A 55,930-nucleotide genomic window follows, 5' to 3' on the forward strand; every position below is an offset into this window, starting at 1 on the left:
GCACGGTTCCCGATCTATCCGAACCTTTGAACAAATCGCGAAGCAATAAAAAAAGGCGGCGCGATAAGCGCCGCCTTTTCCGCTTTTTTAGGGCTCTCTAAATCTCCGATTTCGGGTCGCTCAGCGCCTCTTCCAAAAGCTTTTCATTGCGCGCCTCTTCAATGCGACGCAGACGATCGTCCGAGGACTTGTTGTCAAAACGGTACTTCACCACATTGACCAGACTCAGTGTCAGAAGCAGCACCGCCATGCCCCAATAGCCCTTGGTGGCCAGCGGCACGTCAGTCGATAACCAGAGCGAAATGCCCAACATGACATAAGCCACCGCGATACCGGCCACATTCAACAAAAGGATCAGGCTATTATCGTTTTTATCAATATACATATTTCTGTCTCCACTTTTTGATGTTTTCTGGTTCAGGAATCTTGAGGTCAGATCTTGTTCTTAAGTCGGCTCAGCACATCCGCTGCTCTTACTCGACTGCTATCGCCGAATCCGGCATCAGCCATTCTTTCGGCCATATCAGTGTGATCCAATGATCGGTCGATCTCGCCCAGGATTTCTCCCTGCTCGAAGGGATCATCCCTGTTCATAACATCTCCGATAAGCGTCTCGGCTTCTTCGATAGGACTCTCTCCGCTCAGGTGCCGACCAAGTTTTTTCTGCAGGCTCTGTTCTCGTTTGACAGCACGAGCGGCAATGGCCCCTTGCTTTAGGTCGATGATGCGGCGGTTCGCGGTTTCCACCGATTGGCGCAGTTGCAGAATGCGGCGCTCCAGACTTGCGTTGGTCTGATCCCGAACCATGACTTCGTTTTCCATGTCTGCGATCGCCTGCGCCGCCCCTTCCGCCAGATCATCGCGCCCTGCTCCCAGCGCTTCCTGTGCCCGCACCATCAGGTCGTCGATACAAGCCCTTAGCGTGTTGACCTGTTGCTCTTCGCTTTTGCGCCGCTGGATAAGCCCTGCAAGCGACAATTTCGCTGCCTTCAGGTTCTTCCCTGCCTCCCGGATTTTTTGATCAATCAATTCAATTGAATATGCATCGCGCAACTGCTCTTCGGCCCGCGCATTTACACCGGTGATCAGGGTTCTCAACGTTCCAAACACTGGCCTTCTCCCTATGTGAACAATGTTCATATTCGGAACTAGGCACTCATGATCGATGTTCAAGAAATTTTTGAACACCGTTCAGAAAACTATTTGTTTCCAACTTTCAAAAGAACCAGAGCGATCATCCGTTCAATCTGATCTGCCGGAACACCGGAAATCCGGTTCTCCAATCCAAGTAACACAATCCCATGCACCGACGAAAACAGCGCCCTCGTCATCAGTTGCAAGTCGTCCTTCGAAAGCTCGGGAAAAATCTCGGAAAGCGGTTCGGTAATATGCGCAAATAGCCCGCGCAGCGCCTCAAGATACCATACGGGCACCGGCCCGTCCGCCGTCATCTCAAGGTCAAAGAGGGCGCGCCAAAGATTGGCATGCTCGGAAGCGAAATTAAGGTAAGCATGGCTCATCTTGATCAGCCGTTGCACCGGCTCTTCCGATCCATCAAACGAGTCTGCAACCGCTTGCCCAAGCTTACTGAAGGTCCGGCCATTCACTGCCATCACAATCGCATTGAGATCATCAAAAGCATTGTAGATCGCACCCAGAGCGCATCCCGCATCTTGAGCCAGATCGCGCGCGCGCAGCGAACTCGCTCCGTCTTTGGCAATGCGGCGCTCTGCGGCTGCAACCAGTTTGTCGCGAAGGGCCGCTTTGCGAGCTTCGGTTTTTGCGGACATTCTTACGGCCTCGCCTGATGAACCGCGTTCACGCTACAACGCGCAAACAGGCGCGGAAAGAGCTAAAGCAGCCCCTGCCACAAGAGAAACAACAATAGCAGAACAGCCAAAAGCAGCAGGTTGAAGACCAACCCGCCCAGCATGCCCAACAGCCAACCCTTGCGGCGCTCGGTCAGGCTGATCGCGTCGAGATGGGTTTGTACCTTTTCCGCCGCATCGGCCAGCTTGGGACTGTCCAGCGTCAAGCGCAGTTTCGGATGCGCGGCGCGGTCCTCGACTTGCGCCAGCAGGAGGGCCTGTTTGTAGATATGCTTGGGCAGCCGATGCCGCGCCCGGCGCAGCGCGGCGGCCAGCGTCTTGCCCCGCACACCCAGCTTGGCGCGCAACATCGCGATGGTCTGCGCAATCTGCTGTTCAACACTGATTTGTTCAGCCATCTCACCTTCACTCCGACGGGCAAACTACACCGGCGACCGGGCGGCGACAATGGGGGCTGGCGGCGGCGATCCGCCATGGCTATCAAAGAGCCATGTTGAACATGATCCTGCACGGCACGCCCACCGACCGCCCCCCCTTGCTGATTGCCCATGGCCTTTACGGCTCGGCCCGGAACTGGGGCGTGATCGCCAAACGGCTGTCCGATTCACGGCAGGTGATCGCCCTGGATATGCGCAATCACGGCGAGAGTCCCTGGGCCGACAGCCACAGCTACCCGGACCTTGCCGAGGATCTGGCTGACGTGATTAAACATTTCGGCGGGGTGTTCGACGTGCTGGGCCATTCCATGGGTGGCAAGGCGGCGATAATGTTGGCGCTGAGCCATCCCGATCTGATCCGGCGGCTGGTCATCGCCGATATCGCGCCGGTGCCCTATAGCCATTCGCAACTGCCCTTCATTGAGAAGATGCGCGCGGTTGATCTGGATGCCGTCACGCGCAAATCTGAAGCCTCCGCGCAACTGGGCGCATTGGGCGTGGAACCTGCTCTGCAGAGCTTCTTCACGCAGTCTCTCGATGTGGCGGACAAGCGCTGGCGCTACAATCTGGACGTGCTGGCATCCGAAATGCCCAAGATCATGAGCTTTCCCGACACCACCGCGCACTGGGACGGCCCGGCCTTGTTTCTGACCGGCGCGGAGTCGGATTATGTGCTGCCCGAGCATAGGGACAGGATCCGCGCCCTGTTTCCGAAGGCGCGGTTCGCAAAAATCCCCGGAGCGGGCCATTGGCTGCATGCCGACAAGCCGCGCGAATTCGAGGCCAACCTGCGCGCGTACCTGGACGCCTGATCAGCCGCGCGTGGCGGTATAGAGCCGCCTGGCGATCAGCCAGGTGGCCGGGATCGCCAGAATAAACCCCGACGCCGCCGCGCTGAGGATCGCCGGCACGGTGACATATCCCATGGACAGAACTGCAATCACTCCGGCACCTGCCAAAGCGGAGGCCACAAGGGTGAATAGGATCAAGGCTAAGCGCAGCATGGATTCGCTCTCCGGATTGTGGGTTTGGGCGGAATTTATCGTCTTGAATCCAGATCAGCTTTGATCCGGATCAGATCGTGGGTGGCTCTGGTGCAAAACGGGCGCATCCCGAAAGCCGGCTTGCGCCCGCCTCGGGGCTACCGCCTGCCCCGCTCGGACTTCTCTTTCATGACCCGCCGGACCATCTTGCCAAAGGCTTTGTCCTTGCTGCGGCGTTCCGCAAGACTGGCCGAATTGAACGCCTCCTCCGCCACCAGCTTGCGCCAGCGCTGCAGCCGGGTCTCGTCCAGCACGTCGGCCTCAATCGCCGCGAGGACCGCACATCCCGGCTCGCTCTGGTGCTGGCAATCTTTGAAGCGGCATTGCTGCGACAGCTCCTGGATGTCCGAAAATACATCGCCCAACCCCGAGGCCGCGCCAGTCAATTGCAGCTCTCGCATGCCCGGGGTGTCCAGCACCAGACAGCCCCCCGGCACCAGATGCAGTTGCCGCCGCGTTGTCGTGTGGCGCCCTTTGGCATCGTCCTCGCGAATGGCTTGTGTTGCCACCGACTGCGTCCCGGCAAGCGCGTTGGTCAAGGTCGACTTGCCCACGCCAGACGATCCCAGAAAGGCCACGGTCTGCCCGGGCTTGCACCAGCCCGAAAGCATCTTCCGGGGCGCATCACCCCGCGCGTCCAGCGCGACCACTGGCACCCGGTCGGAAATCGCGCTGGCCTGATCGATATAGCGCCGCGCATCCGCAACCTGATCGGCCTTGGTCAAGACGATCACCGGCGCGATCTGCGCCTCGAAGGCCAAGACGATATAGCGCTCCAACCGGGCAATGTTGAAGTCCTGATTGCAGGACGTCACGACAAAACAGGTCTCGATATTGGCTGCGATCAATTGTTCCTGCCGGTCGGTTCCCGGCGCGCGGCGCTTCATCACCGTCTTGCGCTCCAGAACCCGGCTCACCTGCGGCTGATCGCGCTCCAGCAGCAACCAGTCACCGACGGTCACATCCCGGATCGGCGGAACGGTCCGGGCAATGCCATCGCCCAGCACATGCAGCGCATTGCGATGCACCTCGACCACCCGCACAGGCGGTGTCCGGGTCAGCGCATCTATGCTGATCTGCTGGGCAAAAAACGCTTGCCAACCATAGGTTTCAAGGAAGGAGCGCCGCCGATCGCTTAGTCGGCTTTGCGCGGTTTGTGGAAGAAATTCGGAATAGTCCCGTGTCATTTGGGTCAACTTTCATGTCCGGATCCCGAGGCGGGCTCGGGCGTAGAGGCTCACAGATATCTGAGATCGCAAATCAACAGACCGGCCGAACCGCGTTCAGCAGGTGCTCGCATTGTTGATCTTGCAGCGGGAGGCATAGCGCCTCCCCTCTTCACCGGGACATAAAATCTCCATTCCAGACCTTCGAAATAGGCCACGTGGACCTATCTTGCAAGCCCGGCACGGCAGCCGCCTGAACAGACCTTTTATAAGTCAAAGCGTTGCTCCGATTTTCTGGTACCCGCGGCCGGACTCGAACCGGCACGGCATCGCTGCCTGGAGATTTTAAGTCTCCTGTGTCTACCATTCCACCACGCGGGCACATTGTGATGCTGTAAACTGGAACCGGGGCGATCTCAACGTGATAAAGTAGCTCTTTTCAGATGTCCTGCCCCTTGCGTTCCAACGGTCCTCCCGGCGCGGCCAGGTTGCGCTCTGGCAGCCATGGGTTGAGCGCGAGCGCTTCATCCAGAATCAGGCTGGCCTCATCGGTCCGGCCCAGCGCCATCAGCGACAGCGCCTTGCCGCTCATCGCGGCCACATGGCGGGGCGACAGGGTCAGCGCCCGGTCCAGATCAACCAGCGCCGCCGCAAAATCCTGACGCAGGAAGTTGACGAAAGCCCGCTGGTTGTAGCCTTCGGCATAGTCCGGACAATAGGCCACCAGTCGGTCGAAATCCTCCAGCGCGCCCAGCAGGTCCCAGGCCGCGCGTTTCGACATGCCGCGATCCAGAATGGCCTGCGATTGCTCATTGGGCGCGTCGGCCCAGAATTCCCACATCTGGTTGGAGATCTGCCGCGCCTGTGCCTCGCTGGGCGCGCGCTGAATCTCTACGATCAGCGCATCCAACCTGGCGGAATGGTCAGGCGCCATCGGACAGGTGTCGGCCACGGCGCCTGATGTCGCAGCGAGGCAGGACAGCATGAAAGCAGCAAGGTGTCGCATAATCCAAGCTTGGTGCAGATTGGCTTTGCGTCAAGCCCTGCGTCACAGAGGGCCCAGCACACCGGTTTCTTTCACCGCCTCCATCGCTACAAAGGTCGAGGTGCTCGCGACATGCGGCAGGGTCGAGATTTTCTCAGCCAGAACAGCGCGATACTGGCTCATGGATTGGGTTCTGATCTTGAGCAGATAGTCGAAATTCGACGCGATCATATGCGCCTGTTCGATCTCGCCAACCTTGCGCACAGCGGCGTTGAAATCGGCCAGCGCCTTTTCCCGCGTATCTTTCAGGCGCACTTCGACAAAGGCCACGTGATCCAGCCCCAGCCGGATCGGGTCGATCAGGGCGCGGTAGCCTGCGATCATCCCCTCCGCCTCAAGCCGTCGTAGCCGGGTCTGGGTCGGGGATTTCGACAACCCGATCCGCCGCGCCAGATCGGCGATGGAAATCCGCCCCTCGCTGGACACGATCTTCAGAATCGCCTGATCAAAGCGATCCATCCCGGGAAAGTCTATTTGCACGATTTTTGCCCCCAAATTCAGGTGATCTGCCTAGCGTTACCACGTTATCGGGCGATCCGCCTTTAGATTCGCGATTATATTACCCGTAACGACCGGAGGGATCATGTCACAGCACCTGCGCAACACCATCGACCAGCTCACCTATGCCAATCAGGCCGCGATATTGGCAGGTCTGACTGAAACGGCAGCGCTCAGCGCAGCGGACCGCAGCGCGATTTGCGCAGCGGCGGCCCAGCTGGTGCGCGACATCCGCTCTACCACCGCGCCCGGCATGATGGAGGTGTTTCTGGCCGAATACGGGCTCTCAACCGATGAGGGCGTGGCTCTGATGTGTCTGGCCGAAGCGCTGTTGCGGGTGCCCGATGCCGACACGATCGACGCGCTGATCGAGGATAAGATCGCGCCGTCGGACTGGGGCAAGCATCTGGGGCAGTCGTCTTCCTCGCTGGTCAACGCTTCGACCTGGGCGCTGATGCTGACCGGTAAGGTGCTGGATGAGGGCAAGTCACCGGTCGGCGCATTACGCAGCGTGATCAAACGCTTGGGCGAGCCGGTGATCCGCACCGCCGTTGGCCAGGCGATGAAAGAGATGGGACGCCAGTTTGTGCTGGGCGAAACCATCCGCTCTGCCATGGACCGCGCCCGCGGCATGGAGGAGAAGGGGTACACCTACTCTTATGACATGCTGGGCGAGGCTGCCCGCACAGAGGGTGATGCCGCGCGCTATCACCTGTCTTATTCTCGCGCGATCACTGCCATTGCCGAGGCCTGCACCCATGACGATATCCGCGCCAATCCCGGCATTTCGGTCAAGCTCTCGGCGCTGCACCCCCGCTATGAGGTCGCACAAGAGGCGCGCGTGATGGATGAGCTTGTGCCCCGCCTGCGCGCGCTAGCTTTGCTGGCCAAGGCGGCAGGGATGGGTCTCAACATCGATGCAGAAGAGGCCGACCGCCTGTCGCTGTCCCTGCAGGTCATCGATGAAGTGATGGGTGAACCGGCGCTTGCCGGGTGGGACGGTTTTGGCATCGTCGTGCAGGCCTATGGCCCCCGCGCCGGGCAGGTGCTCGACACGCTTTACGAGATGGCCGAACGCCATGACCGCAAGATCATGATCCGGCTGGTGAAAGGCGCCTATTGGGATACCGAGATCAAGCGCGCTCAGGTCGAGGGTGTCGATGGCTTCCCGGTCTTCACCAACAAGGCGGCCACCGACATTTCCTACATCGCCAATGCCCGCAAACTGCTGGGAATGACCGACCGCATCTATCCGCAATTCGCCACCCATAACGCCCATACGGTCAGCGCCATCCTGCATATGGCGCAAGACGGGCAGCCTTATGAATTCCAGCGCTTGCACGGCATGGGCGAGACCCTGCACGGGCTGGTGATGGCGCAGGCAAACACCCATTGCCGCATCTACGCCCCCGTCGGGGCACATCGCGATCTGCTGGCCTATCTGGTGCGGCGCCTGCTGGAGAATGGGGCCAACTCCTCCTTCGTGAACCAGATCGTGGATGAGGATGTGCCCCCCGAAGAGGTCGCCGCTGATCCGTTCGACCTGATCGCAGCGGAGGCACAGCCAATCCCCACCGGGCCGGAATTATTCGCCCCCGAACGCCCCAACTCCATGGGCTTTGATTTGACCCACGCGCCCACGCTTGCGACCATCGACTCCGCCCGCACCCCGTTCAAAACCCACAAATGGTCCGCCGCGCCTTTGTTGGCCGAAGCGGCGCAGCAGAAAGTAGCCGAGCCGGTGATCAACCCCGCCCTGCGCCAGGACGCCCCCGGAACGGTCGCGCCTGCGAGCTGCGAGGATGTCGATTTGGCGCTGACCTCGGCCAGGCCATGGGCTGTCGCGCCAGAAGAGCGCAAGATGATCCTGAACCGTGCAGCCGACCTCTATGAGGCCAATTACGGCGAGTTGTTCGCGCTGCTCGCTCGCGAGGCGGGCAAATCGCTGAAAGACGCGGTGGCCGAACTGCGCGAAGCGGTGGATTTCCTGCGCTATTACGCGGCCAATATCCCGGCAGGCGACCCGGCGGGCATTTTCACCTGCATTTCGCCCTGGAATTTCCCACTGGCCATTTTCACCGGCCAGATTTCAGCCGCACTGGCCACCGGTAATGCGGTACTGGCCAAACCTGCGGGCCAGACCCCGCTGATCGCCCATCGCGCCGTGCAGTTGCTGCATGAGGCTGGTGTGCCCCGCGAGGTGCTTCAACTGCTGCCCGGCGGGCCGGAGTTGGGGGCGGCGCTCACCTCGGACGCGCGGGTGAATGGCGTGGCCTTCACCGGCTCCACCGCCACAGCCTTGAAAATCCGCGCTGCCATGGCCGAGAACATGACCCCCGGCAGTCCGCTGATCGCGGAAACCGGCGGTCTGAACGCGATGATCGTCGATTCCACCGCCCTGCCCGAACAGGCCGTGCAATCGATCATCGAAAGCGCCTTCCAATCCGCGGGCCAACGCTGCTCGGCGCTGCGCTGCCTCTACCTGCAAGAGGATATCGCCGAGGACGTACTGACCATGCTGCAAGGCGCGATGGATGCGCTCTGTCTGGGTGATCCATGGTGGATCAAGACCGATTGCGGCCCGGTGATTGATGATCAGGCCCGTCAGGGCATCGCCGATCATATCGCAAAGGCGCGCGCCGAGGGGAGAGTGCTGAAAGAACTGCCCACCCCGCCCGAAGGCATCTTCATCGCGCCCACATTGATCGAAATCAGCGGTATCGGTGATCTGGAACGCGAAATCTTCGGCCCGGTCCTTCATGTGGCCCGCTTCAAAGCCGCCGAACTGGATCAGGTGATCGACGCGATCAACGCCACCGGCTACGGGCTGACTTTCGGGCTGCACACAAGGATCGACGACCGCGTGCAGCACATCACCGAGGCCGTGCATGCGGGCAATATCTATGTGAACCGCAACCAGATCGGAGCCATCGTTGGCTCGCAACCCTTTGGCGGTGAAGGGCTGTCCGGCACCGGCCCCAAAGCGGGCGGCCCGCATTACATGGCCCGTTTCCTTGCCCCCGATCGCAAAAGCACGACCGAGACATGGGACCAACCCATGCCCAAACTGCCCGCGCCCACCGGACCGCTGGCCGAGGTCACAACCCGCTCGCTGCCCGGCCCCACCGGCGAATCGAACCGACTTAGCGAGATCCCGCGCGCGCCCTTGCTCTGCCTTGGCCCCAGCACCTCTGCCGTCGAGGCACAGGCAAAGGCGGTGATGAATCTGGGCGGCATGGCTATCCGCTCTACCGGAGCGCTGCCCCCGGAACAGCTTGAAACGCTGGACGGCATCGCAGGCGTGCTCTGGTGGGGGGATGCGGAGACCGCGCGCGCCATCGAGCGGCATCTCTCCAGACGCGAGGGCCCGATCCTGCCGCTGATCCCCGGCCTGCCCGACCGCGCGCGAGTGCTGGGCGAGCGGCATGTCTGCGTCGACACCACGGCGGCAGGCGGGAACGCTGCGCTCTTGGGCGGGGCCGGATAACCTGCCTTGACGCTGGGCCGGTTTTTGCCCAGCGTCGCGCCATGTTACCCATTCGCGACCATAACCCCTCCGGGCGCACGCCTTACGTGGTCTATGCCCTGATGGCGGCCAATTTGCTGTTCTTCCTCAGCTATGTCGGCGTCATGGACGACCCGCGCCAGATCAACCGCATCTTCTTCGACTATGCGCTGATCCCCGCCCGCGCCTCGGATGGTGTCGCGCTTTACACTTATGTGACCTCGATGTTCATGCATGGCGGCTGGCTGCATCTGGCGGGCAATCTGCTGTTCCTGTGGATCTTCGGCGACAATATGGAAGACGAAATGGGGCATCTGGGCTTCCTGATCTTCTATCTGGCCAGCGGCATTGGCGCAGCGTTTCTGCATGTGCTGGGCGCGCCTGGTTCGATCGTTCCGATGGTGGGCGCATCCGGTGCCATTGCCGGCGTGATGGGCGGCTATCTGCTGCTGTTTCCCAAAGCTCGCGTTGATATCCTGCTGATCCTGATCATCTATTTCCGCGTCTTCGCCATTCCCGCCTATGTGATGCTTGGCGTCTGGCTGGGGATGCAGTTCATCGGCGGGCTCGGCGCAAATCCCGATGAGGGCGGCGTCGCCTATTGGGCCCATACCGGCGGGTTCTTTGTCGGGCTGGTGCTGAGCATCCCGCTCTGGCTGAAACTGGGCGGGCCTGCCTTCTGGCACAAGACGCACGGTCATCCACCACATCCCGAGCATGAATATTCGTTCAGCCCCAGCCGTATCCCGAAAGTACCCCGCAAATGACCGTACTGAAAGCAACCTGCCATTGCGGCGCTGTTGAGATCGAGGCCGAGTTCCCCGAGGGTCTCGCGTCGGCCACGCGCTGCGACTGCTCCTTCTGCCTGCGCCGGGGCGCGGCGGCAGTGACTGCTTTAGCCGCATCCCTCAAGGTTCTGAAAGGTGAGGATAATCTGACACTCTATTCCTGGGGCACACACACCGCCAAGCACTACTTCTGCAAGACCTGCGGCATCTACACCCATCACCGACGTCGGGCCGACCCGCGCGAATGCGGTGTCAATCTGGGCTGTATAGACGGCGGCAATCCCCGCACTCACGGGGACATCCCCTGGACGGATGGCGTGAACCATCCATCCGACCGCTAAGTGGTTCAGGTGTTGCGGATCACCTTGGCAAACTGGTTGAAGATCGGCTCATTGGCGCAAAGCACATCACCGCTTTCCAGCAGTTTCTGCTCGGGGTTCACCGCCTCGACCAGACCACCTGCCTCGCGCACCAGAAGGATACCAGCTGCGATATCCCATTGCTGCAGGCTCCGCTCCCAATAGCCCTCGTAACGGCCCGCCGCGACATAGGCCAGATCCAGTGAGGCAGAACCCCAGCGCCGTATCCCGGCCGTCACCGGCAGGATGCGCGCCAGATCCTGCAGCGTCTCGGGCAGATCAGCGGAGCGCGCGCCAAAGGGCAGACCGGTGGCAAAGACCGACTCGATCATACGGCTGCGCGAGGACACCCGGATGCGGCTTTCGTTCAGCCACGCGCCTGAACCCTTTTCGGCCACAAACATCTCGTCCTTGGCGGGGTCGAACACCACCGCAGATACGATCTGGCCCTTGTGTTCCAGCGCGATGGAAACGGCCCAATGCGGCATCCCGTGCAAGAAGTTGGTGGTGCCGTCCAGCGGGTCCACCAGCCAACGGCGCGTCGGGTCCTCGCCATCCTCGGCGCCGCCTTCTTCGGCGATCCAGCCATAGGTGGGACGCGCGCCGCGCAGCTCTTCCTTGATGATCGCCTCGGAGGACAGGTCGGCCTTGGACACGAAGTCGCCCGCCGCCTTGGACGAGACCTGCAGGTTCTCCACCTCACGGAAATCCTTAACGAGCGACCGGCCCGCCTTGCGGGCAGCCTTGATCATGATGTTGAGATTCGCGCTGCCATTCATTGGTCAAAGGCTCCTGTCCGGGTTACCGCGCGCGTATATAGCGGCCCCAATGCCTTGCCAAGTGGCGCTTTTGCATAGCGGCCCTGCACCGGTCACTGGCTTTGCAGCTTGCGCGCCTCGACCCGCGCCAGATCGACAAGTTCCCGCACAAAAGGCTTCTCCATATCCTCTGACCGGATCGCCGCGTAAAGACGCCGTGTGATCCCGGTCTCAGTCAATGGTCGCGTCACATAATCAGAGCTGTATTTCACCTCGCGCACCACCCAATCCGGCAGCACCGAGATGCCACGGTTCGACGCCACCAGCAGCAGGATCACCGCCGTCAGTTCCACCTGCCGGATGGCCGCCGGTTCTACCTTGGCCGGGATCAGCAACTGACTGAACACATCCAGCCGTGAACGTTCCACCGGATAGGTGATAAGGGTCTGGCCGCGAAAATCCTCGGCATCAATATAGGGTTTGGAGGCTAGGGGGTGTGACGCTGAAGCTACGAAAACAGCATTGTAGTCAAAGAGTTCCACGAATTCCACACCCGGCAGCTCCTCTGGGTCCGAGGACACGACCAGATCGACATCCTCTTTCTGCAGCGCCGGTAGCGCGTCGAAGGCGAGACCGGGGCGGATATCGACATCCACATCCGGCCAGCTCTTGCGGAACCCCTCCAGCACCGGGAACAACCATTCGAAACAGGCATGGCATTCGATCGCGATATGCATCCGGCCAGAGCGCCCGTCGCGCAGCGAGGAAAACTCGGACAGCGTCGCCTCGACCTGTGGCAAAACCTGTTCGGCCAGCCGCAGCAGCCGCTGCCCCGCCGGTGACAGCCGCATCGGTTTCGAGCGGCGCACGAACAGTTCGACACCGGCTTGATCCTCAAGCCCTTTGATCTGATGGCTCAGCGCCGATTGCGTGATGTTCAGCTGATCTGCCGCCCGCGCCAGCCCGCCATATTCATGAATGGCCTTGATGGTGCGCAAATGGCGAAATTCGATATGCATGTCAGGTCAGTTCCTGCGCCCGAGACTGTCTTCGATCTTGCGCTCAGTCTTGTATTGGCTGAGCGAATAAACCGCCCAGATCGCCGCCGGAATCCAGCCGATCAGCGTCAGTTGCAAGAGCAGGCAGAACAGCCCCTGCCAGGGTCGCCTGATCGTGAAGAAAACGGAAAAGGGCAGCAGTAGCGCCAGGATCAACCTCATGTTCGCCTCATGTTATACTTGAGTGTTATGAAATTGTTTCACAATGGCGCATATGCGACAAGAGGAGAAATCTATTGAGGACACCCGTCATGAGCACGCCCGATATTTCCTTCGAATTCTTCCCGCCGCAATCGCTGGAGGCTTCGTTCCGGCTGTGGGATACGGTTCAGACGCTGGCGCCGCTTGATCCGCGCTTTGTGTCCGTGACTTATGGCGCGGGCGGCACGACCCGCGATCTGACCCGCGATGCTGTGGCGACCCTGCACAAGAATTCCGGCCTGAGCGTGGCCGCGCATCTGACCTGCGTGAACGCCACCCGCGACGAGACCCTGATAATCGCCCATGACTATGCCGAGGCCGGAGTCACCGATATCGTCGCGCTGCGCGGCGACCCGCCCAAGGGCGCTGGCCCGTTCCGCGCCCATCCCGAAGGCTTCGCCAGTTCGGTTGAGCTGATCGCGGCGCTGGCGGATATGGGCAAGTTCAACATCCGGGTCGGCGCTTATCCCGACCTGCATCCCGAAGCGAAAGATGCGCAGAACGACATCGACTGGCTCAAGGCCAAGATTGATGCGGGCGCAACCGAAGCGCTGACCCAGTTCTTCTTTGACGCCGAAACCTTCTTCCGCTTCCGCGACGCCTGTGAAAAGGCCGGGATCGACGCGCCGATCACGCCCGGCATCCTGCCGATCGAGAACTGGTCAGGTGTGCAGAATTTCGCCAAGCGCTGCGGCGCGCATGTCCCCGACTGGCTGATCAACGCGTTCGAAAAGGCCACCCGTGACGGGCGCGAGGACCTGCTGGCCACCGCTGTCTGCACCGAACTCTGCTCGAACCTGATCGATGGCGGCGTCGACAAGCTGCATTTCTACACGCTCAACCGCCCCGAACTGACCCGCGATGTCTGCTTCGCGCTGGGGATCGTACCGCAGGTGGACTTGCAGAACGTCGCGTAAGGCCTTGCCTGTCAGCCTTTTTTGCCTAACGTGAGCATATCATGACGGCAGGAGGCGACATGCTCTACGCGGACGGACCAACCGAGTTACTCAGCCCTTCTGATCTGGCCACGATGTCGGGGCTGGACTTCCTTCGCGGCATTGTCGAAGGTCGTCTGCCCGCGCCTCCTATCGGCAAGACACTGGGCTATCAGATGCATTCAGTCGAGGAAGGGCGAGTCTGCTTTCGGGGGAGCCCGACCTTCGACGTCTGCAACCCGCTGGGCACCGTACATGGCGGCTGGTACGGCACGCTGCTGGACAGCGCCATGGCCTGCGCGGTGCAATCCCGAGTGCCCGCAAGCGCGGCCTATACGACGCTGGAATACAAGATCAACATCATTCGCGCGATCCCGCTGGGCACCGAAATAGAATGCGAGGGGCTGGCCGAACATGTCGGACGCTCCACCGGCGTGGCACGCGGAGAGATTCGCGGCGTCGAGGATGGGCGGCTTTATGCGACCGGCTCCACCACCTGCATCGTGCTGTCACTGCCAAGGGGCTGAGAGGGGTCGTCAGTTGACCGCATGAGACTGCAGAGACACTGCGTCCCCGGCGTTTTCCAGAACCTCGCGCGGGATCGATTCGTGCAACCGCTCAGACGGGTCCTGACCAATCCGGCGCCTGCCGCGCAGCAGGAATATCTTGCCCCAACCGCGCCAGGTGCCCGCTGACGGGGCCGCGGCATCGGTGGAAAACCGCATGCGCCAGCCCTGCGGCAGCGGCAGGCCATGCGCCTTCGCATGGTCCAGCATCCAGAGCAGCGAGATATTCGAAAGCGGGCGCGCTGCCTCGAACCCGCCAAGCTGGCCGCCGACATCACCATGTGAGCCCCGGAACCAGACCTGCTCCACATGGCCCTCGAAACTGGGGTCGCATTTCCACAGCACCGGCTCGAACACTTCGCGCGTCTCATCCAGCGCCAGCGCGTGATAGCCGTGCCGCACATTGGGGCCCAGTTGATGGTTGTGAAAGGCGTGGCGCGCCTCGGCCCAGCGCCAGAGCAGCGGCAGACGCAGGCCCAGCGCCTTGACCGTATCCCAGACCCCGATCATCTCGATCGGCACTTCGTCATGGCAAAAGGCGCGCACAAAATCCGCCGCGTGGGGTCCATGCGGATTGCATTCATAGTGCCGGTAAGCCTGCCTTATATTGCGCTCGGTCGCATGTTCGGCCTTGAGCAGCCCAACCATGTCCAGCACACCCGCAAGACTGCGCACGCCGTAGGCTCCGCGCGAATAGCCCATCAGAAAAATCTTGTCGCCGGGCTTGTAGCGTGAGGCGAGATAGCCATAAGCGCGCCGGATCTGCCGGTTGATCCCCCGGCCCACCAACACATCGGTGGTTCTTCGCCAGCTTTGCCACTGCACGCCGGATTCGTAGAAAACCGAGACCTGCCCGCCCATCTCGCACAACATGCGATAGGTGATGCCCGCATGGGTCTCATTGCCAGGTTCAAGCGTCGACATGGTGCCATCCAGAATGATGACATGCACCTTCGGATCGCGATGCGCGGATTCGGCAGAATGCTCGGAGCGCAAAGGCTTCCCAAGCCATCCCAACAGTTTTCTACTCAGACCCGAGAAACCCATATCGCACCCGTTCTCCAACACCCTGGGGCAAAACTCTCCTTCCAGAACCGCATCGGTGGCCCCTCACCCGTGCGGGAAAATGTCTAGGTATATTAAACCATGGGCACCGGGGCCGTCTGTGACAAGATACACATAAGCCACGTTGCCGTGAGTCGTTGTAACCTTGCAGCACAGCCTAACTGCCGGATCGGGCGCAAATACGGCGATATCCGGGCGCAGACGGCACCGCTGCCCAAGGCTTCGGATGCGACATCCTTAATGTCGGAGATGGCGTGGACATCCTCTCAAACCCGATACGACATTGGTGTCATGCCAGAACCGCAGCGGGTGGAGGACCAGTTCATGACGCAGGCGCAAACAAACCAGACAGCAGAGGCCTATTGGCACGACGGGTTCCTGTTCCCCCTGACTGTGATGAAGCCGCAGGAGGCGGCAGAGTGGCGCGCGGAGCTTGAACAGATCGAGCGCGACTGGACCGATAGCGACCTGCCCCGCCCGCTCAACACCTACAAAAAGATCAACGCTCATTGCGTGATGCCAATGGCCTATCAGGTTGCAATGGACCCAAGGATACTGGACGCGGTCGAGCCCATTCTTGGCCCCGACATCCTGATCTATGCGGTGGAGTTCTTCATCAAGGAACCCCGGACCCGGCATATGGTCACCATGCATCAGGACCTGACCTATTGGGGCTTGGGCGAGATCGACGGGCTGGTCACCGCCTGGCTGGCCCTGTCGCCCGCCACGACAGAATCGGGCTGCATGGATTTCGTGGCGGGCAGCCACAAGAACCCGATCCTGCCGCATGAGGACACGTTCAGCGACACCAACCTCCTGAGCCGCGGGCAGGAGATCAAGGTGGATGTGGCGGATGAGGACAAGGTCGCGATCGAGCTGCAGCCGGGCCAGATGTCACTGCATCACGGGCTGACCATCCACGGCTCTGGCGCCAACAGGTCCGATGACCGGCGCATCGGTCTGGTGATCCGCTATTGCCGTCCAGACATCGCGCAACAGGTGGCCGACCGTGACTACGCCATGCTGGCGCGCGGGGCGGACCGGCATGGCAATTTCACCTTGATGGCCCCGCCCGAAACCCTGTTCGCGCCGCGCTCAATGGAGCTCTACGAAGAGGTGATGAAGGCCGAACTGGCAGCCAAAATGGCCGGGGCCAAGCAAATGACAGGGGTTTATGCCGGATGAAACAGGTCAAGTTCACACAGATGAAGGATGGCACGCGCGAAGAGTATGAATTCCTCACCGCGCATGAGATCGACCACACGCGCCACACCGCCGACCGATTGCTCAAGGCGCTGGTTGAGTTGGACGAAAGCCTGTCGGGCTATCAGGTCACACGGCTGGGCCATTCGCTGCAATCGGCCACCCGCGCCTGGCGCGACGGTGCTGATACGGACTGGGTCGTCTCAGCCCTGCTGCACGATATCGGCGATATCTATGCGCCGTATAACCACGACGAATATGCCGCCACGATCCTGAAGCCTTTTGTGCGCGAACAATGCGCCTGGGTGGTGCAGACCCATGGCGATTTCCAGATGCTTTACTACGGACATCATCTTGACGGTTTCGACCAGCACAAGCGCGACCGTCATCGCGACCACCCCTGTTTCGACGACAATGCCGCGTTTTGCGAACGCTGGGATCAGGCCTCGTTCGATCCCAACTATGACACGCTGCCGCTGGGGTTCTTCGCGCCCATGGTCCGCGAGGTGTTTGACCGGACACCCTATGATGCCGAGGTAATCCGCCCCGGCCATCGCGAACCGCTGACCAACCCGGTGATTGCCGAAGAACGGGCCACCTGAGCGCGCCGGGCGCTTGGAGATCTGCCCGGCCCTGCTACACTCACCGCCATGTCCGACTGGCCGCATGACAACCGCTACACCTTCTCGGCGCCGCTCTCGACCGGTGACGAGGCCACGCATGAGGTCTATGTCAAGGGAAGCGGCCCGCCGATCCTGCTGCTGCAGGAAATGCCTGGCATCGGACCCGAGACGCTTTCGCTGGCCGACCGGCTGGTTGGAGCGGGCTTCACCATCTACCTGCCGCATCTGCTGGGGACCTTCGGCAAGCTCACCCCCCTGCGCGTCACCGCCCGCCTGTTCTGCGTCCGGCGCGAGTTCAAAATCTTCGCCCGAGGCCGTCAGAGCCCCATCGCAGGCTGGATGTGCGCCCTGGCGCGTGACATCCGCGACCGCGAAAGTGCCGAGGGTATCGGCGTGATCGGCATGTGCCTGACGGGCAGCTTCGCACTGACCCTGATGGCAGATGACGCGGTGCTGGGTGGGGTCGCCTCTCAGCCGTCCCTGCCAGTCTTGGGGGGCGACCATCTACATATGAGTCAGCAGGATATCTATGCGGCGCGCACGGGCATGGCCAGATCGGGGCCCGGCCTTGCCTTGCGTTTTGGCTGCGACAGAATCGCCACCGCACGGCATATGCGCGCGCTGAAAAAGGCGTTTGGAGATGATCTGTTGACGAAAGACTATCCCGGCAAGGATCACTCGCTGCTGACGCTGGATTTTCATGATCCGGCCTATCAGCGGGTCGAGGCCTATTTTGCCGAGCGCTTTGCGTCGATCACGGCGCAAGCACCAAGCTGATCGCTCGCCGCTGCCTGCCATTTCCTAAATGCATTAAGGCAGAATTCACCAAAAACTCCCAAAATCCGTCTGAATCGCAGCCCGTTTTGGCCATATCCGCACAATAGGACTTGGCCCTGGGGGCGCATTTACTGCGCTGAGAAGGCCGCGCCGCGCATATTTTTGCAGGGCGTATAGAGGGGAGAGAGGATGCCTGACGGGTATCTGGTCACGCTGGGGGCGGACCTGGCGCTGTCCAATGGGGACAGCATCTCGGATCCGCTGACAAGTTTTGTCACCGACCAATCACTTGGGGCGGGGGAATGGACCTTTACCGGCACCTACCTGACCACCAATTACGTTGATGAGACGGAACCGGGCGAGTATTTTCTGGCCCAGGACGGCAATGTCTATTTCGTCCCCGATCTTGGCCCCGTCACCACAATCACCACCGCCGTCACACTCGACCCGCCCGCTTACGAGCCATCGACAAGTGTCGAGGGGACCGACGGCGACGACACGATCGATGACACCTATACCGATGCCGATGGCGACCAGATCAACGACGCGGTCAATGACGCCGATCTGGTCCATGGCTTCGCAGGCGATGACGAGATCAGCAGCCTGGCGGGCGACGACACGATCCTCGGCGGCTCAGGTAATGACACGGTCTTCGGCGGCGCGGGTGATGACGAAATCTACGGCGATGGCCAGACCAGCGGCACGGAATCGCTTAGCTGGATTGCCGAGGGCGCGGACGAGGCCGATATCAGCGCCGGTTTCACCCAGAATACCGGCGATATCGATGTCAGCGTCAGCTTTGCCAATGACGGCAACAACAACCCGACCTTCACGGTCGAAAGCAGCGACCAGCAATATGTTGCAGGCGGCGAGAGCTTTGATGATCGCTCCTCGCTTGCCCTTTTCGGCAACGGTGACGGGGCCACCTCGACCACCAGTATCGACTTCGCCGCCGCTGCGGATGCGGATGTGCAGGGCGAGGTTGAAAACGTCACCTTCCGCATCAACGACGTGGATTTCTTCGGCGGCAATCACCGCGATGTGGTGACGGTCGAGGCATTCGACGCCAATGGCGATCCGGTGCAGGTGACCCTGACCGCCACGCCCAACGGGGCCAACACCGATGTGGTCAGCGGCAATACCGTGACCGCCGGGGACGCGCTTGAGAACCCCAATGACGCCACCGGCTCGGTACTGGTCGAAATCGCCGGCCCGGTTGCGCAGATCCAGATCTCTTATGGCAACGCGCTGAACGGCACCCAGGGCATCAACCTGAGCGATGTCTTTTTCGACACGATCCCCAATCCCGACGGCAATGATGATCTGGACGGCGGCGAGGGCAGTGACACTCTGGTCGGTGGCGGCGGTGATGATGTGCTGTCCGGCGGCAGCGGTGCCGACGACCTGCAGGGCGGCGGCGGCGATGACACGCTCAACGCCGCCGAAGGCGACACCGCCACGGGTGGTGACGGGGATGATCTGTTTGTGCTGACCGATCTGGGCGAGGCTGGCAGCGCCACGATCACCATCACCGGCGGCGAAGGCGGTGAGACGGATGGCGACACTCTGAACCTCAACGGGCTGGCTGACAAATCCACGCTGACCCTCACAACCGATACCGCCGACGAGAAGGTCGGTACCGTGGAGCTGCTGGATGGCACGCTGGTCAGTTTCTCGAATATCGAGAACATCATCTGCTTCACCCCAGGCACTTTGATTACGACAGCACAAGGCCCCCGCACGGTCGAGGATCTGTCACCGGGCGACCTGATCCTCACCCGCGACAATGGCCTGCAACCGTTGCGCTGGACCGGTGGCCGCACTGTGCCCGGCCGGGGTCGTTTTGCGCCGATCGAGCTGAACGCGACGCTGCTGCCCGGGGCGACCGCCAACCTGCTGGTCTCACCCCAGCATCGCCTGCTCTGGTCCGGGGCGCGGGCGCAGATGCTGTTTGGCGAAGGTGAGGTGTTGGTCGCTGCCACTCATCTGATCGATCATCCGGCGGTGCAGCAGGTCGAACAGCCCGAGGTCACCTATCTGCATCTGATGCTGGATCGGCACGAGGTGATCTATGCCAATGGGGCCGCCACCGAGAGTTTCTATCCCGGCGACACCGCGCTCACGGCGCTCAGCGACCAGAGCCGTCACGAAATGTTCGAACTTTTCCCCGCGCTGCGAAGCCATGCTGGTAGTTTTGGCGACACCGCGCGCGCCTGCCTGAAAGCCCATGAGGCACGGCTGCTGGAGGCGTAAGACGAAGGCCGGACGCTGATCCAACCCGCTCAAGCGGATTTCTGATATCCGATCCCGCGCCGTGATGCCGACCAATCCTGCACCGCCGCGCCAAACGCCTGAAAAAGCGGCCTCGACACCGGGTCGCTGCCCGGGTTCCATTCCGGGTGCCACTGAACCGACAGGGTAAAGCCCGGCGCGTCTTCGATATAGATCGCCTCGGGCGTGCCATCCGGGGCGGTGCCGTCGATCACGATCCGCTCACCCGGCGTCTTGATCCCCTGCCCGTGCAGCGTGTTGGTCATCACCTCACGCGCGCCCAGCACCTTGTGAAACACCCCGCCCTCGCGCAGCGTCACCACATGGCGCAGGGCAAATTTCTCTTCCAGCGTGCCGTCGGGCGGCATCCGGTGGTTCATCCGCCCCGGCAGATCGCGGATTTCAGGGTAGAGCGTGCCGCCCATGGCGACATTGACCTCCTGAAAGCCCCGGCAGATGCCGAAAAACGGCTGCCCCCGCTCAACACAGGCCCGCACCAGAGGCAGCACGATGGCATCGCGTGCGCGATCGAACTCGCCATGCGCAGCGGTCTCGGCCTCGCCATACTCCGCCGGGTGTACGTTGGGCCGCCCGCCGGTCAGGACAAAGCCGTCGCAGACCTCAAGCAATTCCTCCACCGAGACAAAGCGCGGGTCCGACGGGATCAGCAACGGCAGGCACCCGGCGACATTGGCCACCGCATCCGAATTCATCGTTCCCCCCGCATGAGTCGGATACTGATCGTTCATCAGGTAGGAATTGCCGATAATGCCAACGACCGGACGGGCCATGGATGCTCCTGCACAGGGTTTCGCGTTTCGATTCACAGTATTACCGCCCTGTGAGCTTCGCAACAATGCACACCCTGCGTCATGGCGCAAGCGCATGTGGAGCCCTGCACAATAACGGGGCGGTTTCGCCCTGCCGAGCCTAGAAGGTGATCGGTACCAGCCGCCCGGTCAGCCAGAGCGCCGCAAGCAGCAGCGCATAGGTCCCGATGATCCAAGCCAGAGCCTGACCTGCTGGCAGCGACCGCATGGCCATCTTGTGATCGTGCCCCATCTCATGACCCATATGGCCGCCCATCTCCATCCCCTCATGCCCGGCCATTTCCGGCGAGCGGTGACCCGCACCCGGCGCCGGGCCATCGGCACCGGGCAACGTCATGCAACCATGCTTGAGATGGCTGGCCACCAGCCAGTTTTTGACGGGAAAGGCCACAACCGCGCCCACCACGGTGGCCAGGCTCATGCGGAACCAGAACTCCGGCGACAGCGGGTCCTCTGATCCCGGCCAGGCGGCGGCCAGCAGCACCATCGTCGGTATCATGCCGGTCATCACGAAATTCATCGACGCGGTCTCGGCAAAGATCGTCTTGCGTACCGCTTGGCCATAGCTGCCGAACATCGGCAGCATCATCAGCGCCTGAAAGACGAACAAGCCCGAGATGAAGCCGAAGGAATATTCGACCACGATATCCCAGCCATTGGGCAAGGCCAGGAAATGCAGCAGTATGGCCGCAACGATAATGCCGGTGGCGTCCCCGGCCACGCAATGCATCTCGCTGTTCACGCCCTGCTTCCAGGTGGCTTTGGTAAAGGCGTCATGCCCGCCGGGGAACGGACGCCTGCAGGTCAGCAGGTAAAAGAAAAGCCCCACCGGCCCGGTATAGAGCGTCACCAATACCCATGCCGCCCGCTGCACCCAGCTTGTTACACCGTTGAACAGTGAATCCCAAACCACGAATGCCACGCTCGCACCCGTAAGCAGGAACCAGACCAGCATGGCGCCCGCAGGCATTGTCAGTCTCCCCAACCTGAATGACCGGAGAATACATCGGTTTTCACCGCAAGACGATCAAATCTCCCCGATCAGCCCCACCGCCTCAATCGCCGCCAGGGCGGCTGCCGCGTCGTTGTCCGAGGTATCACCGGTGACGCCAACAGCAGCGATAACAGCGCCTTTCTTGTCGCGTACCAGCACACCGCCCGGCACCGGCACCACCTGCCCGCCATAGACCCCGTTCACAGCGGCCATGAAATAGGCCTGCCCCTCGGCGCGTTGCATTTGCGCGGTACCGGCCATGCCCAGCATCACCGCGCCATAGGCCTTGCCATGCGCGATCGCAAAACGCCCCGGTGCCGCGCCATCCTCGCGCTCAAAGGCCTGCACATGCCCGCCCGCGTCCAGCACCACCACAGAGAGTGGCTTGAGTTCCATCTCACGTCCCTTGTCCAAGGTCTTGCGAATGATCGTGCGTGCGCGCCTTAGTGACAATGCCATGACCTGATCCCTTTCATCTGGCTAATAGTATCCTCGGTGAGTGCGAGGCTCGTTCCTGCCCTCCCCATCTCTCTCAACGGCTGGCTTTCAGTTCCAGCCGCCGCGCATGCAGCACCGGCTCGGTATAGCCCGAAGGCTGTACGCGTCCTTTGAACACCAGATCGCAGGCCGCCTGAAACGCGATCCCGTCAAACCCCGGCGCCATCGCGGTGTAATCCGGGTCACCCTCGTTCTGTCGGTCCACGACCTCAGCCATCTTGCGCAAGCTACCCATCACCTGCTGGGCATCCACCACTTCGTGATGCAGCCAATTGGCGATATGCTGGGCCGAGATGCGACAGGTTGCGCGGTCCTCCATCAGGCCGACATCGTTCAGATCGGGCACTTTGGAACAGCCCACGCCCTGATCGACCCAGCGCACAACATAACCCAGAATGCCTTGCGCATTGTTCTCGACCTCGCGCATGATCTGCTCCGGCGTCCATTTGCGGAACGCGGCCAGCGGAATGTCTAGCAGCCCGTCCAAATGCGCCCGCCGTCCCCCGGCGCGCAGGCGGGTCTGCACCGCCATCACATCGACCTTATGATAGTGCAACGCATGCAGCGTCGCGGCGGTCGGGCTAGGCACCCAGGCGCAGGTTGCGCCCGCCTTGGGATGCTCGATTTTCTGCTCCAGCATCGCCGCCATCAGATCAGGCATGGCCCACATGCCCTTGCCGATCTGCGCCCGGCCCTGCAATCCGCATTCCAGCCCGATATCCACATTCTGGGTCTCATAGGCGCCGATCCAGCCCTTGCGCTTGATGAAATCCTTGCGGCTGAACGGCCCGGCCTCCATCGAGGTATGTATCTCGTCGCCGGTCCGATCCAGAAAACCGGTATTGATGAAGGCCACGCGCGACTTAGCCGCGCGGATGCATTCCTTGAGATTGGCGCTGGTGCGGCGCTCCTCATCCATGACACCGATCTTCACCGTATGACGCGGCAGATTCAGGATATCCTCAACCGCATCGAAAATCCGGTCGGCAAATGCAACCTCTTCGGGTCCGTGCATCTTGGGCTTCACGATATAGACCGAGCCATGCACCGAATTGCCGCTCTCGCGCTGCAGGTCATGCATGGCGATCAGCGTGGTGGTCAGCCCGTCCATCAGCCCTTCGAAAATCTCACTGCCGTCACGGTCCAGCACCGCCGGGTTGGTCATCAGGTGGCCTACATTGCGCACCCAGAGCAGCGCGCGGCCTTTCAGCACCACGGGTGCGCCATCGGGGCCGGTAAATTCCCGATCCGCGTTCAGCGCCCGGCTGACATTCTTGCCGCCTTTCTGGAACGAGGTCTCCAGATCGCCCTTCATCAACCCCAGCCAGTTGGAATAGGCCAGCATCTTGTCCTCGGCATCGACGCAGGCGACGGAATCCTCGCAATCCATGATCGCAGACATGGCACTTTCCAGCAGCACGTCCGCCAGCCCGGCCTGATCGCGGCTGCCGATGGGATGCGCCCGGTCGAATACCAGCTCCACATGCAACCCATTATTGCGTAGCAAAACCGCATCCGGCGCTTTGGGATTGCCACGATAGCCGACGAATTTCTCGGGCTGCATCAATGGCTGATCATCGATCAGCAGAGCGCCATCCCGCACATGGTAGCGGCGCACATCCGCGTGGCTGGTGCCGCTGATCGGAAACGCCTCGTCAAGAAACACCCGCGCCCGCGCGACAACCCGCGCGCCCCGGCCCCGGTCATACCCGCCCGAGGGCGCGGGCGAACCCATCGCATCGGTGCCGTAGAACCCGTCATAAAGCGAGCCCCAGCGTGCATTTGCGGCGTTAAGCGCGTAGCGTGCATTGGTGATCGGCACCACCAGTTGCGGCCCCGGCACCTGCGCGATCTCGGGATCGACATTTGCGGTGTCGATCTCAAATGCTTCGCCTTCGGGCATGAGATACCCAATCTCGGTCAGAAACGCCTTATAGGCCTCGGCATCATGGGGGGCGTCGCGATGGGCGATATGCCAGGCATCGATCCGCTGCTGGATATCCTCCCGTTTTTTCAGCAAGGCGCGGTTTTCCGGCCCGAACTCGTGCGCCAACCGGCTCAACCCGGCCCAGAAGGCATCTGCCGTCACGCCCGTGCCCGGCAGGGCCTCTTGCTCAATGAACTCCGCATATTCGGTTGCAACCTGCAAACCATGCTTCTCAACCCGCGCGCTCATTGCCGCCCTCCGATTGGTAAGATTTTCTACCCACTTCCGTCTAAAGGATGAGTTTCCGATAGGCAACGGGCGAATGCAATCGGGAACTTGCAAGTTTCCAGAACCGCTTCGCCCTCTTGGCCGGTCTCAATCCGCTTGCGCCCCTGCCTGCCTGCGATACACCTATCTGCAACACGCTAAGGGAGCCCACCATGCGAGACGCCGCACCTCAGACGATCTACCTCAAGGATTACACCCCATTCGGCTTCGACGTGTTGGAGGTTCACCTGATCTTTGATCTTGCTCCGAACGCCACGCGGATCACCAGCCGAATTCGTTTCACCGCGAAACCCGACGCTGAAAACCGCGACTTCTTCCTGCATGGCGAGCAGTTGAAGTTGATCCGCGCCAAGATTGACGGCGAAGAGATCACGCCGACCCTGACCGAGACCGGCTTGACCTGCGAGGTCCCCGAGGGCGATTTCACCTTCGAGGCCGAGGTCGAGATCGACCCGGCCAACAACACCGCGCTTGAAGGGCTTTATATGTCGAACGGCATGTATTGCACCCAATGCGAGGCCGAGGGTTTTCGCAAGATCACCTATTACCCCGACCGCCCCGACGTGATGTCCACCTTTACCGTGCGGGTGAATGGCGACCTGCCGGTGCTGCTGTCAAACGGTAACCCGGTGGATCAGGGCGAAGGCTTTGCCGAATGGCACGATCCCTGGCCCAAACCTGCCTATCTCTTTGCGCTGGTGGCCGGTGATCTGGTGGCCCATTCCGATCACTTCACCACCATCTCTGGTCGCGAAGTCGATCTGAACCTCTATGTGCGCCCCGGCGACGAGGGCAAATGCGCCTTCGGGATGGAGGCGTTGAAGAAGTCGATGAAGTGGGACGAGGATGTCTATGGCCGCGAATATGATCTCGATGTGTTCAACATAGTCGCGGTGGACGATTTCAACATGGGCGCGATGGAGAACAAGGGGCTGAACGTCTTCAACTCCTCCGCCGTGCTGGCCAGCCCCGAAACCGCGACCGACGGCAATTTCGAACGCATCGAGGCGATCATCGCGCATGAGTATTTCCACAACTGGACCGGCAACCGCATCACCTGCCGCGACTGGTTCCAGCTCTGCCTGAAAGAGGGGCTGACTGTCTTCCGCGACGCGCAGTTCACCTCGGACGTGCGCAGCGCGCCTGTCAAACGCATCGGCGATGTGATCGACCTGCGCGCGCGGCAATTCCCCGAAGACAATGGCCCGCTCGCCCACCCGGTACGGCCCGAGAGCTTTCAGGAGATCAACAATTTCTACACCGCCACCGTCTATGAGAAAGGTGCCGAGGTGATCGGCATGCTCAAGCGGCTGGTGGGTGATCAGGCTTATGCCGAGGCGCTGGACCTCTATTTCGCGCGCCATGACGGGCAGGCCTGCACAATCGAGGACTGGCTGAAGGTCTTTGAGGACGTGACGGATCGCGACCTGAGCCAGTTCAAGCTCTGGTATTCGCAGGCAGGCACCCCGCGCGTGAAGGTCGAGGAAGGCTGGTCCGATGGCACCTATTCCCTGACCTTGTCACAGAATATCCCCGACACACCCGGACAGTTGGGTAAGCAGCCGATGCACATCCCTGTCGCCGTGGGCTTGCTGGGCCCCAATGGCGACGAGGTGCGCGAGACCCAAACGCTGGAACTGACCGAGGCGCGCCAGAGCTTCAGTTTTGACGGTCTCGCCGCGAAACCCACTGCCTCGATCCTGCGCGAATTCTCCGCGCCGGTCATTCTGGAGCATGATGTCAGCCGCGATGAGCAGGCCTTTCTGCTCGCCCATGACACCGACCCCTTTAACCGCTGGAGCGCGGCGCGAGACCTCGCCACCCAGACGCTTCTCGCAATGATCACCGAGAATGCGGCGCCGCACGCGGACTACCTCGACGGGGTGCTGAGCGTGCTGCGCGACGATGACCTGGACCCGGCTTATCGCGCGCTGATGCTCTGGCTACCGACGCAATCGGAACTGGCGGGGATGCTGGCCGATCGGGGTGTCACGCCCGACCCGATGGCGATCTGGACCGCGGGCGAAACCTTGCGGCAGGCGATGGCGCAACACGCGCAGGACCTGCTCCCGCGCCTTCACAGCCAGATGAAGGTCGACGCCACCTACCGCCCCGACGCCGAGCAATCAGGCAAACGGTCGCTGGGATCGGGCGTGCTGTTCCTTACCACCCGCCTGGATGGTGGCACCCTGGCCAAGCGCGAATACGCCAAGGCCGACAACATGACCTTGCAACTCGCGGCGTTGAACGCGCTGTTGCGCGCGGGACAAGGGCAAGAGGAATTGGCCGGGTTCTACAGCCAATGGCAGGCCGACCGGCTGGTGATCGATAAATGGTTCGGATTGCAGGTCTCGCTGGCCGATCCTGATCAGACCTGTATCGTGGCGCAAAAGCTTACCGAGCATCCCGATTTCCACTGGAAGACCCCGAACCGCTTCCGCTCGGTTCTGGGACCGCTGGCGATGAACCATGCGGGTTTTCACCATGCCGATGGCAAATCCTACGAATTGCTCGCCGACTGGCTGATGCGGCTTGATCCGGTGAACCCGCAGACCACAGCGCGGATGTGTTCGGCCTTCCAGACTTGGAAGCGCTATGACGCGGATCGGCAGGCGCTGATCCGGGTGCAGCTTGAACGCATCGCCGCCACGCCCGACCTGTCGCGTGACACAACTGAAATGATCAGCCGCATTCTGGACGCCTGAGCGATGCGCAAGACGCTACTCATCACCGGAGCCAGCGCCGGGATCGGGGCCGAAACCGCGCGACTGGCGGCTGCGCGAGGCTATGATCTGGCGCTGAACTACCGGCAGGACCACGCAGGTGCCGATGCCGTTGCAGAGGCGGCGCGCGCGGTGGGTGCTGCGGTGGTACTCTGCCCCGGCGATGTCAGCGATCCGGCGCAGATCGAGGCCATGTTCGCCACGCTGGACGCGGCCTTTCCGCAGCTTGATGCGCTGGTGAACAACGCAGGGATCGTCGATCTGCATATCCGCATGACCGAGGTGACCCATGCCCGGCTGCGGCGCATCTTCGACACCAATGTGATCGGGGCCATCCTTGTGGCGAGCGAAGCGGTCAAACGGATGCACGTGCATGGAGAGGGTGGCGCAGTGGTCAACCTGTCCTCGGGTGCGGCAAGGCTGGGATCGGCGAATGAATATGTCGATTACGCCGCCTCCAAGGCCGCCATCGACACCTTCACCAAGGGTTTCGCCGATGAGATGGCGGGGGAGGGCATCCGCATCAACGCCGTCCGGCCCGGCTTTATCGATACCGACATTCACGCAAAGGGCGGCGATCCGGGCCGCGCCCATCGCATCGGCGCGTCACTGCCGCTTAAACGTGCGGGCACGGTGACGGATGTGGCCGAGGCGATCCTGTTCCTGCTCTCGGACAAGGCCTCCTACATCACCGGCACTACGCTGGATGTCACTGGTGGGCGGTGATGGAAGAGTTTCAGTATCACCACCGCAGCCGCAGTTGGCGCGCGCTGGCCATCCTGGGCGCAATCTACGCTCTGCTGCTCGTGGGGGTTGTTACTATCGATCTGGTCTGGTGGATAGGGGCACTTGCAGTGCTCTGCACCCTGCCTGCCGTTTACGAGTTTTTCACGGATCGGCGCGCGGGGCTGACCCTGAGCGCACAGGAACTGCGCTGGTTCACCGGCACGCTGACCCGCGACGTGCCTCTTGATGACATCAAGATTGTGCGTTTTGATACCCGCTGGGACCTGTCGGTGCGGGTCACGCTGATCCTGCAAAACGACAAGAAGCTGCGCTTGCCCCATGAATGCCTTCCGCCGCATCGCGATTTTGAGACCCGCCTGAAGCAGGCCGGCTTGCACGTGGACCGGCATCATTTCGTAGTCTTTTGACGGATTGATGCCGAGGCCGGAACGGCACCCTTATAATACCCCAAAACCTGTCCCACCCGGTCCCGTCCGGGCCACGTTTGTGCCTCAAACCACAGGTAGTTTCAGCCTCAGAAACGACAAGGCGCGAGCAGGACAGAGAATGTTGAAACGAATTGCACCGATTGCACATCGGCTGAGGTCGCTGGCCCCGCGACGGCAGACGCAAGCGCCCGAGCGCCTGTCTGTCAGGCGGCTGAGCGTGCCCGCGGCCCTCGCCGCCGAGGACCGGCTGAACATCCCCGTGAACGAGCGCGGGCTGGAAGAATGCGAAGCCGACCTCATCCGCGAGCGGGGCCGGTTTCTGGTCCGACAGGAGCGCTGGTCTGACTTGGCGCAAGAGATGCGCAAAGCAGAGGCGCGGCGCGACAGCACGCAAGGCGGGCTACCCTCGGTTGATCTGCTGGCTTTCGGGGCTCGCGCTGATGTAGTCGAAACCATAGAACAAGCGCTGAGTTCGGAGCGCACGCATGACGAAAAGCTGCTGCTGGACGGCGTAATGGGGTTCGAGGCCGCCTTGCAGGAGCATAAGGGCGATCCGATGATCGCGCTCGTGGTGGCGCTGACCCATATCGATCTGGGCTGGGCCTGGCGCGGCGAAGGCTGGCCCGAAGCCACCTCGGCGCGACACCAAAAGCGCGCCAATGCCCATTTCGACCGCGCCAGAACGCTGCTGTCGCGCCATTGCGGCACATCCCTGCAAAGCCCGGCCCTGCTGGCAGCCCGCTGTGCCGCGCGCGCGGGCGGCAGTGATGGGGCCATGACCGTCGCTGACGACTACGAGAGGCTGATCGACCTAGCGCCGGAAAACCCGCGCCACATGCGGGCGCTCGGCAATCACATGCTGCCGCGCTGGTTCGGCAGCTATGCCGCGCTGGAGCTTGAGGCCCGCCGGACCGCCGCCCGCACCCAGTTCATGTGGGGAACCGGTGGCTATGCCTGGGTCTATTTCGACGCCCTCACGCTGGATGCCGGGGCTTGCGCGCGGGTGGATGTGCCCTTTTTCCTCGACGGGCTGCGCGACATCCTGCGCGCCCGCCCCGATCAGGAGATGGTCAATCTGCTGACCGCCTTTTGCTGTGTTGCTCTGCCCGGTGGGGCCGGTGGGAACGATCCGGGTCGCGATAATCGCGCCCGGATCGCGGCCGCCGCCGACTGGTTGATCCGCGACCACCTGACCGAGATCCACCCGCTGGTCTGGGCCCATGCCTCGGACCGGTTCGCCAATAACCTGCATATACGCTCGGCCCGGCAGTTTGCCGCGCGCGGGCGGGACAATGCGCTGCGTTGCCTGTCGGCGCTGTTTGAGGATGAAATCAGCCGGGGCCAGCGGATCACCTTCACCCCTGAGGGGTTGCGTCTGGAGGCCGTCTGAACCGCATTGCCTCTTGCCCATGGCCCAAGCCGGGCCTAGAAGGCGGGTCGAACCTGATGCGGACAAAAGGCGCACCCATGCTGGACCTGACCTACGACACGCCCAAAGTCAAAACCATTGCCGGAGCCAAGCACGATTGGGAACTGGTGATCGGGATGGAAGTGCATGCCCAGGTCTCGTCCAACGCCAAACTGTTCTCGGGCGCTTCGACGCAATTCGGGGCGGAACCCAATTCCAACGTCGCCTTCGTGGACGCGGCGATGCCCGGCATGCTGCCGGTGATCAACGAATATTGCGTCGAACAGGCGGTGCGCACCGGGCTGGGGCTTAAAGCCGATATCAACCTGAAATCGGCCTTTGACCGCAAGAACTATTTCTACCCCGACCTGCCGCAAGGCTACCAGATCAGCCAGCTCTACCATCCCATCGTGGGCGAGGGTGAAGTGCTGGTCGAGATGGGCGACGGCACCGCGCGGCTGGTGCGGATCGAACGCATCCATATGGAGCAGGACGCGGGCAAATCGATTCACGACATGGACCCCAACATGTCCTTTGTGGACCTGAACCGGACCGGTGTCTGCCTGATGGAGATCGTCAGCCGCCCTGATATCCGTGGCCCCGAAGAGGCCGCCGCCTATATCGCCAAGCTGCGCCAGATCATGCGTTATCTAGGTACCTGCGACGGCAACATGCAGAACGGCAACCTGCGAGCCGACGTGAACGTCTCGATCTCCCTGCCGGGCGCGTATGAGAAGTACCAGGAAACGCAGGATTTCTCGCATCTCGGCACGCGCTGCGAGATCAAGAACATGAACTCCATGCGCTTCATCCAGCAGGCCATCGAGGTCGAGGCCCGCCGCCAGATCGCTATTGTCGAGGGCGGCGGCACGGTCGATCAGGAAACCCGGCTCTATGATCCCGACAAGGGCGAGACGCGTTCAATGCGGTCGAAGGAAGAGGCGCATGACTACCGCTACTTCCCCGATCCCGACCTGCTGCCGCTGGAGATCGAACAGGCCTGGGTCGACGATATCGCCGCAAAACTGCCCGAGCTACCCGATCAGAAGAAAGCCCGCTTCATCGGTGACTTCGGCCTAACCGACTATGACGCCTCTGTGCTGACGGCCGATGTGGAATCGGCTGCTTATTTCGAGGACGTGGCCAAGGGGCGTAACGGCAAGCTGGCCGCGAACTGGGTCATCAATGAGCTGTTCGGACGGCTGAAGAAAGAAGATCACGAGATCACCGACTCGCCCGTGTCACCCGTGCAATTGGGCGGTATCATCGACCTGATCGCCTCGGATGCCATCTCGGGCAAGATCGCCAAGGACCTGTTCGAGATTGTTTATACCGAAGGCGGCGACCCCGCTCAGATCGTCGAAGAGCGCGGCATGAAACAGGTGACTGACACTGGCGCCATCGAAGCCGCCCTGGACGAAATCATCGCCGCCAACCCGGCGCAGGTGGAAAAGGCCAAGGTGAACCCGAAACTGGCGGGCTGGTTCGTGGGTCAGGTAATGAAAGCCACCGGCGGCAAGGCCAACCCGAAGGCGGTCAACCAGTTGGTGGCGCAGAAGCTGGGGGGCTAAGGCCATTCGTTCAGATCTGCGGGCCAACGAGGCCTCTCTCTGAGTGCAACAGGGCGTCGCTTGAGGCGTCCTTTTGTGTTCTGGGGGCTCCGCAGCTAGCCAGGTGAGCAACAAGAAAGAGGCAACTACATGACTGATGCTAGCCAGTTTGATAGAGAAATGGTCGTGCCAACCCTTGCCGAATTTGCTGCAGAGTTTTCCTGCGTGCGGCGCGCATTTTTGGCGGTCATGGTAGTTGATGCTCTTGCAGCACAAATCTATGCGCAAGCTGTGGAGAACAACATCAACCCATTCAAATTGCTAGGGTGGAATGAAGAAGGTGATCCCGCGAAACCTGATGATAGCAGTTTCAGGCATCGTATTGCGGAGAACTGTACCGGTTTCAGGATCATTCTTGACGTCGCCAAGGCAAACAAACACGCGATTTTGACTCGCGGCAAACCGCTGATTAATCGATCAGATCAGATCGTCTCAAAGCCAAAACGCTTTGGTCTCGGAAGCTATGGTGAAGGCAGATACGGCGGCGTTGATCAGGTTGTTGTTCAAATTGAAATCGGCGAAGAAGTCTATCTGGACCATCAATTGCTTGAAGCACACGATACGCTATCGAACTTGGTCGCCCTGCTTAAGCAGCGCTTGGCATAGCGAAGCCGCTCACTAACTGAAAGGTGAACGCGACTCTGACCGGACCGCGATCTGGATCACTTAGGCGATATCGAAGAAAACGCCTCTACTTGTCCCTATCACCCCGTCGGCACCATCAGCAGGACCCATTCTCCGATCGTGTCGACCTGGGTTGCGCCTTCGGAGAGGACTTCTTCCACCGCCACGGTCTCGACCACCGGGCAGCCGACGAGGGTCGAAGCGTCGCCGAGATATTCGACGGTCAGGGCGTTTTCTCCGATCACCTGACAAACGCCATCGTCATCCGGATAAGGCCGTGCGGTAACCAGACCCGAGGCTTCGGGCGGGCCGTAGCTTGGGGGGCCAGAGGAGGGGCTGGTGTCGCAACCGGGCAGCGTAGCGATCAGGAGGGCGGCGGCAAAGGGGATGTAATTCATGGTGAGCATGTCTTTCCGATAAGCCGGGTCCGGTTGACCCGCCTCCTGTTTAGGCGGAATGGCGGGGAAAATCACCTGTTGCGGGTCGGGCCGCGCGACGGGCGGTGTTTTGCGCATCCCCTCCTGCGACGGGCGAAAGCCGGGGCTTTGGCGGTCCTGCGCAACGGCAGGACTTTTCGTGCCGGGGCAATCTTGTTACACCGCTCCGGCAACTGGAGAATATGATGGCCCGCTACGAATACAAAGTTGTCCCCGCCCCAGCAAAGGGCACCAAGGCAAAAGGCATCAAGACGCCCGAGGGACGGTTTGCGCTGTCCGTCGAAGAACTGCTGAACCTGCAGGCCGCGGAAGGGTGGGAATATCAGCGGGCGGAACTGCTGCCCAGCGAGGAGAAATCCGGCCTGACCGGGTCGACCACCAATTGGCGCAACGTGCTGATCTTTCGCCGTCTGCTGGACGCCGAAGACGAGCGCGCGGTGTTGGTGGCCCAGCCGTTGGAGGCACCCAAACATGACGCCGATGGCATCCCGATCGCCCGCCCGATTCCCGGCCCCGAGGATACCCGCGCCCCTGCTCCGATCGCCGAAGAGGTCAACGACCCGCCGCTGAACCGCCCTGAAAATGACGCGGGCACGCGAACGCCGCCGCTGGTGGTGCAGCCCTCGGCACAACGCGATAAGGGCGGGTCATCGGAGAACTAAGCCGCCTCGCGGCGGTGCGTCAGGCGTCAATATCGAGCGCCAGCGCATGAATGCGCCCGACGATATCGCCCAGGGCAGCATGCACGGCCCGGTGACGGGCGATACGGGACTGACCGGCAAAGGCCTCGGCCCGGATGCGCACGTTAAAATGCGACTGCCCCCCCTCGCGGAACCCCGCATGGCCGCGATGGCTTTCGCTGTCATCGACCACCTCCAGCTCGCGCGGGGAAAACGCCTGTTGCAGGCAGTTGCGGATTTCGTCGGTTATGGTCATCTTTCGTCAGTCGGCAAAATAATTGCCGCCCCCTCTTCTATCTTCCGTCACTTGGATTAAACTGCTGCCTCCGAGTCGTGAAGCCGTGTTCGAAAGGTGCCCCTGATGTCCAAATCCGATCCGTTTGGTTTCGACATGTCCGTCTCTTCTGCCAAGAAGAAAAACCCGCGCGGTCGGCGGGGCATGTCCGGTGCCTCCGAAACCTCGGTGCGCGTCTGCGACCATCCGGGTTGTGAGGAGGCAGGCAAGTTCCGCGCGCCCAAGGCACCGGATGTGCTGGATGACTTCTACTGGTTCTGCCAGCAGCATGTGCGCGAATATAACCAGAAATGGAATTTCTTCGACGGCACTACCGAAGCCGAGTTGAACGCCCAGATGTCCAAGGACAAGGTGTGGGAGCGCAAGACCCGCCCCATGGGAGACCCCGAGGCCAAGGCCTGGGCGCGGCTGGGCATCGAAGATCCTCATCAGGTGTTAGGGGCCAATGCCACCCAGAACCCCGGTCGCGGGTCAACCGGCACCAAGCGCCTGCCCCCCACTGAGCGCCGCGCGGTGGAGATCCTGGAAGCGCAGGATCACTGGAGCAAGGCCGATGTGCGCAAGGCCTATAAGAAGCTGATCAAGGTACTGCACCCGGACATGAATGGCGGCGACCGCAGCCAGGAAGAACAACTGCAGGAAGTGGTCTGGGCCTGGGATCAGATCAAGGACAGCCGGAACTTCAAGTAGGCGCATTTTGTGACGCTTCGGACTTGGTTCGCTTGTGCCTTCCGGGCTGGGTACGATGGGGTGTGTGGGTTCGCATTTAGGTGGAAACTTGCCAAAACGCGCAACTTTCGGTAATTTACCCTGTATTTACAAGGTCTCTTTGCCAGAGGTCTCCTGATGAAAACTGTTTTGTGTCTGGCCATTTTCCTTGGCCTTTTGATTTCTATCGGCGCGTCGCTTAATGCCCAATCCTATCCGATCGGGGCCTGTATTCTGCCGAGCGGCCAATGGTGCATTCCCCCATCGACGGGTTACCCGGGCTCGATTTGTTCATGCCTGACCGAAGATGGCTGGATGGAGGGGATCCAGAACTGACCGGAGGGTCGCATGAAATTAACGGAAAAACCCGAGGTCCGTGACCTGTTGACGGCGGCGCGCGCGACGCGCACCTATTGTATGCTGACTGGTCGCGGCGGCGACAAATCCGACAAGCTCATCGACGCGCTGGCCCCGTTTGACGGCAGCCCCAGCCAGATCAAGCCACAACATCTGGTAGAATTGCGCAAGGCAATGCGCGATACCTGCCGCGATATCGACGATTATACCCTGACCCGCATCCTGGACGGAGACTCGCCGGTGCGCATCAGCAACCCTTCGGCTCGGTATCGCAAGCCCAGTGCCGAAGAAGAGCAGGACCTGACCTGGGCCACCTGGCTTCCTCGCGCTCTCAACAGAACCAGGCAAAGCTGGCCTTGGTTCTGGCAACGCTGGGTGCTGCCGGGGATCGCGATCATGCTGCTCCTGCTGGCGATGCATTACACTCACTGGTCGTTCAGCGCCAATCTGCTGCTCTCCCGGCTTGACGACCATATCGCCACCGACATCCACGAAGAGGTGCGCGATCTGATCGTGGTGGCGCGGGCCATCGAAACCAATGGTCGGGACGGAGCGAATCCCGCCTCAAGCGCGCCAGCGCAAAAACTGTTCAACGAGACGATGAGCCGACTCAAGGCCTACCACTATCAAGAGGAAGCCCTGCGCGCCGAAAGTGCCAGCGCCTCGCAACGGTTCGACGTTTTGATCGCCACGCGAGAGTCCGCCAACGGCATTTCCGCCAAGCTTTTCCCGCCCCAGCGCCGCCCGCTCCCTCCCCCATCAACGCTCAACGCCCAGGCGGCAACGCAACAGGGCGCGCTTGGCATAATCGGACCGTCGCTTGGGCGCGAGCAGACCCTGTCTGCGGCAAGCGACGTCATGAGCACTGTCACCCAGATCGAGCGTGAGACAACACGGCAGATGGCCCGCGCCGCAAATGCCGCCACTGCTACGCCCGCGGGCGAAGCCGGTGCGCAGCCTGCCAGTGCCAACGAGACGGCGCAGCAATCTTCACTGGTGCAGATCGCGCTGGCGGGCCATGACGGGTTCCTTGAGATCGTGCGGGAAATCTCGAAAAAGACCGGGCGCAACTCGCGCTCCAACCCGGCCGATCACATCGTCACCCGTCTGCAACTCCTGCAATCGGCCGAAGAGTTGAAGGCCAAGATCTCATTGGCCAACCGCTTCGCGCTGCCGATGGTTTACGGCTCGCTTGGGGCGGCGCTGTTCTGTCTGGTGCGGGTGCTGACCCCGGCCCTGTCCGATCTAGGCCCGGCGCGCGCCTTCCTGCGCATCCTGTTCGGTGCCTTTGCGGCAATGACCTTATCGATGCTGTTCATCCCGGCCAATGTGTTCTCGATCAATGAGCAGAGCAACCCGACGCTGATCTTCCTGGCCTGTTTCCTGTTTGGATATTCCTTTGATGCGGTCCTCGCCGCCCTGCACAGGATGGAAGCCTTCCTGCAGGGCCGCCTGCAACCGCAGGAGACACCGCGCGCGCCTTAACTTTCGCGGGGCAACTTTCCAGCCGATCGGGCCGGTTGAATCCGGCAGCGGCGGAAATTGACCACCGCGGCCCCTTGCCCTTGCCCTCATTATGTTGCACGACAGGCGCGTTCGGACCCCCGCAGCGGGGCAGAGGATAAGGACCACGGGCATGGCTGACGGCGCAATCGACATCAATGCAAAACCGACCGAGGAAATCTCGGTGCGCGAGGTGTTCGGCATCGACACCCCCATGACCGTCAAGGGCTTTGCAGAGCGCAGCGACCGAGTGCCGGTGATCGACCCGACCTACAAGTTCGACCCCGACACCACGCTGGCGATCCTTGCAGGCTTTGCCCATAACCGCCGCGTGATGATCCAGGGCTATCACGGCACCGGCAAGTCGACCCACATCGAACAGGTCGCCGCTCGCCTGAACTGGCCTGCCGTGCGGGTCAATCTCGACAGTCATATCAGCCGGATCGACCTGATCGGTAAGGACGCCATCAAACTGCGCGACGGCAAACAGGTGACCGAGTTCCACGAGGGCATCCTGCCCTGGGCGCTGCGCAACCCCGTCGCCATCGTCTTTGACGAATATGACGCGGGCCGCGCGGATGTGATGTTCGTGATCCAGCGGGTGCTGGAACATGACGGCAAGCTGACCCTGCTGGACCAGAACGAGATCATCACCCCGCACCCCAATTTCCGCCTGTTCGCCACCGCCAACACAGTGGGTCTGGGCGACACGACGGGGCTCTATCACGGCACGCAGCAAATCAACCAGGCGCAGATGGACCGCTGGTCGCTGGTCGCGACGCTGAACTATCTCAGCCATGACGCCGAGACGATGATCGTTCTGTCCAAGGCGCCGCATTACAACACTGAAAAGGGCCGCAAGATCGTCAGCCAGATGGTGACCGTGGCCGACCTGACCCGAACTGCCTTCATGAATGGCGACCTCTCGACGGTGATGAGCCCCCGGACCGTGATCAATTGGGCGCAAAACGCCGAGATCTTCCGCGATGTGGGCTATGCGTTCCGGCTGTCCTTCCTGAATAAATGCGACGAGCTGGAGCGCCAGACCGTGGCTGAATTCTACCAGCGCTGCTTTGACGAGGAACTGCCGGAAAGCGCGGCAAGCTCGAGCTTGGGGTAAGAGCGTCAACGCCGAGAGGTTCCCAAGGGCGCGGCAGAGTTTCGATAGCCCTCGGGAATGGCGCGCATCACAAGACCTGATTTGACTTGCCACGCCAGCCTATGCGTCTTTTGCGAAATGATGCAGGGAGGCGATTATGCATATTGGGTTGATCGGCGGCATAGGCGTAGCGGCCACGATCGCCTACTACCAGAAGCTGGCCTCTGCGATGGCAAAGCGCGGCAAACCGCTGGACCTGACTATCGTGCAGGCAGAGACCAGCACGCTGATTGCCAACAACACCAACGACCGACGCGAGGAACAGGCGCGGGTGTTTGCGCCGCTGATCGACCGGCTAAAGGCGGCGGGGGCGGAGTGTGCGGCGATCACCTCGCTGGGCGGGCATTTCTGTTTTGCCGAGACACAGGCGCTGTCTTCGCTGCCTCTGATCTCGGCGGTGGAGCCGCTTGATGAGTATTTCGTTTCACAGGGGCTGAGTAAGGTGGGCCTCCTGGGCACGCGGGTGGTGATGAGGACCAAGCTCTATGGGCAACTGGCCCGCACGCACGCGGTAGCCCTCGAAGATGAGATCGACCAATTGGGACAGAGCTATCTGGATATTGCGGTCGCGGGGACCTGCTCGGAGGCGCAGCGGGTGCTGTTTCTGGAGGCCGGGCAGCGCTTGGTCGAGGAGCAGGGTGCAGATGCCGTGGTTCTGGCGGGCACCGATCTGAACCTCGCCTTTGACGGGCGGGATCCGGGCTACAAGGTGGTCGACGCGCTGGATGTGCATGTGGATGTGCTGGCCGGTCTTGCGGCGGGAGAGCGGGCGCTTTGAGCGGACTTGACCGCTGATTGGCTCACTTTCTGAAACAATACATGACATTACCCGGCGACTTTGCCCGGTTTTGCTCACATTTTGACCTGCAAGCCTCACCAATGTGGGGATTAGGTTGATCGAAAGATTTGCTGTCATAAACTTGTTACATGACAGCAAGAGTGATCCCCATATTGGGCGCTGTGGCGATGCTGTTTCTGCCTGTGTCAGCCTCATCGCTGCCTGTGCGCGCCTATGAAAGAGCCGAGCTTTTTGCCACCTGTTCGGGGCGGCTGGACGCGCTGGCAACCCGGCAGCGGGCGCTCAGCGAGGCCGAAGCACACGACAATGCGCGGCTGAGCGATGAGTTCCAGGTTTTGCTGGACACGGTCCTGCCCAAGGCCCTGTCCGAAGGCGTGCCCGAAACCCTGCCGCGCCGCTGGCGCAGCCAGGGCTGGGTCGAGATCGCGGCGCTGCTGGCCGATGTTGATCACAGTTTTGACCCACGCCGCGCCGAACTGGCCCGCGAGGCGATGCTCCAGCGTATTTCCAGCTGCCGCGCGGTGCTGCTCTGAGCGGTCGATTTTGCGCCGGATAGCGCGGCACCCACTGGTCATTGCCCGCGCTTGGCTCTAGGTTGCGGGCCTGAAACTATTCCGGGCCGCACCGCCATGAGCAAACCCAACGACAACCCCGCTGATCCGTTCAAGAAGGCGCTGGCCGAGGCCACCAAGGTCATGGCTGATGACCCCGAGCTGAGCGTCAGCTATTCGGTCGATCCTTCGGGTGTCACCGGTGATTCCATGCGCCTGCCGCAGGTCAGCCGTCGGATGACCCGGGACGAGGTGCTGCTGGCGCGCGGCACGGCGGATGCGCTGGCCCTGCAACTCAAATATCACGACGAAGCGACCCATAACCGCTACGCTCCTCCCGGCGACATGGCGCGCGATCTTTACGAAGCGATGGAAACCGCCCGCTGCGAGGCGATGGGCGCGCGCGACATGCCCGGCACTGCCAGCAATATCGACGTCAAGATCACTCATGAGGCGATCCGGCGCGGCTATGATCAGTGCAGGCAGCCCTCAGAGGCGCCCCTGCCGGTGGCGGCGGGCTATCTGATCCGGCATCTGGCCACCGGCCGCGACCTGCCGCAAGCGGCCGAGAGTGTCATGAACCTGTGGCGCGGCTTCATCGAGGAACAGGCTGGCGGCACGCTTGAGAACCTGCAGGATATGCTGTCCGATCAGGCGGCATTTGCGAAATTCGCCCGGCAGGTGATCGAGGATCTGGGTTATGGCGACCAGTTGGGGGACGACCCTGACGATCTGGATGACGATCAGGAGGATCAGGCCGAAGACGACGCGGACGAACAGCCCGATCCCGACAGCACCGGTCAGGATGATCAGGACGAACAGGACGCCGACGCCAACCCCGAACAGACCCAGGAAGAACAGCAGGACCAGTCTCAGGCCCAGGTCTCGATGGACGAGATGGCCGAGGACGAGATGGGCGAAGAGACCGAGATGCCCGAGGGCGAGGCCCCGCTGGAGCCGCCCGCCCCGCCCCCGGCCTCCGAGGCCGACCCCGATTACAAGGTTTACCTGTCCGATCACGACGAGGAGATTGCCGCCGAGGATCTGGCAGAACCGGTCGAACTGGAGCGGCTGCGCGCTTATCTGGACCAGCAGCTTGAGCCCTTAAAAGGCGCGGTGTCGCGGCTGGCCAACAAGCTGCAGCGCCGCCTGCAGGCGCAGCAGAACCGAAGCTGGGAGTTCGACCGCGAAGAGGGCATTCTGGACGCGGGCCGCCTGGCGCGGGTTGTGGCCAACCCCACCACGCCGCTGAGCTTCAAGGTCGAGAAGGATACCGAATTCCGCGACACGGTGGTGACGCTGCTGCTGGACAATTCCGGCTCGATGCGGGGCCGTCCGATCTCAATCGCGGCGATCTGTGCCGATGTTCTGGCGCGCACGCTGGAACGCTGCAATGTGAAGGTGGAAATCCTCGGCTTTACCACGCGGGCATGGAAAGGCGGTCAGGCGCGCGAGGCGTGGCTGAACGATGGCCGCCCGCAGCAGCCCGGGCGTCTGAACGACCTGCGCCATATCATCTATAAATCGGCGGATGCGCCCTGGCGGCGCACCCGGCCCAATCTGGGGCTGATGATGAAAGAGGGGCTGCTGAAGGAAAACATCGACGGCGAGGCACTGGAATGGGCGCACCGGCGAATGGTGGCGCGCAATGAGGCCCGCAAGATTCTGATGGTGATCTCTGACGGCGCGCCGGTGGATGATTCCACGCTCAGCGTGAACCCGGCAAACTACCTTGAGAAACACCTGCGCGACGTGATCGCCATGGTCGAGAAACGCAAACAGGTGGAATTGCTGGCGATCGGCATCGGCCATGATGTGACGCGCTACTATGACCGCGCGGTCACGATCACCGATGTGGAGCAACTGGCGGGCGCGATGACCGAACAACTCGCCGCGCTGTTCGACAGCGACCCGCGCGCCCGTGCACGGGTGATGGGAATCAAACGGGCGAGTTGATCAGGCCCGTTCGAACGGGTTTCTGGAAAGCTGCCTGGACAGGGCGTTTCGCAACGCCTTGTTGGGCGAAGCTTGTTACTTGGCGCCGTCGATCAACTGTTCGAATGGTTTGTAGTCGGCCCCATAGCATGGCGAGTTCAGGCCGGTGACGTCTCGGGTGCCGACGACCTCCTGCCCGTCCGCATCCAGCGTGATCTCCCAATAGTCGCGACCAATATAGGTGCCTGACGAGTTGTACGCATCGGTAGTCGCGCACATCTTGTAGCCGCCCTTGACAGGATAGAGCGGTGAGATCTCGGCCTCGCCCGGACGATTGGGGTCCTGCATGTCCTTCAGCACGGCCTCGGCCGACAGAACCTGCGCGCGCTGATCCAGCGGCAAGTCTCCGGGTTCTTCCTGTGCAAGAAGCGGTGTCGCCAACAGCGGGACCGCAAGCAAAAAACATATCCTCATGGCGCCATGATACCCCACCGCCGCAGCTTGCCAAGATACGCCGGGCAGGCTGGACATTTTTGGCCGCGACGCTCACCTTCGGGCCACAGTCACAAGAGCGAGGCGCAGATGTTCCAGAATTTCGAAGTCACCGCCCGGCCGGAACAGGGTCCGCCGCGTCTGGCAGCTCTGCGCAGTGAATTGGACGGCGCCGGTCTGGACGGGTTCCTGATTCCGCGCGCCGATGCTCATCAGGGCGAATATGTCGCCCCGCGCGACGACCGGCTGGCCTGGCTGACGGGCTTTACCGGCTCGGCGGGGTTCTGTGTTGTGCTTGCAAACATCGCTGGCGTCTTTGTCGACGGGCGCTATCGCACCCAGGTCAAGGCCCAGGTGGCAGAGGTCTTCACGCCGGTTCCCTGGCCGGATGTGGGCCTGACTGACTGGCTGAAAGAGCATCTGCCAAAGGGCGGCAAGGTCGGCTTCGATCCGTGGCTGCATGCCGCCGGGCAGATCAAGCAGGCGCAGAAGGATCTGGAGAGCTCGGGGATCGAACTAGTGCGCAGTGACAATCTGGTGGACCGGGTTTGGCCGGATCAGCCCGCGCCGCCGATGCAGCCGGTCAAACCGCATGCGCTGGAATTCGCGGGTGAAAGCGCCGACAACAAATGCGCGCGGCTGGCAGAGGGCCTGCGCGAAAAAGGGCACAAGGCGGCGGTGATCACCTTGCCCGACTCGATCATGTGGCTACTCAACATTCGTGGCTCGGATATTCCGCGCAACCCGGTGGCGCATGGCTTTGCGATCCTGCATGACGATGCGCGGGTCGATCTGTTCATGGCTTCAACCAAGCTGGACGATGTGCGGGACCATCTGGGTGGTCATGTCACCCAACATGAGCCCGAAGGGTTTCTGGAGGCGGTGGCAGCGCTGGACGGACCTGTCAGCGTCGATATGGGCACCGTGCCGCAGATCGTGGCCGACCGACTGAACGACAGGCTGATCAACGGTGGCGATCCCTGCGCCCTGCCCAAGGCGCGCAAGAACGCTGCCGAGATCAAGGGCAGCGCCGAGGCGCATCTGCGCGATGCGGCAGCGGTGGTGGAACTGCTCGCTTGGCTTGACGATCAAAACCCCGGAACAGTCACCGAAACGCAGGTGGTGACTCGGCTTGAGGCGGAGCGGCGCAAAGATAACGCGCTACGCGATATCAGCTTTGACACCATCGCGGGCACCGGCCCCAACGGCGCGATCATGCATTACCGGGTGACCGAAGAAACGGATAGTCGGCTGCAGAACGGCCATCTGCTGGTGCTCGACAGTGGCGGGCAATATCTGGACGGCACTACCGACATCACCCGCACGATTGCCATCGGGGAGGTCGGCGAAGAGGAGAAAGCCTGCTTCACCCGCGTGCTGCGCGGCATGATGGCGATGTCGATGCTGCGCTGGCCGGTGGGTCTGGCCGGGCGGGACATCGAATCTGTCGCGCGCCAGCCGCTCTGGGCGGCGGCGCAGGATTTCAACCACGGGGTCGGCCATGGTGTGGGCGCCTATCTGAGCGTGCATGAAGGCCCCCAGCGGTTGGCCCGCACCAGCCATGTGCCCTTCGAGCCGGGGATGATCCTGTCCAATGAACCGGGCTATTACCGCGAGGGCGCGTTCGGCATCCGCATCGAGAATCTGGTGGTGGTGGAAGAGGCCACCCCCCTGCCCGGCGGTGACGCGGAACGTGCAATGCTGTGCTGGCGCACGCTGACCTTCGTGCCCATTGACCGGCGGCTGATCCTGCCCGCGATGATGACGTCTGAAGAAATCGCCTGGCTCAACGCTTATCACAGCGACGTGGCGACAAAGATCGGCCCGAGACTAGGCAGCGCCGCTCGCATGTGGTTGGATGCCGCAACCCGCCCGATCTGACATCTGCCTGTCACATTTCGGGTGTCATCTGCGCGCTGCAAAGGCGCATATTGCGTGCGGCCGGATGCAAAATGCCGCGCTAACACGCAATGTTGGGCGAAAACGGCCCCGCAAGGGAGCGTTGGGCGCCTACAGGAAATGAAACACGAGACACGATAGAAGGAAGAAAACATGGCTGGACCGATCACGATCCGTAAGGCACCCGGCAGGTGGACCGTCCGCTCGGGCGGTGCGATTCTGGGTGAATCGGTGAATGCGCTGGAGTTGAGCGAAGGGGATCTGGCACCCGTGATATATTTCCCGCGCGAGGACATCGCGATGGCCTTTCTTGATCCTTCTGACAAGCAAACCCATTGCCCGGGCAAGGGCGATGCCACCTATTTCTCGATCGTGAACCGCTCTTCCGTGACCGAAAACGCGGTCTGGAGCTATGAGAACCCGATCGACGCGGTAACAGAAATCCGCGAGCATCTTGCCTTTGTGCTAAGCGATTCCGTCAAAGTCGAACAGATCTGAGGCTGCGGAACTCACGAGTGCTCCTCGGCGGCGGTGGCTGCCAAGGCACGGTTATAGGCCTTGAGCGCATCGATATGATAAAGCGCGCCGACCGGGGTTTCCGCCTCATCTTCGATGGTGACAACCGGTATCCAGGCCAGGTCGTCACGCTCAAAGATCGGCATTGCCGCTTCCAGGGTCGAGCGGGCGTGGATGCATAGACCCTTGTCGAGCAGGGACTGGCACTCCTCGGGTGAGGGCCCGTTGGGATCACCCAGCGGGCGCATGACAGCGCCTGCGCGCATCATCGCAAGCAGGTAGGCCTGCGGCCCGGCGGCAAGGTGAATATCACGCCGCTCCAGCTGCGTCAGGAAGAAGGAGCGGTCCACCAGCCGCGAGGCCAAAGCGGTCGAGGTCGAGACCGAGGCCATCACCGCCAGACCGATCTGCCAATCGCCGGTCAGCTCGAACACGATCAGCGTGGTCGAAATCGGCGCGCCCAGCACCGCGGCGGCCACCGCGCCCATCCCGGCAAAGGCATAAAGCGTATGCGTGCCCGATACGCTTGGCAGCAGCCCAGTGGCGATCAGGCCAAAGGCCAGCCCGGTCAGTGCCCCGATCATCAGCGCGGGCGAGAACACCCCGCCCCCCATGCGCCCGCCCATGGTGATGGCCAGCGCGGCGGTCTTGACGATGGCGAAGACCACAGCCGTATGCAAAAGCAGATCGCCGCTTAGCGCGCGCAAGGTGGTCTCATATCCGACGCCGATGATATGCGGGAACCAGATCGCGATCCCGCCCAGCATTGCACCCGAAACAGCCGGGCGCAGCCAGGGCGGCAGGCGCAGCCGCGCCTGGATATGGCTGCCCACATCCTCGGCCAGAAAGATCGAGCGCATGACCAGCAGCGCGACCATGCCACAGACCAGACCGAGGATCAGGAAAGCGGGCAGCTCGACATAGAATTGCAGCGATCCGGGGGTTTTGAGCAGGAACTCGGTCACATCGCCATAGGCCAGCCGGTTGATCACCGTGCCCGCGATCGAGGCGATGACGATGGGGGCAAAGGCATGCACCGCGAAATGCCGCAGCACCACCTCCAAAGCAAACAGCGCACCTGCGATGGGCGCGTTGAAACTGGCCGAAACGGCGGCGGCCACGGCGCAGCCCAGCAGATCGCGCCCGGTGATGCCGTCAGCATCCATCCGGTTGCTGACCCAGGTCGAGATGACGCCCGCCATATGCACCACTGGCCCTTCCCGCCCGCTGGAGCCGCCTGAGCTGAGCGTGATGAGCGAGGCAAACATCGAGGCAATCCCTGCCCGCGTCTCGACCCGCCCGTCATTTAGTGCCGCCCCCTCGATCACATCCGCGACCGAACGGACGCGGCCATCATCGGTGAACCAGTAAAAGATCAGCCCCACCAGCAGACCGCCCAGTGTCGGGATCAGCAGTAGCATGTACCATGGCAGGCCCGCCGCGAAGCTGTGCAGGCGCAGCCTGTCATCCGCACCGTATAGGAACGACTGCAGCTCGGTGATCGCCACACGAAAGCCCAAGGCGGCGAAGCCTGCGGCAATGCCGATCAGCAGGGCGATGAACCAGAACTGCACCTGGCTGGGGCCACGTTGACGCATCACCTCCCAGCCACCGGCGATTGCCGTCCTGGCCGATTTCAGCTGTTCAAGGATCAGGGTGCGGGTGGATTGGGCCATCGGTGATCAGAGTTTTCGCTTGGCCCATGGTAAGCAGCGCGGATCATGCAGAAAAGCGTGATTGCGGAGCCGGGCGGGATTAATGGGCCAGTGTTGCGCGATCAGGCCTCCAGCAGGGCGCGCGCAGCGGCGCGGGCCGCATCGGTGATTGTGTCACCCGCCACCATGCGCGCGATCTCGTCCACCCTGTCATCGGGGCCGAGCGGGATGACGGTGGACAACGTCGCGCCGCCCTCGACCTGTTTCTGCACACGCCAGTGATGCGCGCCTTGCGCGGCAACCTGCGGGGAATGAGTGACCACCAGCACCTGCCCCGCTCCCGCCAGCGCGGCCAGCCTGCGCCCCACCGCATCTGCGGTGGCACCACCAACGCCCCGGTCGATCTCGTCAAAGATCATAGTGCGCTCGCCCCCCTCACCGCTCAGACAGACCTTGAGCGCCAGCAGAAAGCGGCTGAGTTCCCCGCCCGAGGCGATCTTGTTAAGCGGACCGGCAGGCGCGCCGGGATTGGTGGCGACGGTAAAGGCCACGCTGTCGCGCCCCTCGGGGCCCGGCTCGCCCGCGCTGATTTGGGTGGCAAAGACCGCGCGTTCCATCTTGAGCGGGGCAAGCTCGGCAATCACGGCCGCGTTCAGCCGCGCCGCTGCCGCCTTGCGCGCCGCGCTCAAGGTGCTTGCGGCGCTGTCATAGGCGGTTTGTGCCGCCCTCAGCGCCTCTTCGCGGGACAGCAGATCGGCATCGCCTGCATCCAGCGCCGTGAGCTTGTGGCGCAACCCCTCGGCGAATGTGCCCAACTCGTCGCTGGCAACGCCATGTTTGCGGGCCAGTGCGCGGATCGCGAACAGGCGTTCTTCGGCCTGCTCCAGATCGGCGGGATTGAAATCGAGCGTATCAAGGCACCCATCGACCCCGGTTTGCGCCTCGCCCAGCTCGATCAGTGCGCGGCCAAGGGCCGCGATGGGCTGTTCCAACTGACCATCTGCCTTGTCTGAGACGCTTTCCAGCCAGCGCAGCGCGTCACCAAGGGCGGTTTCGGCCCCTTCTGACCCGATCAGCGCCTGCGCGCGCGCCACATCATCGCGGATCTTCTCGGCCCCCTGCATCAGGCGGCGGCGCGCATCGAGCTCGGCATCCTCCCCCGGCTGCGGATCAAGATCATCCAGCTCTGCGACGGCGTGGCGCAGAAACTCTTCTTCGGTCCGCATCGCGTCGAGTGCGGCGCGGGTTTCGGTCAATGCGCGCTGCGCCTCGGACAGGCGGCGCCAGGCGGCGCGGCAGGTCGCAAGTGGCACTTCAAGACCGGCAAAGGCATCGAGCATGGCCCGGTGGCCGCGCGGGTTCAGCAGGCCACGGTCATCATGCTGGCCATGCAACTCGATCAGCGTGTCTGACAGTGCCCGCAATACCTCACCCGAGCAGCGGCGGTCATTGACCCAGGCGGTCTTGCGCCCCTCGGCGGTGTTAATGCGGCGCAGGATCAATTCGGCCCCGCCGGGCAGTCCGGCTTCGGCCAGAACCGCATGGGCAGCGTGCCCTTCGGGCAGTTCGAACTCGGCCACCACCTCGCCCTGTGCGGCGCCCTGACGGACCAGTTCGGCGCGGCCCCGCCAGCCCAGAACAAAACCCAGACTGTCGAGCAGGATCGACTTGCCCGCGCCGGTTTCACCGGTCAGCACGTTGAGACCCGGCTGGAACTGCAAGTCCAGCCGGTCAATGATCAGCATGTCCCGGATATCAAGCGCGCGCAGCATCGGTCCGTCCGTCACGCAGCCATGATCAGAGCCATTGCCCCTTGATCGACTGGCGATAAATCTGACTGAGCCAGTTATTGCCGCGAGACCGAGCCTCCAACCCGCGCGAGGTCAGCAGCTTATAGGCATCCTGATACCAATCGGTCGACTGGTAGTTGTAACCCAGGATCGCGCCTGCGGTCTGCGCCTCGTTGACCAGACCCAGCGACAGATAGGCCTCGACCAGACGGTAGAGCGCCTCGGCGGTGTGGGTGGTGGTCTGGAAATCCTCGACCACGACACGGAATCGGTTGATGGCGGCGGTATAGTGCTGCTTGCGCAGGTAATAGCGGCCAATTTCCATCTCCTTGCCGGCAAGATGGTCAAAGGCCAGATCGAATTTCAGGATCGCCGAGGTGGCGTATTGGCTGTCGGGATAGACCTCGATCACCGTGCGTAGCGCCTGCAACGCCTGGAAGGTCAGGCCCTGATCACGGCCAACCTCGTCTATCTGGTCATAGTAGCTGAGTGCGAGAAGATACTGCGCATAGGCGGCATCCTCATCGGTTGGGTAGAAGTCGATATAGCGCTGCGCGGCGGCGCGGCTTTCGACATAGTCGCGACCCGAATGGAAGGCAAAGGCCTGCATGATCAGCGCCCGCTTGGCCCAGTCGGAATAGGGATACAGCCGTTCGATCTCGGAGAAGTAGTAGGCGGCGTCCTCGGCACGTTCCTGCGAAAGCTCGAATTCGCCGCGTTCAAAAATCTGCTCCGGCGTGAAGCCGTCCAGATTCTGCGTGCGATCCGCCCCACCGCGATTGCCACAGGCCGTCAAACAAACTGCCACAAGAAGTGCGCCAAGTAATTTGGCCCCTGCCCTGCTGCCAATCATTCCCACTATTCCTTGTCGTCCTGCATTGGGGCGAATAACCCGTATGGGGCTTGGTCTAGCACATAAGCTTCGGGTGCAAAACGTCTTAAAACGCGCAGGAGGTCACAAGTTTGATGGCCCGGCAAAAGCGTCAGGCCACCAGCGGGATCTCGGTCCAGACCAGACCCTGGCCGGGCAAACGGGCGGTGGTTTCCGCATCACACAGAACCGGACGCACCGCGCCGGGTGTTTCAAACAGCGCCCGCAGCAGCGTGTTGGTCATGGAATGACCAGCCTTCTCACCGACATAGCGACCCAGAATCGGACCACCGGCCATGTAGAGATCGCCAAGCGCGTCCAGCATCTTGTGGCGCACGGCCTCGTCCTCGTGGCGCAGGCCACCGGGGGTCATCACGATGTCCCCATCGACCACAACCGCATTGTCGAGCGTGCCACCAAGCGCCAGGCCGTTCTCGCGCATCATGTCCACATCCGCCTTGCGGCAAAACGTCCGGCTGTCGCACAGCTCGCGGGCGAATGTGCCGTTGCACATGTCGAGCTTTTTGGTTTGCTGCCCGATGGCGGCGTCGTCGAAGTCTATGCTGAAGTCGATCTCCAGCCGGTCAGCGGGCAGCAATGTGGCCTTGGCTCCGTCTTTTTCTACAGTGACAGGTTTCACAACCTCGTAAGCCAAAACCGGCGCGGCCTGCTGGCGTACCCCTTTTGCCATGATGCCGCGCACGAATGCGACCGACGAGCCGTCCATGATCGGAACTTCGGGCCCGTCAACTTCGATCAGCGCATTGTGGACACCACAGCCCGCCAATGCCGCCATAATATGTTCCACCGTTGAAACCGACACACCGCTGTCATTCACCAGCTTGGTGCAGAGCGGCATCCGCTCGACCCGATCATAGATGGCCGGGATCATCGCGTCGCCCAATTCGATATCCGTCCGCTTGAACCAGATGCCGTGACCGGCAGCCGCCGGGCGCAGGGTCATCATCACACGCGCGCCGCCGTGCAGACCAACACCTTTGAAGGTAACCGGAGTTTTCAGCGTATGTTGCAAGAGAGACCTCTTGAGACGGTTTCCAGCCTCTGTGAGCTGTGTTGCCAGATCAACTAATGGACGGGTCGCTATGGCTCAACTCAATCTTTGCAACCAAATGAAACATGTTTGTAACAGAGTGGCAGAAGCCCGCCTGCAGGCCGCCAACTAACTGTTTTTTCAAAGAAAAAGGCCACCCGTAGGTGGCCAAATTCATCAATTTTGTGACCGTTATCAGTTGGCCTGACGGCGCAGGAAGGCCGGAATTTCGATCCGCTCCTGTTCCGGGTCCGGATCAACCGGCGCATGTGCCGCAGCGTCAGTCTGGCGCAGAACGGGCTGCTGGCGCACCGGCGGCGCGGAACGCTCGTCCGGGGTGTCCGCCGCGTGGCCGGTCATGCGGTCGATCAGCCGGTTGAAGCCGAAACGCGGCTTGTCGGCCTGCGCTTGCTGCACGGCTGCCGCGAGGCGTTCGGGCTGGCTCGCAGGCTGCCTTGGCTGTGAGGGCACGTGCTGCGTCGCCGCCTGCAGACGCTGCAGGGCTTCGGGCGACGGGGTGCCCGGCGCTGGTGCCTTGGGGGCGACAAAGCTGTCGACCGGCGCATCATGTGCCTCGGTCCGCGGCTCAAAGGCCGGGACCCGGGGCTGATAGACCGGCTGGGGCAGACCATCATCGTCCTGCTCCGGCTGGCTGCTTTCGACCTCTTCCACCTCGGCACGGGCCGCGGCGGGTTGTGCGGGAACGCCATCAAACAAGCCTGGCTCTTCTGCCGGGGCTTCTGCCACGCGGGCCGGTTCCTGCGCCGGTTGCGGCGTCTGGGCCGCGACAGGCTGCGGCGCCGGATCGGCTTGGGCCTCTTCGGCGTCGACTTTCTGCTTGAGCGGCGCTGACATCGGACGGCGCGGAACCGGGGTTTCAGCGGCGCCCTCGGTGGCGTCGATGCCAGTGGCCACGACCGAAACGCGCATGTTGCCTTCCATCGCCGTATCCAGGGTCGAGCCAACAATGATGTTGGCATCCGGGTCCACTTCCTCGCGGATGCGATTGGCGGCCTCGTCCAGCTCAAACAGGGTCAGGTCATGCGCGCCGGTGATGTTGATCAGCACGCCTTTGGCCCCGCGCAGGCTGATTTCGTCCAGCAGCGGGTTGGCGATGGCTTTTTCGGCGGCCTGGATGGCGCGATCTTCGCCATCGGCCTCGCCGGTGCCCATCATCGCCTTGCCCATTTCGTCCATCACGGCACGGACATCGGCAAAGTCGAGGTTGATCAGGCCCGGACGCACCATCAGGTCGGTCACGCCCTTCACACCCTGATAGAGCACATCATCGGCCATCGAGAACGCCTCGGTAAAGGTGGTCTTTTCATTGGCCAGACGGAAGAGGTTCTGGTTGGGGATGATGATCAGCGTGTCGACCATCTTTTGCAGGCTCTCAACACCGTCCTCGGCCTGACGCATGCGCTTGGCGCCTTCGAACTGGAAGGGCTTGGTCACAACGCCAACGGTCAGCACGCCCAACTCCCGCGCCGCCTGCGCGATGATCGGAGCCGCCCCTGTGCCGGTGCCGCCGCCCATACCAGCGGTGATGAAGCACATATGCGCGCCTGCCAAGTGATCGACAATCTGCTCGATGCTTTCTTCGGCAGCAGCGGCGCCAACCGTCGGGCGGGCGCCTGCGCCCAGACCTTCGGTCACTTTCACGCCCAGCTGCACCCGCGCTTCCGAGCGGCTTTGCTGCAGCGCCTGCGCATCCGTGTTGGCGACGACGAATTCGACGCCTTCCAACTGCTTTTCAATCATATTGTTGACGGCATTGCCGCCTGCCCCGCCGACCCCGAATACAGTGATCCGGGGCTTCAAATCGTCCTGACCGGGCATCGAAAGGTTCAGTGTCATACTCTGTCCGCCTGTACTAAATGCCCGCATTCGCGGGCGTTATTTTACCTATCCACATCCAATCCTACCGTGATGCAGAGGGATCGTCACCAAAAAAACGCAAAAACACCGCAAAATATGGGCGAATTTTCGCTGGGAGCCGCTTCATTTCGGACAGCTAGGAAAATCTTGCGGCTTGGGGCGCACCCACCACAAGAGTACGACGATCCAGCCGCAGCAAGAGCCACGGTCGCGCCGGATGCGCGGTTCGGTTCAGTTTTTGGGGCGACTGCTCTGCCTGCCGCCGAAATTACTACGGGTCTCTGCCGGACCTTGTGGATATTTTGCGGGATAACGCGATGCGCCGCAACCGGTTTCTTTAGCTTGTCGGGGCGTTTGGACAGTCGATCCCCGCGCTGGTGATGGCGCGGACCTCCTGGATTTCCGCGTTCAGCAATACGTCCAGCCGCACCATCAGCTGATCACCGCGCATGAATGGCCACCAGCAGACCGGCGGCCCCTGCCGATTGTCGTAGGCAAAGCAGATTCGCCCCTCAGGCGTGGTGATCTTGCCGTAGACGCAGGGCTGGCCCGGCTCCCTCCAGACTGACAGCGAACGGTTCAGAAACTGCTCGACCCCGACCAGCTCACCGGATTCGATCTCGTAAAAGCTGAGCGTCTTGCCCGTCGCCTCGTCCAGAAACGCGTCGGGGGTGATCAGGGTCTGGGCCGAGGTCATCCCCGGCGCCAACAAGCCGATCAGCACCGCTATCGCCGGGCGCATCATCTTACCAGTTGTCGCGGAACCACTTGACCGCGCGCTTGAAGGACCGTGCCGGATAGCGGTCAACCGGGATCTCGAAATCCCACCATTCATCCTGCGGATGCGCCGCAAACAGGCTGAGCCCCACGGCGCTGGAAAACCCCGATCCGGTGGCCGATTGCGGCAGACCATGGACCCGCAGCGGGCGACCCAGCCGCACACGTTGGCCCAGTATGCGGCTGGCCAGCCCATCCAGACCCATCACCTGGCTGGCCCCGCCGGTCAGCACGATCTGCTGGCTGGGCAGATGGTCGAAACCCGCCGCGTCGAGCCGGGCGCGCACCTCTTCGAGGATTTCCTCGACCCGTGGCCGCATGATGCCGATCAACTCGGCCCGGCTGACGCTGCGCCGGTCATGTTCCCAATCGCCGGTCTCGCCCCCGATATCGATCATGTCGCGATCATCCGCCCCGGTGGCATGCACGCCGCCGGAAAAGGTCTTGATCCGTTCCGCATTGGCCGCCGGGACCCCCAGCGCCATCGAGATATCGCCGGTCACATGATCCCCGCCCATGCGCACGCAATCGGCATAGATCATGTGTTTCTTCATAAAGATCGAGACGCTGGTGGTGCCGCCGCCCATATCGATGCAGGCGGCGCCAAGCTCCTGCTCGTCCTCGACCAACGATGAGATACCCGACACATAAGCCGAGTTCGCGATCCCCGCCAATTCCAGATCACAGCGCTTGATACAGCGCACGAGGTTCTGGATGGCGGTGCCATCAACCGTCAACATATGCATGTCTACCGACAGCGATTGCCCCAGCTGCCCGCGCGGATCGATCAGGCCAGAGCGGTGATCGAGCGCGAAATTCACCGGCTGGGCGTGCAGCACCTCGCGGTCTGCGCCATAATCCGGCACTTCGCAGGCGTTCAGAACGCGACCGATCTCGGCTTCGGTCACCTCCTGCGTATCCAGTTCAACCTCGGCATCCAGCCCGTAAGAGCGCGGGTTGGCACCGGAAAAACAGGCGATCACATGGTCGACGCGGATTTCGGCCATCTTCTGGGCGGCCTGGAGCGCGGTGCGAATGGCGCGCTCTGTCTCCTGCATGGCGGTGATCTCGCCGAATTGGACCCCGCGCGAGCGCGTGGTCGCGGCCCCGATCACCCTGAACCCGGTCTGCCCGGCCATCGACCCGATCGAGCCATCATCGGCCAGCTTGCCGGTGCCGTCGAACCGCAGCACAAGGCAGGCGATCTTGGAACTGCCCACATCCAGAATGGCCACCACGCCGCGTTGCATCGCCTGCTGGCGCATCTGACGCATAGCCCGTTGCGACTGATAAAGGTCCGTCATCATCTTAGTCTTGCCCGTCCCCGCCTGGGTTTCTTATGCGCCACCATTCTTCGGTGGCGTTCTCTGTCATTCTCAATGTCGGCCGCTCGCCGATGCGCATATCGACCGAGGCCACATCCCGCTCCAGCATGTCCTGCACCTCGTTCACCGCCAGCACCCGCCGCAGCGCCTGTACGGGGCGTTCAGTGGGCAGCATGATGCGCTGGCCGCGATCCAGAACCATATCCCACCGCCGCTCGCCGACGCGGACCAGCCCGCGCATTCGCTCTCCCAATGGCTCGGCCGCGGTAAAAAGTGCCAGCGCCTCGTCCACATGCGCATCCGCTCCCCTGCCCGCGATCAGCGGCAGATCGGTGCGCAGCTTGCGACTTTCCAGAATGTCGATATGCGCGCCGGTTTCATCCAACATCTCGATGCCCTGGCGGGTGCGCCAGACCACCACGGGCTGCCGTTCTTCCACATCCACCTGCAATATACCGCCCGGACGCACCCGGACCGAGGCGGATTTGACCGGGTCCAGCCCGGTGATCACATCGCGGATTTGCGCCACGTCCAGATCAAAGGAGGAGACCGGGAAATCCAGCGGCACCACCTCGCGGATATCCTGCGCCAGATTGGTGCCCCCCCCGTCGATGACCATCAGCTTGACCATGAATTCCGGGCGTTCCTGGATCGAGGCGCGGACCTCGGCGATGAAGCCGGTTACGGCATCGCGCCGTGCCTCATCCGCCCAGAAGGCGGCCCCTGCCGCAAAGGCCAGGCAGAGCGGCACGCCGATGCGCAGGCCAAGGCGAATGCCCGGCGTCAGCATCCAGCGCTGAATGCGGTAGTTCAGGCGCGAGGGGGCCGGATCAACGCGTCGCGGTGCCTCGCGCCCCATCCGCCCATGCCCGTCTAGCTTGACGGCGGGTTTGGCGACATAGCCCGAGGTTTCGGCAGACGAGAACCGCGCATCCTTGCGCACCAGCGGTTTCTCGCGGTAGCGCACCGGCAGGAATATCCGTGTCAGCGATCGCATGAGGCATCCTCCACCATCCAGGCGCAGAGCTGGCCGAATGTCATGCCAAACAGCGCCGCCTGTTCCGGCACCAGCGAGGTCGGGGTCATGCCCGGCTGGGTGTTGGTTTCCAGCAGGATCAGCCCGTCGGCCCCGCGCGCCTCGTCCCAGCGGAAATCGGTGCGTGTGACACCCCGACAACCCAGCGCGTCATGGGCACGCAGCGCGTAGTCCATGCAGCGGTCGAACACGTCTTTCGGGATGTCAGCGGGCAGTTCATGGCGCGACCCGCCAACGGCATACTTTGCCTCGTAATCGTACCAGCCTTCGGTGATGATATCGGTCACTGTCAGCGCCCGTTCGCCAATCACGGTGGTGGTCAATTCGCGGCCCGCCACATATTCCTCGACCATGACAAAGCTCGACATGCTCTCTTCCAGCACCGGCGGGCGGTTGGCGCCTTCCTGCACGATATAGATCCCGACCGAGGAGCCTTCATTGTTGGGTTTGACCACATAAGGCGGTTCAAGCAGATGCGCCGCCATGACCTCATCCTTGTGCGAGATCACGCTTTCCACGATGGGCAGGCCAACGGCGGCATAGACCTCTTTCGAGCGCTGCTTGTCCATCGCCAGCGCCGAGGCCAGCACGCCCGAATGGGTATAGGGGATGCGCAGCCACTCCAGCAGGCCCTGCACGCAGCCATCCTCGCCCCAGCGGCCATGCAGCGCGTTGAAGGCGACATCGGGTTTGATCTCGGCCAGACGGTCGCAGAGGTTTGGGCCAGCGTCCAGCTCGACCACCTCAAATCCTTCGCCCCGTAGTGCGGCTGCGCATTCGCGCCCGCTGCTGAGTGACACCTCGCGTTCCGTCGAGGGGCCGCCCATCAATACCGCCACTTTGGGGGTTGTCCTGCTCGACTGACCCACAATGCGCCTCAATATGTCCGGATCTTATTTTGGCGATCCGCTTTGTTTTTGTCCCGATTTCCCGCCCCTGAAAAATGCCTGAAAGGGGTTCGGTCCGGGGTGTTATTCCGTCAGCGGCTCACCGACCCGCATGATTTCCCATTCTAGCGTGATCCCGCTGGAATCGTAAACCTTTTTTCTCACCTCCTCGCCCAATCCTTCGAGATCGGCGGCGGTGGCGGTGCCGGTATTGATCATGAAATTCGAGTGTTTCTCGCTCATCTGCGCGCCGCCCCTGCGCGCGCCGCGCAGGCCCGCCTGATCGATCACCTTCCACGCCTTGAGGTCATGAACGTCATCGGCACGACCCGTGGAGGAAAACCCGGCTGGATTGCGAAAGGTCGATCCAGCGCTGCGATCCTTTGTTGGCTGGGTCTCATCACGCTTTTTTAACTGTGCTTCCATGCGGGCATGCAGTTCCGCCGGGTCGCCCTCTGGGCCCTCAAATACGGCATCAATTAGCACCGCGCCCTCGGGCAGGTCGGTTTGACGGTAGCGAAAATTCATATCATCGGCGCTGAGCGTGACCACCTCGCCCTGCCGTGTGACGGCACGGGCCGAGACAAAGACATCTGCCGTATAGCTGCCATAGCACCCTGCATTCATGCGCAAAGCGCCGCCGATCGAACCGGGAATGGTGCGCAGAAAAGTCAGATCGATCCCCGCATCCGCGGCCTTGCGCGCCACATGCGCATCCAGCGCCGCCGCCCCTGCGGTGACGCGGTTGCCCTCAGCCTCGATCCCGTTGAAGCCACGCCCCAACCGAATGACCACGGCGCGCAGCCCTCCATCGCGCACGATGAGGTTGGAGCCGACGCCCATTGGAAAAACGGGAATGCCGAGCGGCAGATCACGAAGGAAGCTCTGCAAATCCGCTATATCGGCAGGCTGAAACAGCGCATCCGCCGGGCCGCCCACACGCAGCCAGGTAAGGTCATTCAACGCGCGGTCCGAGGTCAGACGACCCCGCACGCCGGGCAAATCTTTCATGGGCTTACTGCCTGCGAATCCAACGGGTCAGGTATATCACAGGCCAGCGCAGAACTGACATCCCTGCGATCAGCACGATCAGTCCGACCCAGGGGCCGTTCTGATAGGTGACAT

The 55,930-nt window shown here is 62.1% G+C and carries 56 protein-coding genes and 1 tRNA gene (1 of these 57 cut by a window edge); 26 read left to right on the forward strand and 31 right to left on the reverse strand.

The genetic code is table 11. The features are described 5' to 3' along the window. Nucleotides 1–97 precede the first annotated feature (97 nt). From Q5Y75_RS11095 to Q5Y75_RS11110, 4 genes are all read right to left on the reverse strand, one after another. The gene (locus Q5Y75_RS11095) at nucleotides 98–385 is read right to left on the reverse strand and encodes a YiaA/YiaB family inner membrane protein (protein ID WP_306197273.1); all 288 of its coding nucleotides are present in this window, start codon (nucleotides 383–385) and stop codon (nucleotides 98–100) included. 47 nt (nucleotides 386–432) lie between these two features. Beyond that, entirely contained in the window at nucleotides 433–1,098 is a 666-nt protein-coding gene (locus Q5Y75_RS11100) for a PspA/IM30 family protein (protein ID WP_306197275.1), read from the reverse strand. 101 nt (nucleotides 1,099–1,199) lie between these two features. Beyond that, complete coding sequence (locus tag Q5Y75_RS11105; RefSeq protein WP_306197277.1) at nucleotides 1,200–1,790, reverse strand: TetR/AcrR family transcriptional regulator; 591 nt, start codon at nucleotides 1,788–1,790, stop codon at nucleotides 1,200–1,202. A 62-nt stretch (nucleotides 1,791–1,852) separates the two neighbouring features. Then, nucleotides 1,853–2,227 carry a hypothetical protein gene (locus Q5Y75_RS11110; RefSeq protein WP_306197279.1) on the reverse strand — a complete coding sequence of 125 codons (375 nt, stop codon included), beginning with the start codon at nucleotides 2,225–2,227 and terminating at the stop codon, nucleotides 1,853–1,855. A gap of 92 nt (nucleotides 2,228–2,319) precedes the next feature. Here Q5Y75_RS11110 and Q5Y75_RS11115 point away from each other — a divergent pair, with 92 nt between their 5' ends. Next, entirely contained in the window at nucleotides 2,320–3,078 is a 759-nt protein-coding gene (locus Q5Y75_RS11115; RefSeq protein WP_306197281.1) for an alpha/beta fold hydrolase, read from the forward strand. Here Q5Y75_RS11115 and Q5Y75_RS11120 read toward each other — a convergent pair whose 3' ends face one another. The 5 genes from Q5Y75_RS11120 to Q5Y75_RS11140 form a co-directional block, all read right to left on the reverse strand. Beyond that, on the reverse strand, nucleotides 3,079–3,270 hold the full coding sequence (locus Q5Y75_RS11120) for a hypothetical protein (RefSeq protein WP_306197283.1): 192 nt from the start codon (nucleotides 3,268–3,270) through the stop codon (nucleotides 3,079–3,081). Between the two features lie 137 nt (nucleotides 3,271–3,407). Next, complete coding sequence (gene rsgA, locus Q5Y75_RS11125) at nucleotides 3,408–4,496, reverse strand: ribosome small subunit-dependent GTPase A (protein ID WP_306197953.1); 1,089 nt, start codon at nucleotides 4,494–4,496, stop codon at nucleotides 3,408–3,410. A gap of 274 nt (nucleotides 4,497–4,770) precedes the next feature. Beyond that, a tRNA-Leu gene (locus Q5Y75_RS11130) sits at nucleotides 4,771–4,856 on the reverse strand. Between the two features lie 58 nt (nucleotides 4,857–4,914). Further along, nucleotides 4,915–5,481 (reverse strand): tetratricopeptide repeat protein, encoded by a 567-nt coding sequence (locus tag Q5Y75_RS11135; RefSeq protein ID WP_371933254.1) that lies wholly within the window; start codon nucleotides 5,479–5,481, stop codon nucleotides 4,915–4,917. Between the two features lie 42 nt (nucleotides 5,482–5,523). Next, complete coding sequence (locus tag Q5Y75_RS11140; protein WP_306197285.1) at nucleotides 5,524–6,000, reverse strand: Lrp/AsnC family transcriptional regulator; 477 nt, start codon at nucleotides 5,998–6,000, stop codon at nucleotides 5,524–5,526. 103 nt (nucleotides 6,001–6,103) lie between these two features. Between Q5Y75_RS11140 and putA the strand changes: the two genes are divergently transcribed. The 3 genes from putA to Q5Y75_RS11155 are packed head-to-tail and all read left to right on the forward strand — an operon-like array spanning nucleotide 6,104 to nucleotide 10,652. Further along, the gene (gene putA, locus Q5Y75_RS11145; RefSeq protein WP_306197287.1) at nucleotides 6,104–9,505 is read left to right on the forward strand and encodes a bifunctional proline dehydrogenase/L-glutamate gamma-semialdehyde dehydrogenase PutA; all 3,402 of its coding nucleotides are present in this window, start codon (nucleotides 6,104–6,106) and stop codon (nucleotides 9,503–9,505) included. Nucleotides 9,506–9,546: 41 nt separating this feature from the next. After that, nucleotides 9,547–10,290, forward strand: a complete 744-nt coding sequence (locus tag Q5Y75_RS11150; protein WP_306197289.1) for a rhomboid family intramembrane serine protease — start codon at nucleotides 9,547–9,549, stop codon at nucleotides 10,288–10,290. Further along, nucleotides 10,287–10,652: a GFA family protein gene (locus Q5Y75_RS11155; RefSeq protein ID WP_306197291.1), complete on the forward strand. Its 366-nt coding sequence runs from the start codon at nucleotides 10,287–10,289 to the stop codon at nucleotides 10,650–10,652. Before Q5Y75_RS11150 ends, Q5Y75_RS11155 begins: the two co-directional genes overlap by 4 nt. A gap of 5 nt (nucleotides 10,653–10,657) precedes the next feature. Here the strand turns inward: Q5Y75_RS11155 and Q5Y75_RS11160 are convergent, their stop codons facing one another. From Q5Y75_RS11160 to Q5Y75_RS11170, 3 genes are all read right to left on the reverse strand, one after another. Next, nucleotides 10,658–11,449, reverse strand: coding sequence for an inositol monophosphatase family protein (locus Q5Y75_RS11160; RefSeq protein WP_306197293.1), 792 nt, complete (start codon nucleotides 11,447–11,449; stop codon nucleotides 10,658–10,660). A 92-nt stretch (nucleotides 11,450–11,541) separates the two neighbouring features. Beyond that, nucleotides 11,542–12,447, reverse strand: coding sequence for a LysR family transcriptional regulator (locus Q5Y75_RS11165; RefSeq protein WP_306197295.1), 906 nt, complete (start codon nucleotides 12,445–12,447; stop codon nucleotides 11,542–11,544). A gap of 6 nt (nucleotides 12,448–12,453) precedes the next feature. Beyond that, the gene (locus Q5Y75_RS11170) at nucleotides 12,454–12,648 is read right to left on the reverse strand and encodes a YqaE/Pmp3 family membrane protein (protein ID WP_306197297.1); all 195 of its coding nucleotides are present in this window, start codon (nucleotides 12,646–12,648) and stop codon (nucleotides 12,454–12,456) included. 89 nt (nucleotides 12,649–12,737) lie between these two features. Here Q5Y75_RS11170 and metF point away from each other — a divergent pair, with 89 nt between their 5' ends. Next, nucleotides 12,738–13,604 carry a methylenetetrahydrofolate reductase [NAD(P)H] gene (metF, locus tag Q5Y75_RS11175; protein WP_306197299.1) on the forward strand — a complete coding sequence of 289 codons (867 nt, stop codon included), beginning with the start codon at nucleotides 12,738–12,740 and terminating at the stop codon, nucleotides 13,602–13,604. 59 nt (nucleotides 13,605–13,663) lie between these two features. Next, nucleotides 13,664–14,149 carry a PaaI family thioesterase gene (locus tag Q5Y75_RS11180; RefSeq protein WP_306197301.1) on the forward strand — a complete coding sequence of 162 codons (486 nt, stop codon included), beginning with the start codon at nucleotides 13,664–13,666 and terminating at the stop codon, nucleotides 14,147–14,149. A 9-nt stretch (nucleotides 14,150–14,158) separates the two neighbouring features. Here the strand turns inward: Q5Y75_RS11180 and Q5Y75_RS11185 are convergent, their stop codons facing one another. Continuing rightward, entirely contained in the window at nucleotides 14,159–15,235 is a 1,077-nt protein-coding gene (locus tag Q5Y75_RS11185) for a T6SS phospholipase effector Tle1-like catalytic domain-containing protein (RefSeq protein ID WP_306197303.1), read from the reverse strand. A gap of 309 nt (nucleotides 15,236–15,544) precedes the next feature. On the opposite strand from Q5Y75_RS11185, the gene Q5Y75_RS11190 reads away from it, so the two are divergent. The 4 genes from Q5Y75_RS11190 (at nucleotide 15,545) to Q5Y75_RS11205 (ending at nucleotide 20,109) form a co-directional block, all read left to right on the forward strand. Next, nucleotides 15,545–16,438: a phytanoyl-CoA dioxygenase family protein gene (locus Q5Y75_RS11190; RefSeq protein ID WP_306197305.1), complete on the forward strand. Its 894-nt coding sequence runs from the start codon at nucleotides 15,545–15,547 to the stop codon at nucleotides 16,436–16,438. Continuing rightward, nucleotides 16,435–17,058, forward strand: coding sequence for an HD domain-containing protein (locus tag Q5Y75_RS11195; protein ID WP_306197307.1), 624 nt, complete (start codon nucleotides 16,435–16,437; stop codon nucleotides 17,056–17,058). The genes Q5Y75_RS11190 and Q5Y75_RS11195 overlap by 4 nt, the downstream gene beginning before the upstream one ends. Before the next feature lie 48 nt (nucleotides 17,059–17,106). Then, nucleotides 17,107–17,856: a dienelactone hydrolase family protein gene (locus Q5Y75_RS11200; protein WP_306197309.1), complete on the forward strand. Its 750-nt coding sequence runs from the start codon at nucleotides 17,107–17,109 to the stop codon at nucleotides 17,854–17,856. A 189-nt stretch (nucleotides 17,857–18,045) separates the two neighbouring features. After that, complete coding sequence (locus Q5Y75_RS11205) at nucleotides 18,046–20,109, forward strand: Hint domain-containing protein (protein WP_306197311.1); 2,064 nt, start codon at nucleotides 18,046–18,048, stop codon at nucleotides 20,107–20,109. Between the two features lie 29 nt (nucleotides 20,110–20,138). Here Q5Y75_RS11205 and Q5Y75_RS11210 read toward each other — a convergent pair whose 3' ends face one another. From Q5Y75_RS11210 to Q5Y75_RS11225, 4 genes are all read right to left on the reverse strand, one after another. Continuing rightward, nucleotides 20,139–20,918, reverse strand: a complete 780-nt coding sequence (locus tag Q5Y75_RS11210) for a gamma-glutamyl-gamma-aminobutyrate hydrolase family protein (protein WP_306197313.1) — start codon at nucleotides 20,916–20,918, stop codon at nucleotides 20,139–20,141. Between the two features lie 139 nt (nucleotides 20,919–21,057). Then, nucleotides 21,058–21,927 (reverse strand): DUF4396 domain-containing protein, encoded by an 870-nt coding sequence (locus Q5Y75_RS11215; RefSeq protein WP_306197315.1) that lies wholly within the window; start codon nucleotides 21,925–21,927, stop codon nucleotides 21,058–21,060. Nucleotides 21,928–21,984: 57 nt separating this feature from the next. Next, nucleotides 21,985–22,410, reverse strand: a complete 426-nt coding sequence (locus Q5Y75_RS11220; RefSeq protein ID WP_306197317.1) for a GlcG/HbpS family heme-binding protein — start codon at nucleotides 22,408–22,410, stop codon at nucleotides 21,985–21,987. Nucleotides 22,411–22,483: 73 nt separating this feature from the next. Further along, complete coding sequence (locus Q5Y75_RS11225) at nucleotides 22,484–24,625, reverse strand: malate synthase G (RefSeq protein ID WP_306197319.1); 2,142 nt, start codon at nucleotides 24,623–24,625, stop codon at nucleotides 22,484–22,486. A gap of 191 nt (nucleotides 24,626–24,816) precedes the next feature. Between Q5Y75_RS11225 and pepN the strand changes: the two genes are divergently transcribed. The 6 genes from pepN (at nucleotide 24,817) to Q5Y75_RS11255 (ending at nucleotide 32,186) form a co-directional block, all read left to right on the forward strand. Further along, nucleotides 24,817–27,369, forward strand: a complete 2,553-nt coding sequence (gene pepN / locus Q5Y75_RS11230) for an aminopeptidase N (RefSeq protein WP_306197321.1) — start codon at nucleotides 24,817–24,819, stop codon at nucleotides 27,367–27,369. A 3-nt stretch (nucleotides 27,370–27,372) separates the two neighbouring features. Beyond that, the gene (locus Q5Y75_RS11235; protein ID WP_306197323.1) at nucleotides 27,373–28,113 is read left to right on the forward strand and encodes an SDR family oxidoreductase; all 741 of its coding nucleotides are present in this window, start codon (nucleotides 27,373–27,375) and stop codon (nucleotides 28,111–28,113) included. Beyond that, nucleotides 28,113–28,541, forward strand: coding sequence for a hypothetical protein (locus tag Q5Y75_RS11240; protein WP_306197325.1), 429 nt, complete (start codon nucleotides 28,113–28,115; stop codon nucleotides 28,539–28,541). The genes Q5Y75_RS11235 and Q5Y75_RS11240 overlap by 1 nt, the downstream gene beginning before the upstream one ends. Before the next feature lie 139 nt (nucleotides 28,542–28,680). Next, nucleotides 28,681–29,952 carry a hypothetical protein gene (locus tag Q5Y75_RS11245; RefSeq protein ID WP_306197326.1) on the forward strand — a complete coding sequence of 424 codons (1,272 nt, stop codon included), beginning with the start codon at nucleotides 28,681–28,683 and terminating at the stop codon, nucleotides 29,950–29,952. Nucleotides 29,953–30,029: 77 nt separating this feature from the next. Further along, on the forward strand, nucleotides 30,030–31,541 hold the full coding sequence (gene gatB / locus Q5Y75_RS11250) for an Asp-tRNA(Asn)/Glu-tRNA(Gln) amidotransferase subunit GatB (RefSeq protein ID WP_306197327.1): 1,512 nt from the start codon (nucleotides 30,030–30,032) through the stop codon (nucleotides 31,539–31,541). Nucleotides 31,542–31,670: 129 nt separating this feature from the next. After that, on the forward strand, nucleotides 31,671–32,186 hold the full coding sequence (locus tag Q5Y75_RS11255) for a hypothetical protein (RefSeq protein ID WP_306197328.1): 516 nt from the start codon (nucleotides 31,671–31,673) through the stop codon (nucleotides 32,184–32,186). 98 nt (nucleotides 32,187–32,284) lie between these two features. On the opposite strand, the gene Q5Y75_RS11260 is transcribed toward Q5Y75_RS11255, so the two are convergent. Next, nucleotides 32,285–32,719: a hypothetical protein gene (locus Q5Y75_RS11260; protein ID WP_306197329.1), complete on the reverse strand. Its 435-nt coding sequence runs from the start codon at nucleotides 32,717–32,719 to the stop codon at nucleotides 32,285–32,287. Between the two features lie 107 nt (nucleotides 32,720–32,826). Here Q5Y75_RS11260 and Q5Y75_RS11265 point away from each other — a divergent pair, with 107 nt between their 5' ends. Further along, complete coding sequence (locus tag Q5Y75_RS11265; protein WP_306197330.1) at nucleotides 32,827–33,303, forward strand: DUF4177 domain-containing protein; 477 nt, start codon at nucleotides 32,827–32,829, stop codon at nucleotides 33,301–33,303. A 19-nt stretch (nucleotides 33,304–33,322) separates the two neighbouring features. Here the strand turns inward: Q5Y75_RS11265 and Q5Y75_RS11270 are convergent, their stop codons facing one another. Beyond that, a complete protein-coding gene (locus Q5Y75_RS11270; RefSeq protein ID WP_306197331.1) occupies nucleotides 33,323–33,577 on the reverse strand; it encodes a BolA family protein in 255 nt (84 codons plus the stop codon). Between the two features lie 105 nt (nucleotides 33,578–33,682). Between Q5Y75_RS11270 and Q5Y75_RS11275 the strand changes: the two genes are divergently transcribed. The 7 genes from Q5Y75_RS11275 to cobT all read left to right on the forward strand — a co-directional run bounded on the left by Q5Y75_RS11275 (nucleotide 33,683) and on the right by cobT (nucleotide 40,649). Then, nucleotides 33,683–34,306: a J domain-containing protein gene (locus Q5Y75_RS11275; protein WP_306197332.1), complete on the forward strand. Its 624-nt coding sequence runs from the start codon at nucleotides 33,683–33,685 to the stop codon at nucleotides 34,304–34,306. Between the two features lie 156 nt (nucleotides 34,307–34,462). Next, nucleotides 34,463–34,660 carry a hypothetical protein gene (locus tag Q5Y75_RS11280; RefSeq protein ID WP_306197333.1) on the forward strand — a complete coding sequence of 66 codons (198 nt, stop codon included), beginning with the start codon at nucleotides 34,463–34,465 and terminating at the stop codon, nucleotides 34,658–34,660. Between the two features lie 12 nt (nucleotides 34,661–34,672). After that, nucleotides 34,673–36,166: a hypothetical protein gene (locus Q5Y75_RS11285; RefSeq protein ID WP_306197334.1), complete on the forward strand. Its 1,494-nt coding sequence runs from the start codon at nucleotides 34,673–34,675 to the stop codon at nucleotides 36,164–36,166. A gap of 151 nt (nucleotides 36,167–36,317) precedes the next feature. Continuing rightward, nucleotides 36,318–37,304, forward strand: a complete 987-nt coding sequence (cobS, locus tag Q5Y75_RS11290) for a cobaltochelatase subunit CobS (RefSeq protein ID WP_306197335.1) — start codon at nucleotides 36,318–36,320, stop codon at nucleotides 37,302–37,304. Between the two features lie 136 nt (nucleotides 37,305–37,440). Beyond that, the gene (locus Q5Y75_RS11295; protein ID WP_306197337.1) at nucleotides 37,441–38,121 is read left to right on the forward strand and encodes an aspartate/glutamate racemase family protein; all 681 of its coding nucleotides are present in this window, start codon (nucleotides 37,441–37,443) and stop codon (nucleotides 38,119–38,121) included. Nucleotides 38,122–38,282: 161 nt separating this feature from the next. After that, on the forward strand, nucleotides 38,283–38,675 hold the full coding sequence (locus Q5Y75_RS11300; protein WP_306197339.1) for a hypothetical protein: 393 nt from the start codon (nucleotides 38,283–38,285) through the stop codon (nucleotides 38,673–38,675). A 96-nt stretch (nucleotides 38,676–38,771) separates the two neighbouring features. Then, nucleotides 38,772–40,649 (forward strand): cobaltochelatase subunit CobT, encoded by a 1,878-nt coding sequence (cobT, locus tag Q5Y75_RS11305; RefSeq protein WP_306197342.1) that lies wholly within the window; start codon nucleotides 38,772–38,774, stop codon nucleotides 40,647–40,649. A gap of 75 nt (nucleotides 40,650–40,724) precedes the next feature. On the opposite strand, the gene Q5Y75_RS11310 is transcribed toward cobT, so the two are convergent. Then, nucleotides 40,725–41,087: a hypothetical protein gene (locus Q5Y75_RS11310; protein ID WP_306197344.1), complete on the reverse strand. Its 363-nt coding sequence runs from the start codon at nucleotides 41,085–41,087 to the stop codon at nucleotides 40,725–40,727. 123 nt (nucleotides 41,088–41,210) lie between these two features. On the opposite strand from Q5Y75_RS11310, the gene Q5Y75_RS11315 reads away from it, so the two are divergent. Both Q5Y75_RS11315 and Q5Y75_RS11320 read left to right on the forward strand, forming a co-directional pair. Beyond that, nucleotides 41,211–43,001, forward strand: a complete 1,791-nt coding sequence (locus tag Q5Y75_RS11315; protein ID WP_306197346.1) for an aminopeptidase P family protein — start codon at nucleotides 41,211–41,213, stop codon at nucleotides 42,999–43,001. A 171-nt stretch (nucleotides 43,002–43,172) separates the two neighbouring features. Next, nucleotides 43,173–43,517, forward strand: a complete 345-nt coding sequence (locus Q5Y75_RS11320) for a DUF427 domain-containing protein (protein ID WP_306197348.1) — start codon at nucleotides 43,173–43,175, stop codon at nucleotides 43,515–43,517. An 11-nt stretch (nucleotides 43,518–43,528) separates the two neighbouring features. Here the strand turns inward: Q5Y75_RS11320 and Q5Y75_RS11325 are convergent, their stop codons facing one another. From Q5Y75_RS11325 to Q5Y75_RS11375, 11 genes are all read right to left on the reverse strand, one after another. Beyond that, complete coding sequence (locus tag Q5Y75_RS11325) at nucleotides 43,529–45,211, reverse strand: chloride channel protein (RefSeq protein ID WP_306197350.1); 1,683 nt, start codon at nucleotides 45,209–45,211, stop codon at nucleotides 43,529–43,531. 101 nt (nucleotides 45,212–45,312) lie between these two features. Continuing rightward, nucleotides 45,313–46,962, reverse strand: coding sequence for a DNA repair protein RecN (gene recN / locus Q5Y75_RS11330; protein ID WP_306197352.1), 1,650 nt, complete (start codon nucleotides 46,960–46,962; stop codon nucleotides 45,313–45,315). 25 nt (nucleotides 46,963–46,987) lie between these two features. Then, a complete protein-coding gene (locus tag Q5Y75_RS11335; RefSeq protein WP_306197354.1) occupies nucleotides 46,988–47,833 on the reverse strand; it encodes an outer membrane protein assembly factor BamD in 846 nt (281 codons plus the stop codon). Nucleotides 47,834–47,963: 130 nt separating this feature from the next. Next, a complete protein-coding gene (gene lpxC, locus Q5Y75_RS11340; RefSeq protein WP_306197356.1) occupies nucleotides 47,964–48,884 on the reverse strand; it encodes a UDP-3-O-acyl-N-acetylglucosamine deacetylase in 921 nt (306 codons plus the stop codon). A gap of 213 nt (nucleotides 48,885–49,097) precedes the next feature. Further along, nucleotides 49,098–50,759: a cell division protein FtsZ gene (gene ftsZ / locus Q5Y75_RS11345; protein ID WP_306197358.1), complete on the reverse strand. Its 1,662-nt coding sequence runs from the start codon at nucleotides 50,757–50,759 to the stop codon at nucleotides 49,098–49,100. 358 nt (nucleotides 50,760–51,117) lie between these two features. Further along, nucleotides 51,118–51,525, reverse strand: coding sequence for a hypothetical protein (locus Q5Y75_RS11350; protein ID WP_306197359.1), 408 nt, complete (start codon nucleotides 51,523–51,525; stop codon nucleotides 51,118–51,120). A 1-nt stretch (nucleotide 51,526) separates the two neighbouring features. Continuing rightward, nucleotides 51,527–52,861, reverse strand: a complete 1,335-nt coding sequence (gene ftsA, locus Q5Y75_RS11355) for a cell division protein FtsA (protein ID WP_306197361.1) — start codon at nucleotides 52,859–52,861, stop codon at nucleotides 51,527–51,529. A 4-nt stretch (nucleotides 52,862–52,865) separates the two neighbouring features. After that, on the reverse strand, nucleotides 52,866–53,879 hold the full coding sequence (locus Q5Y75_RS11360) for a cell division protein FtsQ/DivIB (RefSeq protein WP_371933255.1): 1,014 nt from the start codon (nucleotides 53,877–53,879) through the stop codon (nucleotides 52,866–52,868). Further along, a complete protein-coding gene (locus tag Q5Y75_RS11365; RefSeq protein WP_306197959.1) occupies nucleotides 53,867–54,787 on the reverse strand; it encodes a D-alanine--D-alanine ligase in 921 nt (306 codons plus the stop codon). The genes Q5Y75_RS11360 and Q5Y75_RS11365 overlap by 13 nt, the downstream gene beginning before the upstream one ends. A gap of 102 nt (nucleotides 54,788–54,889) precedes the next feature. Further along, the gene (murB, locus tag Q5Y75_RS11370; protein ID WP_306197364.1) at nucleotides 54,890–55,816 is read right to left on the reverse strand and encodes a UDP-N-acetylmuramate dehydrogenase; all 927 of its coding nucleotides are present in this window, start codon (nucleotides 55,814–55,816) and stop codon (nucleotides 54,890–54,892) included. Between the two features lie 4 nt (nucleotides 55,817–55,820). After that, nucleotides 55,821–55,930 carry the 3' end of a DUF2484 family protein gene (locus Q5Y75_RS11375; RefSeq protein WP_306197365.1) on the reverse strand. 130 nt of this gene lie beyond the right edge of the window, so the window shows 110 of its 240 coding nt (coding positions 131–240); its start codon lies beyond the right edge, outside the window; the stop codon is at nucleotides 55,821–55,823.

It is taken from the genome of Ruegeria discodermiae (genome assembly GCF_030758345.1).
Classification (GTDB): domain Bacteria; phylum Pseudomonadota; class Alphaproteobacteria; order Rhodobacterales; family Rhodobacteraceae; genus Ruegeria_C.

Bases quoted from the DNA above. Each gene is read 5' to 3' on its own strand.
- Q5Y75_RS11095 (WP_306197273.1), bottom strand. From the start codon at position 385: ATGTATATTGATAAAAACGATAATAGCCTGATCCTTTTGTTGAATGTG.
- Q5Y75_RS11105 (WP_306197277.1), bottom strand. From the start codon at position 1,790: ATGTCCGCAAAAACCGAAGCTCGCAAAGCGGCCCTTCGCGACAAACTG.
- Q5Y75_RS11110 (WP_306197279.1), bottom strand. From the start codon at position 2,227: ATGGCTGAACAAATCAGTGTTGAACAGCAGATTGCGCAGACCATCGCG.
- Q5Y75_RS11115 (WP_306197281.1), top strand. From the start codon at position 2,320: ATGTTGAACATGATCCTGCACGGCACGCCCACCGACCGCCCCCCCTTG.
- Q5Y75_RS11120 (WP_306197283.1), bottom strand. From the start codon at position 3,270: ATGCTGCGCTTAGCCTTGATCCTATTCACCCTTGTGGCCTCCGCTTTG.
- rsgA (WP_306197953.1), bottom strand. From the start codon at position 4,496: ATGACACGGGACTATTCCGAATTTCTTCCACAAACCGCGCAAAGCCGA.
- Q5Y75_RS11135 (WP_371933254.1), bottom strand. From the start codon at position 5,481: ATGCGACACCTTGCTGCTTTCATGCTGTCCTGCCTCGCTGCGACATCA.
- putA (WP_306197287.1), top strand. From the start codon at position 6,104: ATGTCACAGCACCTGCGCAACACCATCGACCAGCTCACCTATGCCAAT.
- Q5Y75_RS11150 (WP_306197289.1), top strand. From the start codon at position 9,547: ATGTTACCCATTCGCGACCATAACCCCTCCGGGCGCACGCCTTACGTG.
- Q5Y75_RS11155 (WP_306197291.1), top strand. From the start codon at position 10,287: ATGACCGTACTGAAAGCAACCTGCCATTGCGGCGCTGTTGAGATCGAG.
- Q5Y75_RS11160 (WP_306197293.1), bottom strand. From the start codon at position 11,449: ATGAATGGCAGCGCGAATCTCAACATCATGATCAAGGCTGCCCGCAAG.
- Q5Y75_RS11165 (WP_306197295.1), bottom strand. From the start codon at position 12,447: ATGCATATCGAATTTCGCCATTTGCGCACCATCAAGGCCATTCATGAA.
- Q5Y75_RS11170 (WP_306197297.1), bottom strand. From the start codon at position 12,648: ATGAGGTTGATCCTGGCGCTACTGCTGCCCTTTTCCGTTTTCTTCACG.
- metF (WP_306197299.1), top strand. From the start codon at position 12,738: ATGAGCACGCCCGATATTTCCTTCGAATTCTTCCCGCCGCAATCGCTG.
- Q5Y75_RS11180 (WP_306197301.1), top strand. From the start codon at position 13,664: ATGCTCTACGCGGACGGACCAACCGAGTTACTCAGCCCTTCTGATCTG.
- Q5Y75_RS11185 (WP_306197303.1), bottom strand. From the start codon at position 15,235: ATGGGTTTCTCGGGTCTGAGTAGAAAACTGTTGGGATGGCTTGGGAAG.
- Q5Y75_RS11190 (WP_306197305.1), top strand. From the start codon at position 15,545: ATGCCAGAACCGCAGCGGGTGGAGGACCAGTTCATGACGCAGGCGCAA.
- Q5Y75_RS11195 (WP_306197307.1), top strand. From the start codon at position 16,435: ATGAAACAGGTCAAGTTCACACAGATGAAGGATGGCACGCGCGAAGAG.
- Q5Y75_RS11200 (WP_306197309.1), top strand. From the start codon at position 17,107: ATGTCCGACTGGCCGCATGACAACCGCTACACCTTCTCGGCGCCGCTC.
- Q5Y75_RS11205 (WP_306197311.1), top strand. From the start codon at position 18,046: ATGCCTGACGGGTATCTGGTCACGCTGGGGGCGGACCTGGCGCTGTCC.
- Q5Y75_RS11210 (WP_306197313.1), bottom strand. From the start codon at position 20,918: ATGGCCCGTCCGGTCGTTGGCATTATCGGCAATTCCTACCTGATGAAC.
- Q5Y75_RS11215 (WP_306197315.1), bottom strand. From the start codon at position 21,927: ATGCCTGCGGGCGCCATGCTGGTCTGGTTCCTGCTTACGGGTGCGAGC.
- Q5Y75_RS11220 (WP_306197317.1), bottom strand. From the start codon at position 22,410: ATGGCATTGTCACTAAGGCGCGCACGCACGATCATTCGCAAGACCTTG.
- Q5Y75_RS11225 (WP_306197319.1), bottom strand. From the start codon at position 24,625: ATGAGCGCGCGGGTTGAGAAGCATGGTTTGCAGGTTGCAACCGAATAT.
- pepN (WP_306197321.1), top strand. From the start codon at position 24,817: ATGCGAGACGCCGCACCTCAGACGATCTACCTCAAGGATTACACCCCA.
- Q5Y75_RS11235 (WP_306197323.1), top strand. From the start codon at position 27,373: ATGCGCAAGACGCTACTCATCACCGGAGCCAGCGCCGGGATCGGGGCC.
- Q5Y75_RS11240 (WP_306197325.1), top strand. From the start codon at position 28,113: ATGGAAGAGTTTCAGTATCACCACCGCAGCCGCAGTTGGCGCGCGCTG.
- Q5Y75_RS11245 (WP_306197326.1), top strand. From the start codon at position 28,681: ATGTTGAAACGAATTGCACCGATTGCACATCGGCTGAGGTCGCTGGCC.
- gatB (WP_306197327.1), top strand. From the start codon at position 30,030: ATGCTGGACCTGACCTACGACACGCCCAAAGTCAAAACCATTGCCGGA.
- Q5Y75_RS11255 (WP_306197328.1), top strand. From the start codon at position 31,671: ATGACTGATGCTAGCCAGTTTGATAGAGAAATGGTCGTGCCAACCCTT.
- Q5Y75_RS11260 (WP_306197329.1), bottom strand. From the start codon at position 32,719: ATGCGCAAAACACCGCCCGTCGCGCGGCCCGACCCGCAACAGGTGATT.
- Q5Y75_RS11265 (WP_306197330.1), top strand. From the start codon at position 32,827: ATGGCCCGCTACGAATACAAAGTTGTCCCCGCCCCAGCAAAGGGCACC.
- Q5Y75_RS11270 (WP_306197331.1), bottom strand. From the start codon at position 33,577: ATGACCATAACCGACGAAATCCGCAACTGCCTGCAACAGGCGTTTTCC.
- Q5Y75_RS11275 (WP_306197332.1), top strand. From the start codon at position 33,683: ATGTCCAAATCCGATCCGTTTGGTTTCGACATGTCCGTCTCTTCTGCC.
- Q5Y75_RS11280 (WP_306197333.1), top strand. From the start codon at position 34,463: ATGAAAACTGTTTTGTGTCTGGCCATTTTCCTTGGCCTTTTGATTTCT.
- Q5Y75_RS11285 (WP_306197334.1), top strand. From the start codon at position 34,673: ATGAAATTAACGGAAAAACCCGAGGTCCGTGACCTGTTGACGGCGGCG.
- cobS (WP_306197335.1), top strand. From the start codon at position 36,318: ATGGCTGACGGCGCAATCGACATCAATGCAAAACCGACCGAGGAAATC.
- Q5Y75_RS11295 (WP_306197337.1), top strand. From the start codon at position 37,441: ATGCATATTGGGTTGATCGGCGGCATAGGCGTAGCGGCCACGATCGCC.
- cobT (WP_306197342.1), top strand. From the start codon at position 38,772: ATGAGCAAACCCAACGACAACCCCGCTGATCCGTTCAAGAAGGCGCTG.
- Q5Y75_RS11315 (WP_306197346.1), top strand. From the start codon at position 41,211: ATGTTCCAGAATTTCGAAGTCACCGCCCGGCCGGAACAGGGTCCGCCG.
- Q5Y75_RS11320 (WP_306197348.1), top strand. From the start codon at position 43,173: ATGGCTGGACCGATCACGATCCGTAAGGCACCCGGCAGGTGGACCGTC.
- Q5Y75_RS11325 (WP_306197350.1), bottom strand. From the start codon at position 45,211: ATGGCCCAATCCACCCGCACCCTGATCCTTGAACAGCTGAAATCGGCC.
- recN (WP_306197352.1), bottom strand. From the start codon at position 46,962: ATGCTGCGCGCGCTTGATATCCGGGACATGCTGATCATTGACCGGCTG.
- Q5Y75_RS11335 (WP_306197354.1), bottom strand. From the start codon at position 47,833: ATGATTGGCAGCAGGGCAGGGGCCAAATTACTTGGCGCACTTCTTGTG.
- ftsZ (WP_306197358.1), bottom strand. From the start codon at position 50,759: ATGACACTGAACCTTTCGATGCCCGGTCAGGACGATTTGAAGCCCCGG.
- Q5Y75_RS11350 (WP_306197359.1), bottom strand. From the start codon at position 51,525: ATGATGCGCCCGGCGATAGCGGTGCTGATCGGCTTGTTGGCGCCGGGG.
- ftsA (WP_306197361.1), bottom strand. From the start codon at position 52,861: ATGACGGACCTTTATCAGTCGCAACGGGCTATGCGTCAGATGCGCCAG.
- Q5Y75_RS11360 (WP_371933255.1), bottom strand. From the start codon at position 53,879: ATGCGATCGCTGACACGGATATTCCTGCCGGTGCGCTACCGCGAGAAA.
- murB (WP_306197364.1), bottom strand. From the start codon at position 55,816: ATGAAAGATTTGCCCGGCGTGCGGGGTCGTCTGACCTCGGACCGCGCG.